The following is a 56,463-nucleotide window of genomic DNA, read 5'->3' as shown; positions in this document are numbered from 1 at the left end:
ACGTGTTGCCGTTCAACATCACGGTCCCCCGGCGCAAGGCCTTGGCGAAGATCCGGGCGCCCATTGCCCCGCCGCGCGCCGCGTAAACCCCACCCCCGTTCACCAAGGAGAACATCATGAAGAAGATCCTCGTCCCCATCCCGATCCTGTCCGTAGTGGCCACCGCCGCGCTCCTGACCACGGCCTGCTCGACGCCTCGGACGATCCACGACTCCGGACCGTCGAGCCCTTCACCCGCAGCGTGCACGCAGGCGCCGGGCGAGGCGCCCTGCCCCGGTGGCGCCGGCGTGTGGCGTCCCACCAACGCTGAGACTGCGGTCTGGGCGGCCAAGAAGTTCGGAGCCGAGCGGATCGACGCCGCCGCCGCTCGCGCCGCGCTCGACGACGGCCGCCCGTTCCTGGTCGGGCTCCCGGACGGAGGCAACGCGGCGTGCCACACCGCTCTGCTCGTGCCGAACGATCCGCAGGTCTGGATCCTGAATCGCAGTCGGACACCCACCGAAGGCGCACCGATGTCGCGGGAGACTCTGCAGTACGGCTGCGACTCGGGCACGGTGCTCCCCGGGCAGCTGCCGAACGCGCCGCAGCCGATCTATCCCCTCGACACCGCTGCTCGGGACGCCGCAGCCCACGCGGGAGTCCCGTTCATCTACGGCAAGCCCGCCTGTGACGGCAGCACCACGATCACGTCGGTTGTGCTGCCGACAGGCAAGAGCTGGACCACCAACCGCGCCGGTGAAGTGCCGGCCGAGGGCATCGCCCTCAGCGACGTGGCGCACGGCAGCGGCTGCACTGCCGACAACCCCACCACCCCGAAGGGAAACTGACATGACCGACAACATCGAGAACACGGACAACACCAAGACCGTCGAGACCGCCCCGGCCGAGAGCACCAAGCGGCGCCGTACCATCCTCGCGGCGGGTGCGACCCTCGCCCTGCTCGGCGTCACTGCCGGCGGGTATGCGCTGCACCAGCACGGTGTGCACGCCGGGCAGGCGCGCGCCGACCAGGCCGCGATGACCGAGCTGCAGGCGCTGCAGATCCGCGGTGACGCCCGCTTCGCGGCGGCGGGGCGTGAGACCCGCATCCCCGACTACATGCGTGCGGCTGCGGGGGTGACCGCCGCGGAGAACAAGCTGTTCGGGTGGACGGCGCCTGACACCGGCTGCCGCTTCATCCGCACTCCCGAGGGCCGCATCTTCCAGGACGCAGGAAGTGTGGATCTGCGCGAGGTGCTGGACGGGCTGCCCACCCAGGGCTGCCAGGCGGCTGCACCTACGGTCGACCAGGTGAGTGTCGACGGCCGTCCCGGCTGCACCACGGGGGTGCGGGGGGGCGGAGTCCAGTGGGCGCTGCCCCCGGACCGCGTCGCAGGCGAGATGCAGAAGTTGAACCCGGGCGACACCGGCCAGAGCGGCTGCCGAGAGGCACCGACTCCTCGGTGACCGTCAACGCGACAACAGCCACCTCACCCAATCGGATGAGGTGGCTGTTTCATGTGTGGAGTCAGCCGAGTGATCCGAGTTCCCACTCCTCAAGGGACCGCGGCTGGAACCCGACTGTCCGGTCTCAGCCCCCGAGCCGCAGGACCTCCGCGTTGACCTCGTCGAGCTTCTTGAGCAGATACCGAGCCAGCTCCTCGTCGCCGCCCACCCGGACCTGCTCGATCAGCGCGGTGACGGTCTCGATCACGGCGTCGATCTGCTCCTGGCTCACCGCGGTGTGACCCGTGATCGCCTGCTCACTCATCCGCTTCGCGAGCTCGATGTCCGCGCCCTTCGCCGCGACGATGTACCTCTCGGCGGCCTCACTCGTGCGGTGCCGGAGCCGTTGCTTCATCTCCCCCGCTGTCGCACCGGCGAGCGCGGCGATGGTGTTGCCCGTGCGGCGCAGGTCGTGGAACGTCAGGTGCTCCAAGTCGCAGGCCTCGCGTGCCAGTCGCCAGCGTCGGTCGAGGGTCGCCGGGCCGCACGGCATGTCGACGGTCCGTGTGCCCGGGAACAGCCACCTCGGTTCCGTCTTCCGGCCGTACTTCTCGGCGTGCTCCCACAGCGGGGCGACTAGGTGCGGCGGCACCACCACGGACTCCACCCTGTCGCTGGCCTTCGTCCCCTCCACGATCGTCATGGAGCCGGTACCTCTCCCCTGTACGACATGACGGCGGAGATAGATGCGAATCACGCCGGTGCTCTCGCCCGCCACCGCGCGGTCCTCGGCGACGTCGTCGAGTTGCAGCCCGAGCACCTCACCGATGCGCAGCCCGCACCACGCCGCGAGCTGTACCGCCATCGCGAGCTCCGCCGGCATCGCCGCCGCGAGTTGGTCCACCTCCGTCACCGTTGCCGTCTGCGGCTCGCGTGCCGGGGTGTCGATCAGCGCGCCCTTGATCCGCAGAGGGGAGACCGGGATCCAGTCCTCGTGGACGGCCATCTTGAGCATCGCGTGCAGCGCCGCGAAGGTCCGCCGAACTTGAGTCGGCGCGCCGGCGCACAGCGTGGTGTTCATGTCGCGGTACCACTGGTCGCAGCGCTCCTTGGTGAGCTCGTCGAGCCTGATGTCGCCCAGCTCCGGGTTGATGAACCTGCGCACGCGCGAGATCGAGATGACGCGGTGGTTCTCGCTGGGGATCGTCTCCAACCAGACGTCGGCGAGCTGCGCCACGGTGAGCACCTCGGCACGGGCCGCGACCTCCTGGGCCTCCTCCGCGGCGACCTGCTCCGGCGACTTCCACCGGCCGCGTTCGATGTCGGACTGCACGTCGGCGAGCCAGGCAGCGGCGGCCTTCTTCGTCGTGAAGGTGGTCGGCGCTGGTGTCAGCTCACCGGTCTCCGGTGAGCGGTACCGCGCCTGGTACTTCCCACTCGGGAGCTTCCTGATGTTGCCGAAGTCCCGCGAGTTCGTTGCCGCCATGCGCTCACCTCCGCGTCGTGCCACGTGCCACACCGCGTGCCACATACGTGCAACACGCGGTGCCTATTCTTGTCGATCGGGCGCAAAACCTGCTCGCCGGGTCGAGATACAAAAACGCTGGCCAGAGGATATTCCCCCTGGCCAGCGCCTTGTCTAGTACACCCCTAGAGCATGCAGCTGACGCAACCCTCCACCTCAGTGCCCTCCAAAGCCATCTGGCGCAGCCGAATGTAGTACAGCGTCTTGATCCCCTTGCGCCACGCGTAGATCTGGGCCTTGTTGACGTCGCGGGTGGTGGCGGTGTCCTTGAAGAACAGTGTCAGGCTCAGCCCCTGGTCCACGTGCTGGGTGGCCGCGGCGTAGGTGTCGATGATCTTCTCGTAGCCGATCTCGTAGGCGTCCTGGTAGTACTCCAGGTTGTCATTGGTCATGTAGGGCGCCGGGTAGTAGACGCGACCGATCTTGCCTTCCTTGCGGATCTCGACCTTGGACGCCACCGGGTGGATCGAGCTGGTCGAGTGGTTGATGTAGGAGATCGACCCGGTGGGCGGCACCGCCTGCAGGTTCTGGTTGTAGATGCCGTGAGCCTGCACCGAGTCCTTGAGCCGCTGCCAATCTTCTTGTGTCGGAACGCGAATTCCGGCGTCGGCGAAAAGCTGGCGCACCTTGTCGGTCTTGGGCTCCCACACCTGGTCGGTATAGATGTCGAAGAACTCACCGCTCGCATACTTCGACCGCTCGAATCCCTTGAAGTGCGTGCCTCGTTCGATCGCGAGGCGATTCGAGGCCCGCAGCGCGTGGTAGAGCACGGTGTAGAAGTAGATATTGGTGAAGTCGACGCCCTCTTCGGATCCGTAGTGGATCCGCTCCCGCGCGAGGTAGCCGTGCAGGTTCATCTGTCCCAGCCCGATCGCGTGGGAATCGTTGTTGCCCTGCTCGATCGACGGCACCGAGGTGATGTGGGTCTGATCCGACACCGCCGTCAACGCCCGGATGGCCACCTCGATGGTCTGCGCGAAGTCCGGCGAGTCCATCGCCTTGGCGATGTTGAGCGAACCGAGGTTGCACGAAATATCTTTGCCCACTTTGGAGTACGACAGATCGTCGTTGAATTCCGAAGGGGTGGATACCTGCAGGATCTCCGAACACAGGTTGGAGTGGGTGATCTTGCCCTCGATGGGGTTGGCCCGGTTCACCGTGTCCTCGAACATGATGTACGGGTAGCCCGACTCGAACTGCAGCTCGGCCAGCGTCTGGAAGAACTCGCGAGCCTTGATCTTGGTCTTGCGGATTCGCGGATTGTCCAGCATCTCGTAGTACTTCTCGGTGACCGAGATGTCGGCGAACGGCAGCCCGTACACACGCTCGACGTCATACGGCGAGAACAGGTACATGTCCTCGTTGCGCTTGGCCAGCTCGAAGGTGATGTCCGGGATCACCACCCCCAGGCTGAGGGTCTTGATCCGGATCTTCTCGTCGGCATTCTCGCGCTTGGTGTCCAGGAACCGGTGGATATCGGGATGGTGGGCATGCAGATACACCGCGCCCGCGCCCTGCCGCGCACCGAGCTGGTTGGCGTAGGAGAACGAATCCTCCAGCAGCTTCATGATGGGGATGACGCCCGAGCTCTGGTTCTCGATGTTCTTGATCGGCGCGCCGTGCTCGCGAATGTTGGAGAGCAGCAACGCAACTCCCCCGCCGCGCTTGGACAGCTGCAGCGCGGAGTTGATGGAGCGCCCGATGGACTCCATGTTGTCCTCGATGCGAAGCAGAAAGCAGCTAACAGGCTCACCGCGTTGCCTCTTACCCGAATTGAGGAAAGTCGGTGTGGCAGGCTGGAATCGACCCTCGATGATTTCGTCGACCAGTTTCTCAGCTAACGTAGTGTCCCCCGCCGCCAGGGTCAGCGCGACCATCACCACGCGGTCCTCGAAGCGTTCCAGATAGCGCTTACCGTCGAACGTCTTCAACGTATACGAGGTGTAGTACTTGAAGGCGCCGAGGAACGTCGGGAACCGGAACTTCTTGGCGTACGCGCGATCCAGCAGTGTCTTGACGAAATTGCGCGAGTACTGGTCGAGAACTTCGCGTTCGTAGTAGTTCTCGCGGATCAGGTAATCGAGCTTCTCGTCCTGGTTGTGGAAGAAGACGGTGTTCTGGTTGACGTGCTGCAGGAAGTACTCGCGGGCGGCGAGCACATCCTTGTCGAACTGGATCCGGCCGTCAGCGTCGTACAGATTGAGCATCGCGTTGAGCGCGTGGTAGTCGGTCTCACCCGGCAACGCGTGATGCCCGCTGGCGGTTACAGGCTCTGCAGCTGTGACGCTTGGTGGCACGTCTGTTCCTTCCAGAATTCGGCAAGACCGGTGCGGACGGCGGCGACGTCCTCGTCGGTGCCCATGAGTTCGAAACGGTAGAGATACGGAACCCCACACTTGCGCGACACCACGTCGCCGGCATAGCAGAACTCCGCACCGAAGTTGGTGTTGCCGGCCGCGATGACCCCGCGGATCAGCGATCGGTTGTGTTCGTTGTTGAGAAACGCGATGACCTGTTTTGGCACGTACCCGCCGGCGTTCACGTCGGGAGTCGCCCGGCCGCCGCCGTACGTGGGCAGGACCAGCACGTAGGGTTCGTCGACCTCGATGCGGCCGTGCAGCGGGATGCGTGTGGCGGGCAACCCCAGCTTCATCACGAAGCGATGGGTGTTCTCCGACACGCTCGAAAAGTAGACGAGATTGCTCCCCGCCATCTCGCTACTCACCCCTTCCCCGCTTGCCGTCGGCCTCTCAGGCGCTCGCCGCCACCCCGACTGGTGCAGAATCGGTCAGCGCCTTGATCCGATCGGGACGGAATCCCGACCAGTGCTCGTTGCCAACCACGACGACCGGGGCCTGCAGATAGCCGAGGGCCATGACGTAGTCTCGCGCCTCACTGTCGAGGCTGATGTCGACCGTCTCGTAGGCGATGCCCTGCTTGTCCAACGCCCTGTAGGTGGCGTTGCACTGCACGCACGCCGGCTTGGTGTACACGGTGATCGAATGCTGAGTCATTGGCGGCACAACTCCTCTGCGCTAAGAGGTACGGATACCATCTGGCAACTGGTCATACGGGACGTTTCGCTGTATTCAGCGACCCACAGACCCACAAAATTCCTGCCGTTCGGGGCGGTTCTCCCGGTGAGCTCATGCTGTCGATCCACCGGTTCTTCCCGCTCCGGCCGACCACCGAACTGCGAGAAACTGTGGGGCCTGTCGGTTCGCCAAACACTACACCTAGTGGCTGACATTCAGAAGAGGTACAAGATGTTCTGAATGACATTTGTGGAATTCCCAGGTCGTCAGCCTCCAGACATCGTGTTTAACGGCGTGTCGTGCGCACCGACACGCCGTCGGCGGCATCTACCATCTCTTCCTACCGGAAGGCACCGACAAGTATCGGCAGCCGTCGTCGGCCTCCATGCGCTCAGCAAACATCCGCGCCGCCCAAGTCCCGCCCAGCACCGCCACACACCTCGGACATGCAGGGGCGCCGCAGACGGTGTCTGCGGCGCCCCCGGGTAACTGTGTCGATCTGTGGTCAGGCGACCTCGGTAGCCAGCTTCCCGACGATGTTACGCACGGTCGCGGCCACGTCGGCGTGCTCGCGCGGATGCTTGCCGCCGAAGGCCGTGCTCGAGACCGACAGCTCGAGACCATCGACGACGCTGGTCCCGGCGATGCCGAACGACTTGCGGGTCTCGTCGTGCGCCCAGACGCCACCGAACTGACCCAGCGCCGTACCGATGACCGCCAGCGGCTTGCCCTTTAGCGCACCGTTCCCGTACGGCCGCGAGATCCAGTCGATCGCGTTCTTCAACACGCCGGGGATGCTTCCGTTGTACTCGGGGGTGATCACCAGCGCGGCGTCGGCCTCGGCGGCGGCCCGGCGCAGCGCCACCACAGGCTCGGCGGCGTCGGCGTTGTCGATGTCCTCGTTGTAGAACGGCACCTCTCCGAGCCGGTCGAACAGCTGCAGGCTGACCCCTTCGGGCGCCTTCTCGATTGCCAGCTCCGCCAGCTGACGATTCACCGAGGCCGCGCGGAGGCTTCCTACCAGCACCAGCACCTTGATTTCCCCGACTACCCCGGCTTGAGCCATGTCCACACTTCCCTTTCAGTCTTGAGCGATCCTCGCACAGCCGAACCGGACCACAGTCCGATTTATTCCGTCTGAGTTAAAGTCAAGGGGTGAGCGCACCGGAAAGGATCACCGAACTGCGGGTGTCGGCCGAAGTGCCGCACGAGCGGGGGGATGCGGCTCGCAACCGGGCGCTACTGCTCGACGCGGCGCGCAAGCTCATCGCCGAGCGCGGCGCCGAAGCGGTCAGCATGGATGAGATCGCGGCGGAGGCCGGCGTCGGCAAGGGCACCCTGTTCCGCCGGTTCGGCAGCCGCGCCGGTCTGATGCTGGTGCTGCTGGACGAGGACGAGAAGGTGGAGCAGCAGGCCATGCTCTTCGGCCCACCGCCGTTGGGCCCCGGCGCAGGGCCGCTGGACCGGTTGCTCGCGTACGGGCGCGAGCGGATGCGCTTCGTCGAACGCCACCAGGCCCTGCTGTCGGAGAGTTACCGCGACCCGCAGACGCGATACAGCGCCGTCGACACCCTGCACCGGTCACACGTCCGGATGCTCCTGCGGGCGGCGGGCACCACCGGCGATCTCGACGCGCAGACCGATGCACTGCTGGCCCTGCTCGACCCCGACCACGTCGGTCACCAGCTCATCGACCTGGGCCAGACCGTCGACGCGCTCACCGTCGGGTGGGAAAGCGTTGCTCGCAAGCTCTGCGGTACCTAGCCGATGACCACTCGTTGGGTACTGCACGTCGACCTCGACCAGTTCCTGGCGTCGGTCGAACTGCGCCGCCATCCCGAACTGGTGGGCCAGCCGGTGATCGTCGGAGGCAGCGGTGATCCCCACCAACCACGCAAGGTCGTCACGTGCGCGTCCTACGAGGCCCGTGAATTCGGTGTGCATGCCGGTATGCCGCTACGCACCGCGGCGCGCAAGTGCCCCGAGGCGACCTTCCTGCCGTCGGATCCGGCTACCTACGACGAGGCCTCCGACGAGGTGATGAACCTGCTGCGGGATCTGGGGCACCCCGTGGAGGTCTGGGGCTGGGACGAGGCGTACCTCGGTGTGGGCCCGGACAGCGGTGACGACCCGTTCGAGCTGGCCGAGAGGATCCGCACGGTCATCGGCGCCGAAACCGGACTGTCGTGCTCGGTGGGCATCAGCGACAACAAGCAGCGCGCGAAGGTCGCCACCGGGCTGGGCAAGCCGGCTGGGGTGTACCGGCTCACAGACGAGAACTGGATGGCGGTGATGGGCGATCGCCCCGTCGACGCGCTGTGGGGCATCGGCCCCAAGACGGCGAAAAAGCTGGACGGGTTGGGCATCACGACGGTTGCCGATCTCGCCGGCACGGACGCGGCCCTGCTCACTTCGACCTTCGGGCCGACGACGGGACTCTGGATCCTGCTGCTGGCCAAGGGCGGCGGCGACACCGACGTCAGCGCCGAGCCGTGGGTGCCGCGCTCGCGCAGCCACGTCGTCACGTTCCCCCGCGACCTCACCGATCGGGGCGAAATCGACTCGGCTGTAGCCGAACTCGCCCAACGTACGCTTGCCGAGGTGGTCGAGGAGGGACGACTGGTGACGCGGGTCGCGGTGACGGTGCGCACCGCGACGTTCTACACCCGCACCAAGATCCGCAAGCTCGCCGAGCCGGGCACGGACGGAAAGAAAATCACCGAAACCGCACTGGCACTGCTTGGGCAGTTCGAGTTGGACCGGCCGATCCGGTTGCTCGGCGTGCGGCTGGAGCTGGCGATGCCCGAGATGACGCCCGAAGCGGTGTCCCAGCGATGCGTGACGTGATGCCCGAGGTGACCGCCGTGTCCACGTCCACCGGCCGGTAGCGGCGATCCAGTGCTGCGGACAGTGGCCGTCCGGGGCTACCGGTCGCTGCGCGACGTGACGCTGCCACTTCGCCCGCTGACGGTCGTCACCGGCGCCAACGGCACCGGGAAGTCGTCGTTGTACCGGGCGCTGAGACTGCTGGCCGATTGCGGGCGAGGTGAGGTCATCGGTTCGCTCGCCCGAGAGGGCGGTCTTAAGTCCGCGCTGTGGGCCGGGCCTGAGCAGCTTGCAGGCGCGCGTCGCACGGGCAAGGTGGAGGGCACCACTCGCGATAAGCCCGTATCGCTCGAACTCGGTTTCTCCTCAGATGATTTCGGCTATCTGGTCGACCTCGGGCTGCCGCAGAACGCCGGTCCCGGTTCCGCGTTCGCGCGTGATCCCGAGATCAAACGCGAAGTGGTGTTCGCAGGCCCGCTGCCGCGGCCCGGTTCGACTCTGGTCCGGCGCACCAGGAGCGTGGCCGAAACAGCGGCCGAAACGGGGCGGGGTTTCGACGTACTGTCGAGATCACTTCCGCCGTACCGCAGCGTGCTCGCCGAGTTCGCGCACCCCGCCACGCATCCCGAACTTGCCGCCGTGCGCGAACGACTGCGCGGCTGGCGTTTCTACGACGGCTTTCGCGTCGACGCATCTGCACCCTCGCGGCATCCGCGGATCGGCACCCGCACACCGGTACTGTCCGACGACGGCGGTGATCTGGCCGCCGCGGTGCAGACGATCATCGAGGCGGGATTCGATGATCTGCGGCACGCGGTGGCCGACGCATTCGACGGCGCCACCGTTTCGGTGGCCGAACATGACGGTCTGTTCGACCTGCAACTACTGCAGCGCGGAATGCTCCGGCCGCTCCGGGCGGCCGAATTATCCGACGGCACATTGCGTTTCCTCCTGTGGGCGGCTGCGCTGCTGAGTCCGGAGCCGCCGTCGCTCATGGTGCTCAACGAGCCGGAGACCTCACTGCACCCAGACCTGGTGCGTCCGCTGGCGACCCTCATTCGAGTCGCCGCCGCACGCAGTCAGGTGATTGCGGTGACCCACTCCCGGGCGCTGCTCGAGTTCATCGGCCCAGACGCCGATGACACCGGCGATGCCGACGACGGCATCGCCGCGAAGATCGAGCTGTACAAGGACGTCGGCGAGACCAAGGTGGCAGGCATGGGAATCGTGGATGCGCCCGCTTGGGACTGGGGGAAGCGCTGACCTGCCGAATACGTACGCGCTGCGCCCGGTCGGAGGCGACGGTCGTGGGTGTTCTCTGGTTGTCAGTTCCGGTCAGGCCGGAGCACGACCGGACGTAAAATGCTGGTCTCGCCCTGGGTCGGGGGAAGATCGAGGGAGGCTTGCAATGGCGGTCACGATTCGCCGTTTGGCAATCATCGGCGCGTCCTCGCTGACGCCGCTCGCATTCGTGACGTTCGCTTCACCGGGGGTCAGTAGTGCAACCGAGTGCGGGTGGGGCACGGTCTACGACGCGCCGTCCAACACCTGCGTCGCGGCACCGCTCCCCCCACCACCAGCGCCGCCTCCACCACCCCCGCCACCGGTGTGGAACGGTGATGTCACGCCGGGCTTCGGGGTCAGCGTTTGCTGGCCGGTTCCCGTTCCGTTCGTACCGTCGGTGTGCGCCGGAGTCTAGCTGGCCACGCCGCGATCAGCGGCAATTGGGCCTGAGCGCGCGGGTGAACACGACGTTGACCCGGGTCATAGCGATGCTGTAGGGCAGCCATGCCACCCGCTTGAACAGGTACAGCGCCCGGATATCGCCGGAGGTGTAGACCAGGTAGCGATTCTTGCGAACCCCGGCCAGGATCCGGTCGGCGACCCGTTCCGGTGAGACGGCATGGCGGGCGAACCGATCCGTCCACTGGCGCACCCTGGGGTCGTCACGATCCACCCCGGCAATCTGAATCGTCTGCACCAGAGGAGTTTTCACCGCACCCGGCACCACCACCGACACCCCGATCCGATGCCTGGCGAGATCGAACCTCAGCACCTCGCTCAGGCCGCGCAGACCGTACTTGCTTGCGCTGTAAGCGCTGTGCCACGGCAGCGCTACCAAACCTGCCGCCGAAGAGACGTTCACCAGATGCCCGCCCCGGCCCGCGGCGACCATCGGCGGCAGAAACGTCTCGATCACATGGATCGGCCCCATCAGGTTGACGTCGATCATCGACTTCCAGTGCGTGTGGGTGAGCTGATCCAATGTGCCCCAAGCAGATACACCCGCGATGTTCATCACCACATCCATCGAGCCGTGCCGGGTATGAATATCGGCCGCGAAGTCGGCGACGGCGGCGAAGTCGGAGATGTCCAGTGCACGGTGCTCGGGTACCTTTGCCCCCAGCGCGCGGGCATCGGCGACGGTTAACTCCAGACCTTCTGCGTCACGATCGGTCAGATAGAGTTCGGCGCCCTCAGCGGCCAGCTTCAACGCGGTCGCCCGTCCGATGCCGCTGGCTGCCCCCGTCAGAAAACACCGAGTGCCGGAAAAGCCGCTCCCCTGCGCCATGGCGGTGACGATACCGGTCCCGGTTCATCCGAGGTGTCGACCACCACGCCGGTGGAGATCGCCAACAGCCGCCCGTCGGCCCTCATGCGTGTGGCGACCCGGCCTTCGGTCCACCCCAGAGTCCGCTCTGCCACAGCCGCTCGAGGGCGTCGACGGCGCGGGCGGGATCGTGACCGCGTCCGACGAAGGCACTGTCCCGCGACAGAGTCATCGACGTCGCCGCGGTCAGCATCCGCACCAATGCGAAAAGGTCATCCGAGACCGGCCGCGCCGTCGGATCCTGCTGAACGAGGCCGACGATCTTGGCGATCACCGCATCCTGGAAGTTGTTGAGCAGTTCGCGAATCTGCCCGTCGGTGTTCTGCGCGAGGGTGCACGCCCGCATCACGGGGTCGTTGCTGGCATAGACGGTCGCAGCGCTCCCGACCATCCGCTTGGCGAATTCGGCCAGCGGTTCGTCGGGCTCCCGCGGAGCGAAATCATGGGTGAGAGCTTGGAGTTCGTCCATCGCCTCGGCCAGGATCACTGCGAGCACCGCGTACTTGGAATCGAAGTAGAAGTAGAAGCCTGACCTGGCGATGCCTGCGCGTTCGCTGATCGCGCTGACGGACAGATCGGCCAGCGAGCGTTCCTGCAACAGGTCACGAACGGCCGTGACGATCGCCTCGCGTTGCCGATCCCCGCGGCTGCGACGGACCTCCGAGCCAGCCTCCCGGACCGGTCCCCCTATTTCGCTGGTCATGGATGAGAACTTTGCACCCGCGGCCAGCAAGACACAAAACTTGACAGGCGTCAAGTTAGACGTTCAGGATGGAGACGGTAGTGACGTGTGTCTCAGCCACTTCGGCGCAGGGGGTCCCGTTGGCCAACATCAGCACCCGCGCGTATCTGCTCGATCAGACCAGGCGACGGTTCACGCCGACCCCCAACACCATTCCCGGTATGGGACTGGTGGAGAACTGGCTCAGGAAACGGCAATGGGAGCCCATCGTCCTGGCCGAACCACCCGAAGGCAGCGGCCTCAAACCGGTCGTCGGCGACGCCGGACTGCCGATCATCGGCCACATGATCGAGTACTTCCGCAGCGGCCCGGACTTCATGCTCGACATCTACCGGACCCACGGACCGGTCCACTACCAACGAACACCGGCGCTGCGATTGGTGCTCGCCCTCGGGCCCGACGCCACCCAGGTGGTGCTGTCGAATCGCAAAAAGGACTTCTCACAGCGCGCCTGGGATCCGATGATCGGGCCGTTCTTCAAGCGCGGCCTGATGCTGCTCGACTTCGACGAACACATGTTTCACCGCCGGATCATGCAGGAGGCGTTCACCCATGCCCGGCTGACGGGCTACGTCGAGCACATCGACTCCGTCGCCACCCAGGTGCTGGCCTCCGACTGGGTGGCCGACGACCGTCGGTTCCTCTTCCACCCGGCCATGAAGGAACTGGCTCTGGACATCGCCTCGGTGGTCTTCATGGGCCATCCGCCGGGAAGCGACCATGATCTCGTCACCACGATCAATCGCGCGTTCACCACGACGACCCGCGCAGGCAACGCCATCATCCGCACGCGCGTCCCGCCGTTTCACTGGTGGCGCGGGCTGCGTGCCCGCGGGCTGCTCGAGAAATATTTCGCGCAACGTGTTGCGGAGCAGCGCGACTCCGGCGGCACCGACATGCTCACGGTCCTGTGCCATGCCCAGGACGAGAGCGGCGAGCGGTTCTGCGACGCGGACATCGTCAGCCACATGATCTTCCTGATGATGGCCGCCCACGACACCTCGACGTCGACCGCGACCACGATGGCCCATCAGCTCGCCGCCCACCCCGCGTGGCAGGAGCGTTGCCGCGACGAGTCCGAACGCGTCGGCGATGGGCCCCTCGACATCGAGGCGCTGGACAAGCTGGAGTCGCTCGACCTGGTGATGAACGAGTCGCTGCGCATGGTCACGCCGGTTCCGTGGAACTTCCGCCGGGCCGTACGCGACACCGAACTGTTCGGCCATTTCATCCCGGCGGGCACCGACGTGGTGACGTGGCCGGCGATGAACCATCGGCTGCCCGAGCTGTGGACTCGACCGGAGCGGTTCGACCCCGACCGCTTTGCCGAGCCGCGTTCGGAGCACAAGCGGCACCGCTATGCGTTCGCCCCGTTCGGCGGCGGCGCACACAAGTGCATCGGCATGGTCTTCGGGCAGCTGGAGATCAAGACGGTGATGCATCGGCTATTGCGCCGGTACCGGCTGGAGCTTGCACATCCGGCCTACCGGCCCCGTTACGACTGGGGCGGCATGCCGGTGCCGATCGACGGCATGCCGATCGTATTGCGGCCATTGCGCTGACGACCCACGCGGCGCCGTCCCCTGCGGTACTCGTCGCGCGCGGTACTCGTCGCCCGGGGCACTCGTCGCGAAATTGCGTTTCAGCAGGCCGCTTCTCACACTCTCGCTGCCGAGATGCAGTTTCGCCTCTCAGGCGCCCAGCAGGCGGTTGGCGCAGGCGATGACCGCACGCAGTGCCGACTGGGTCGGGTCGTCGGCCCATCCCATGGCCCACTTCGCGCGCATCCCGTCCGATCCGTGGATGAATGTCGCGGTGTGCGCGCCGCGATGGACTTGATGGAAGCCGATCATCTCGACGGCGATGCCATTCTCATGCAGCATCGCCGTCAGCGCCGACACCGGCCCGCTCGCCGCGGCCGTCGAGGTAGCGATGCGATCGCCGATCGCCAGCGTCGCCTGGAAGTTGCGCGCCTGCGGACCCAGTCTGCGCAGCGACCGGTCGGCGTCGGTGCACGCCCAGTGACCCAGCCGAAGTGGGCCGGAGGGCGGCGCATACCGCGCGAAAAAGCCATCCCACGACATGGCGTGCGCATGGGCCCGCAGGCCGCGCGGTAACGGGGTGTCGAAATGGTCCGCGAACCGCGGCGCCGTGCCCGCAGCGGATTTGGTCGCAGAGGTGGAATACATGTGCCGGTCTTCTCGCGTCAGAGGGAGTGACCGACGGGAGTAGCAACGCCCCACAGCGGGGGGTCGGTCCGATCAGACCCCGCCGCGGGTTGTTACTACGAGAATCATCCGCACGATCGCCGAGATTAGACCTTGGTGCACACGCGGCGCAACCACTTTCGGTCGCGGATGCCGCATGCCCGCCGGGTTCGTCAGGCTATCGCCACGAAAACGCTTCTCCAGCCCGTCCCGCTCGTAGTCTGACAGCAGCCGATCGGACTTCACCACGCCGAGGTCAGTTGGCATTATCATTGGGCCATGGCGACAGACAGCACGGTCACGCCGTCGCGCGTAGCGACCGATGGCATGTTCAATCGAGTGAATCCCGGCCGCGCGTCGGAAATGATCGTCGACCAGATCCGGCTGCTCATCAGGGACGGCCAGCTGAAGCCGGGTGACCGCTTGCCCGCGGAGCGCGATCTCGGCGAGAAGTTCGGAGTCAGCCGGGTAACGGTCAGGGAGGCCCTGCGCGGTCTCGAAGCCAACGGCATGGTCATGATCAAAGTCGGTGCTCGCGGCGGAGCGTTCGTCACCGCACCGACGAGCGCCAGGGTCGGCGAGGGCATCATCGACCTGCTCTCCCTGTCGGAGCTGACCGACAAGGAGGTCACCGAGGCCCGGCAGGTGCTGGAGCTCGGAATCATCCCGCTTGTGTGTGAGCGTGCGACCGAACAGGACATCGCGGAGCTTCTGGCGATCTGTGACCGCGCCGACGAGGCGCTGGCGAACGGCACCTATCCGATGTCACTGTCCGCGGAGTTCCACGCCCGCGTTGCTCGCGCCAGCCACAACGCCGCGATCGCCATGCTCGCCGAGTCCTTTCACGGGCCGACGCTGCGGTCGCTGCAACACGTGCAGGAGGGGCACCCGGAGATGGGTATCCGCGGGAGTCGCGAACACCGTCAGTTCGTCGCTGCCATCAAGAAGCGTGACGTCGAGAAAGCGACCGCGGTGATGCGCACCCACATCGGGCGTACCGCCCGGCACATCTCCCGCGCCGACTGAGCCCCGACAGACTTCTCGAACATCCCGATCCACGACCCGACGCTGCGCCCGGCAGCGAAGATGCGCTCGTAGATAGTACGCATAGCGTAGTATGTTGGTTGCGCAAGCGTACTAACCCGACGTTGAGATGGATACGGCCGTGAAGCGATACCTGGCCTCGACGTTCCGCGCGCTCGCGATCCGTGACTATCGACGATTCGCGATCGGGCAGTCGATTTCGGTGAGCGGCACGTGGATGCAGAAGCTCGCACAGGCCTGGCTCGTGCTCGAGCTGACCGGCTCACCGCTCCTACTCGGCATCACGGTGGCCGTTCAGCAGACGCCGACGCTGTTGTTCACCACCGTGGGCGGCGCCATGGCCGACCACTTCGCCAAGCGGACGATCCTGATATACACACAGTTCGGCGCCCTGGTGCCCGCGTTGGCACTCGGCGTCGTCGTACAGCTGGACGTGGTCGCGATCTGGATGGTGATGCTGGCTGCGCTGGCGCAAGGGTTCTCCGACGCCATCGACAAGCCGGCCCGCCTGACGTTCGTCAACGACATCGCCACGCCCGAAACGCTGACAAATGCGGTCACGCTCAACAGCATCATCCAGAACAGCGGAAAGATCGCGGGTCCCGCCGCCGCCGGAATCCTGATCAACGCCGTCGGCGTCTCGGCGGCCTTCTTCGTCAATGCCGCATCGTTCCTGCCGGTGATCGTGGCGCTCGCGATGATCCGGCCGGTTCGATCGGTGCGCCCCGCCGGACCCGTCAGCATGACCGGCAATCCGGTGGCGACGCTGCGCTATGTCGCCATGCGTCCGCACCTTGCCGCGGCCCTTGGGCTGATGGCCGTGTCGGGGGTACTGGCCTACAACTGGAACGTCCTGCTGCCCACGTTGGCGCACAGCGTCTTCGGTGGCGATGCCGGTACCGTCGGCCTGGCTTTCACCAGCATGGGCCTCGGCGCGGTACTGGGCGGGCTGTCGTTCGCCGGACTGCTGAAGCCGGACGCGAAATCATTGTTGATCAACGGATGTGCGCTGGCCGTCTGCCTGACCCTGCTCGGTCTGGCGCCGAATCTCGTTGTCGCCTATGGTCTGCTGTTCGTGCTGGGCGCGATCAGCGTGACGTTCCGAGCCACCGCCACGGCGATGATGCAGCTGTATTCCGACAGCCACATGCGCGGGCGGGTCATTTCGCTGCTCGTGCTCGCGACCAATGGCACCACGACGTTCGGCGGCCCCCTCATCGGGTGGATCTGCGAGCACGCCAGCCCCGGCGTCGCGTGCGCGGTCGGCGGTGTCGGCACCGTCCTCGCCGCGCTGGCCGCCCTGCTCTTTCTGAGGAGAACCAGGCGCAGTCGGTCATATCAGGCCGAAACCGCTTGCGCCCGAGACCTCGTAAGCTACGACAGTCCGGTGAGCCGTTGCAGCGACGGCAGCGCGGCCAGTATCGCGAACCGGTCGTCCTCGGACAGCCGGCCGATCTGATGGACGAGATACTCGTTCGCCCGTTCCCGCGCCGCCGAGAGGAGTCGGTGGCCGTTGCCGGTGATGTCCACGACGAAGCCGCGCCCGTCCTCGGGGTCGACCGTGCGCTCGACGTAACCCAATTCCTCCAGCCTCGCGACCAGCCGCGTGGTGGACGACTTGCTGATCTGCTCCCGGCGCGCGAGTTCGCCCACCCGAATCGGGCCGTGCCGCAGGATCGTCGACAGCGCCGAGACCTGGGACATGGTCAGGTCGCTCTGCGAGTGTTTCCGCACTCTGCGGGTCAGCAGCAGGCTGACGTCCTGGAGCGCGGCGAACTGCTCCCCCCGGATCGCGGCCGGGTGCGCGGGTGTCGACACCGCTCCAGATTAGTACGTTTAGGCAATCACGACTTATCCCGGCGACACCACCGCGGCGCAGGACTCCAGGAAGTCGATCACTTGCGCCGGCGCGGTGTCGGCGGTTTGCGCCTCGACGGGGACATCCCAGTATCGGGCGCCCGGTAGGCACTCCTGCAGGTAGCGGGCGGCCGACGGGGCGTGCGAGCTGTCCTGGCCGGGCACGATCAACGCCGGAATATCAAGCGCCATAAGATCTTCGGGCTCCACACCGGGAACGGTGTCGCGGTCGAACAACAATCTGCACATACCCGTGACGATCGACAGATACCAGTCGCTGTCCAGCGCCGCGTAGGACCGGGCGAACTCAGTGTCGTTGCGCAGCAGACTCACCCACGGACCGACCCGGCCGTCCTCGGAGAACCCCGCCTCGGTGGCCGCCGCCAGCGCCACCACCGCGGGCAATCCGCGCTCGGCGACGTAGGCCAGGTGCGCATGGAACCGGGCATGCTGTTTCATCCGGTACTTCGGGCCGCCGGCGGGCGAGTAGAGCACCATTCCGGCAACCCGCCGCGGGTGCGCCGCCGCCAGCGCGGTCGCGATCGAGCAGCCGACGCAGGCACCCATGACGAAGACGCGGTCGAGGCCGAGGACATCGAGCAGGCCGACGCCCTGATTGACGTAGTCGCCCCAGGTGATCCGCTCCACCCGGCCACCGGAACCACCCGATTCGCGCTTGTCGAACGTGACGCACGTGAATCGTGAACGCAGCCGCGCCAGCATCTCGGTGCGCCGATACAGACCATGGTTCTGCCAGCCCGCCATCGTGGCGCTGAAGCCGCCCGGGGAGAACAACAGCAGCGGCGGACCCGAGCCCCCGACGGCGTATCGCGTCTCGATCCCGTCGACGACCGCGGTGGCGACCGCGTCATCGTTGTTCACGTGCGCAGTCCGCCCGCGATCTGCCGCACCGAGCGCACGTCGTGCGCGTACGCGCTGACGGCGTCATAGATGACCTGGGCGACGTTGGCGTACGTGTCAGGCTGCTTGTCCAACGCGTCGGCCGAGTAGCCGATCGCCGCGGTCACCATCCGCATGCGGCCGTCCAGCCATGGCCCGCCGCCGAAGCCACCGACCACCGGTATCGAAACCGCCTGTGCGACAGCGGCTCCCACCACAGGTCCGGAGTTGGTGAAGTTCAGCAGCACCGCGCCCGCATCCTCAAGGCGCTTGGCCTCACCGACCATGTCGTCGAGCAATTCGTCGGGAACCGCGTCGGCGGCGGTCGGCGTCGAGCTGTACGTGACGCCGTATTTCAGCGACGTCTGGGGCGTGATGCCGAACTGTGCGAACACCGGGATGCCCGCGCGGGTCACCGCCTCCACCTCGTCGAGGTGATCCGCTGCCCCGTCGAGCTTCACCAGATCGACGCCCGCCTCCTTCACCAACCGGATCGCGGCACGTACCGCCGTCCTCGGCCCCTCCTGCAGCGGGCCGAACGGGAAGTCGCAACTCAACAGCGCACGCGTGACGCCGCGGCGCACCGCCTGGCAGACGATCATCATCTGATCCATCGTCACCTCGAAGGGATTCGGCTGGCCCCACAGATTGATGCCTACCGTGTCACCCACCGATACCAGATCCACTCGGGCGCGGTCGACGATCCGGGCCATCTGATAGTCCCAGGCGACGACTCCCACGATCTTGCGTCCGTCCCGCTTCATCGCCCGCAGATCGGTCAGTTGCACCTTGCCGCTCGTCATGGCATCCACCTCGACACTCCCCTCACGGACTTTCCCTTCACGCGCGCAAGGCACGCAACACGTCCACGACATCCTGTTCGTCGCCGCTGACCATCAGCACCCGCGCGTGCGGCCGGATCGCAGCCACCGTGGCGCCCACCATCGCGCGCTCGCCGATCACGAGTCCCGCGGTCATGATCGCGCGGACCGTGCAGGCCGCACCGATGATGGTGGCCGCGGCGGCGTCACTGTCGGTGGTGGCGACCATGATCACCACGTCTGCGTCGTCCAATTCGGCGAGCAGACTGGACGGCGCTCCGGCGTGGTCCCGCAGCGCCACCGATTCCGAGCCGCCCTCGGCGACATTGGCGACCGGTCCGGCGAGTGCCAGGAAATGCGCATGGCCCCAAGGGTTTCGGGAGATTCGCGCGACGATCGCGTCGGCACCGGCGTCCAGGGCGATGACGCGCGCCCCGCGCCGTCCGCTGATCGGCCGGTCGATGCGATAGCGCATCTCCACAGCCGATGTCGCCCTGGCGCAGCTGCTGCCGAGGATCGGGCGGAACGTCGCGCTCATACCGACGACTGCCGGACGCCCTCGCGCACCGACAGGTCCTCACGGCACGCCTCGACGAACGACGCATCACGGGGCAGCACCACGGCCGCCGACCGCACGTGGTGGTGCGCGGGATCCACCCCCGGTGGGGTTGTCCCCTTGTCCCGCAACGCTTCAACAGCCTTCTTGAGTTTCTGACGGGCCTTGATGATGCCGCTGTCGGCAGAGACCAGCATCTCCTTGGTGCGGTCGACGATCGGCCCCATGCTCTCCTGCAGCGAGGAGTCCTGGATCGCGATGCCCTTGACGCCCGAATAGGTGTCGCCCCGCTTCTGCGCTTCCCTGTCGATCAGGTAGTCGTTGTCCTTGTTTGCCGCCGGACGGTAGGTGCCGGGAATGTTCTCGCTGTGCACGCCGTGGCCGTCCTTCATCGCCTGCACCTCCTCGGCGGTCAGCGCCCGCACGGGATGGTAGTCGAACGAATACGCCCAGCAGTTCTCGTCGTCGATGGGAATCCAGAAATGGCCGTGCACCGGATGGTCACCGCGCGGCGGCACCATGGTGAAGCACGGCATCACCCACGGAGTGATACGCCAGTAGTAGGTGTCCTCCTCCGCATTGCGGCGAGCGCCGACGAACAGGCCGCCATCGGCGTCGGCGACTTCGAAATACGGCTTCAGGTCGCCCATGTTGTACTCATTGCCCTTGGTGCCCTTGAACAACGGATCGGACTGCAGTCCGCCGGAGTGCAACCACGACACATGACTGGAATCGATGCCGCCCTCGAATGCCTGCAGCCAGTTGCATTCCTGCCAGCGTTTGGACGTGTAGGTCTGCTCCGGCGGAACGAGCGCGAACTCGAACTCCGGCAGGGGCGGCTGCTTCGCCGGGTCGCCCATGAAGGTCCACAGCACGTCGCCGATCTTGACCAGCGGGTAGGACGTCAGTTTGACGTGTGCACAGAAGTTGCTGTTCTCCGGTTCGGAGGGAATCTCCACGGCCTGTCCGGTGACGTCGTACTTCCAGCCGTGATAGGGGCAACGCAGGCCCGAACCCTCGTTGCGCCCGAACCACAGTGACGCCCCGCGGTGCGCGCAAAACTCGTCGATCAGCCCGTAGCGGCCGTCGCTGTCCCGGAAAGCGACCATCCGCTCACCGAGCAGCTTCACCCGCACCGGCGCGCAGTCGTTCTCGGGCAGCTCCTCGGCCAGCAGCGCAGGCATCCAGTACTGCCGGAACAACGCCCCCATCGGGGTATCCGGACCGGTCTTGGTCAGCATTTCGTTTATCTCGGCCCTCAGCACCGTCCGCCCTCTCAGCCGTCTCGCTTCTTGCAGTGAGAGCTTCACCACAATCAAACTAACTGTAATACCATTAGTTCAAATAGCCAAGCCCAAACGAGAACTCGGGGCGCAGGAAAGGACGGTCGATGATCGGGATCGTGGGTGTCGGGGACATGGGGCTGCCGATGGCAGGCCATATGGTGCGCGGCGGTCTGGATGTCCTCGCCCATGACGTCGACGACTCCAGGCTGGCGGCGGCCGCCGAAGCGGGCGCCAGACCCGTCACCGATCTGACGGATGTCGCCAGGGATGCCGACATCGTGGTGGCTTGCTTGCGCTCGGACTCCCAGATGCTCACCGTCGCAGAGGGTCTCGCCGAGCACGGCAGACAGGGGCAGCTGATCGCCGTCGCGGGAACGCACGGCGTCGAGTTCATGCAGTGGCTGGCCGGTGTGGTCGAACCGGCAGGGATGCGGATCATCGACGCTCCGGTGGTGTTCGGCGCGCTGGGCGCCAGGGAGGGCAACCTGTTGTCGCTCTGCGGTGGCGACGAAGCCGACGTCGACCGCGCCCGGCCGGTGCTGATGTCCTACAGCCGCGGCGTCGAGCACGTCGGGCCGCTCGGGGCGGGTCAGCTCGCCAAAACCTGCAACAACCTGCTGCACTGGATCCATTGCGTCGCCAACTTCGAAGCGCTGGCGATCGCGAAGCGGTACGGCGTGGACGCGCAGCGCATGCGCGAGGTGCTGCTGAACTGTCCGGCCGACAACGGCACTTTGCGCCGCTGGGATTCCACGCGGTTCACCTGGCAGGAAAAGGATATGGACTTCGTCATGGAGCTGGCCCAGAAGGGCGGACTGGTGCTGCCACTGACCGGCCAGGCCGATCAACTCGTCAAGACGCTGACCGCCGACGATGTCGCGGGACTGCTGTACGAACCGGAATGCAGCTATCTCGGCCGCCGGATCACGCCGCTGAGCACACCCGACGGCGGGGTGTGACAGCGGCTCTCGCTAACCGCCCAGGCCGGCGAGCTCGAGCCGCCCCACGTGGTGGCGCCAGCGCGAGAGGTCGTTGAACGCCTGGCCCAGATCGGGCAGGCCGGCGCGGTCCTCGTCGCGTAGCGCCTGCGGGCGCCCGCCAAGCAGTGCCACCTGCGTCGCGATCCGCGCCAGCTCGACGAGGTCCAGCGCCAGCATGGTTGCCTGCTCCACGGAGCCACCCACGGTGACGATGCCGTGGCCGCGCAGGATCGCCGCACCGTCGTCACCGACCGTCTCGGCAACGGCACGCCCCAACGCCGTTGTGGAGATCAGTACGGGGCGCGGGTAGACGGGCACACCCCGGCGAGCCAGCCGCGACGCGGGAATGTTGTAGGCGCCGAACGTCTGCCGAAGCTCGATGCGGGCCAGATCGGCCACCATCACCTCGCGCGGGTGGGCATGCACGACCGCCCGGACATCGGGGCGGGCACGGTAGAGCTCGGTGTGGATGTGCATTTCGCTGGGCAGCGTGTAGCCACGATCGGAGTCGGCATGGCCGTCCAGGCCGACCACCCGGATGTCGTCGGCCACGGTGAACAGCAGGCCGCGGTCCTGCGGTCCCCTGCACCGCAGCAGGATCCGGTCGTCATCCAGGCGGACACTGACGTGACCGAGTACGTCGTCCGCCAGTCCCTGGTGGGCGAGGATCCGGCATGCGACGGCGACCGTGGTCCGCATCCGGGTCAGCCCGGGCCGTTCGGCGGTGACCGTCATACCGGGACCGGAGCCGGCGCCGCCGCGAGCGAGTCCGCACCGAACACCAAGGATTTGATGGTGACCGGCACCGTGTTCGACGGCCGGCGAACCCGGCCGAGATCGACGAAGTCGAAGTCGCGCAGCTCGACACCGTCGAGGATGAGCAGGTCGTTGGCCATCGAGAACTCCTCGCGCAGGATGGTGCCGAGCGTGAGCGCGATGTCCGCATCGATCATCAGGTACACCGCACGCCCGTCGGCGATCCGCCGCCGCAAGCCGCGCACGATCCCCTCGGCGAACGCGCGCAGCCTGCGATGCGTCGGCGGCCCGGACCAGGCGAGCGCCACCGCGACGTCGGCGGGGTCGGTGTGCAGGCCGAACGCGGCCAGGTGGGCCTCGATGGCGGATGCGACACGATCGGGTCGCACCGCCTCACCCAGGGCGTAGTGGGGCCGCGCCACCTGTAGGTTGCGACGCGGCAGGGTGGCGTCGGGGCCGGGGATGTAGCTGGTGATCCCGCTGAGCTGGACGGTGTATTCGGCGGCGCCGAGCACGGTCGCCCTGATCCGCTCCGCGGCGGGCAACACCGGGGCGCCAAGCGTGTCGGCACGGCCGGCCAGCGCGGTCCCGAGCCGACGGCCCAGGTCACCGAAATCCCTTGTCTCCGAGCCGTAAATGTATTCGGCCACACCACCGGAGAAGATCACGCCGTCGAGCGCACCGCAGTCGAACCTCTCGGTGAGGAAGACATGGTCGGCAGCCGGGTCACCGTTGACCGCCGCGATCACCAGGTCGGCCATCGCCGACGCGATGGCATCGAGACTCGCGCCATCGACTTCGGCGCCCAGATCCAGTACGAGCCCCGCCGCCGCGGCGTGGCCGCGGCCGGCGGGTTCGATGCGGGTGACGGTGTTCCCGGCCACGGCGATCAAACGCCCACCCACGTGCATGGCGGCGGTGGCGAGCACGTGTCCGCTTTCGATCAGCGCGAGTTTCGTTGTTCCGCCTCCGATGTCGACGTTGAGAATGCGCGCGTCCAGGTCATGCGAGGTCCGCGCGGCACCCGACCCGTACGCAGCCAGCATGGCCTCCATGTGGTGGCCTGCGGTCGCGCAGACGAGATCGCCGGCCCGCTCGGCGATGACCCCGGCGATCCGCTCGGAGTTGCGGCGGCGCAGCGCCTCACCGGTGAGGATCACCACGCCGGTGTCGACGTCCTCGGGCCGGCGTCGGGCGTCGGCGTACGCCGCGTCCAATATCCGGCCGAGCGCGATCGCGTCGATCCGCAGGTCGTCGGTGTAGGGCGTCAGGTGCACGTCGGACTCGAACAGCGTGTCCCTGGCGACGATCACGTATCGGCTCGTCAGGTCTTCACCGCGCCTGCGCAGCACCAGCCGAGAGAACGCCACCTGGGTGCCGGCGCTGCCGATGTCGACACCGACGCTGTGCAACGTGACGTTGTCCTGCTGCCAGATCGGATTGTCCTCGAGCGGCAGGTCGGGCTCGTCGTGATGGTGGTGATCCTCGCTGGTGCTCATGCGCGATCCACTGTCGGCTCCTCGCTGGCGCTCATGCCGGGGACGGCACGGCCTCGACCGGCTTGCGCGGCAGGTCGACGAGCTCGGCGGCGTACGCGTCATCCATCCTCGGCGCCAGCCCGTTCTCGGCGAGCGCCTTGGCGAACGTCTCACGGACCACCGGTGATTCGTCGGCGTAGTCGATCTGATCGCCGCCGATGCGCATGCTGATCCAGGCCTTGGGCACCCCCTGCGCGTTGCGTACCGACACCACCTCGTGTTTGAAGGCCAGGTACCGCGCGGGTTCCGCTCCGGTGTTGAAATGCTGGTGGAACCACATGTTCGGCGGCACGATCAGCGTTCCCGGCTTCCAGTCGTAGCGCCGCGGCTCCTCCCCTTCCGGCCACATCAGCGAAAAGCCCTCACCGGTGAGGATGATGACGTGCGCGCCGGGGCCGTGCCGGTGGCCCTTCTTGTAGGTCGCCGTCGCGAACTGCGAAATATGGCTGTTCATCGATCCTTTGGCCATCGAGAACCTGATATGCCCACCGCCTGCGCCGCGTTCCTTGGCCGAGATCAGCGGCAGGTCGATCGAGTTGGCGACGAAGTTCGTCTTCAGCAGCAGGCCGTCTTGTTCGTCCTTGGGCGCGAAGTAATCCGGCTCGCCGGCGAACCGCCCGGGGAAGTCGTGAGCGGTGTCGAACACGAACCCGGGTTCGTCGTAGAGGTTGATGACCGGAGGCATGTTGGTGGACGACACGAACCTGGCCGCACTCGTCCCCGAGCCGTTGAAGTGCTGGTGCCACGTGTTTAGCGGGATGGCGAACAGGGCCCCGGGACCCCACTCGAACGTGACCTTCTGGCCGGCGTCGTTCCACACCGAGGTGGACCCGTGCCCCGAGAGCACCAGGATCATCTCCTCGAAGAGCTGACGCTGCGGCGCCAGCTCCTTACCTGCCGGGATTTCGCATACGTAGCAGTCGTTGGACGTCCGCGACGCTTCATGGTTGATGAACACCCCGCGGCCCCCGCGGCGCGCCCACGGCTTCAACTCGACCGTGTTGAGGTCCGGCACATAGTGGGCACTGATGATGTCGAGGCCCTCGTCGCGGACCCACCGCACGTACGGCGAGTCCTTCTCGGTGGCAAACTTCTTCGCCAGATCCTCGGAAACGATCGCATCTTTCGCCACTGCATCCTCCATCGGAAATATTTGAACTAATGGTATTACCAATCGGGCTCATGTCAAGACGTGCCGGAGACGCCCCCGGCCCGGACGACGTCCTCGGGCTCGTCGACGGCCACGCCCCGATACGCACGCACCGGATTGGGTCGTAGCAGGAATGCGCCGGCGTAGATCGCCGTCACGAGTCCGCCGAGGGTCAACGCGGAGACCGGGCCGAGCACGCCGGCCACGGCGCCGATCAGCGTGTCGCCAAGCGCGGGGCCGCCGCGCGAGGACATCTGGTAGATAGACGAGACGCGCCCCCGCAGATCGTCCGGCGTTTCCAGCTGCACGGCCGCGTGCCGGATGGTCGTCGCCATCGCGTCGAAAGCGCCGATGACACCACCGGCAGCCACCGCGATCGCGAACAGGTGAGCCTGTGCCAGAACGATATTCGACAGGCCGTAGAGAACGGTCGACACCAGTAGCACCCGGCCGATCCGGCGGGTGCGGTCCACCACCCGAAACACCGCGTAGGTCGCCAGCAGTGCGCCCGCCGACGGCGCCGCCGACAACAGGCCGTAGCCCTGCGGCCCCACCCCGAAAACCGTCGCGCACAGGGCGGGCAACACCACCCGATATGCCCCGAACAATGTCGCGGACAGATCGAGGGTCATCAGCATCCAGATGATCCTGCGGTGCCTGACGAACGACGCTCCTTGGACAAGCTGTCGCCACAGCGACTGATGTGTGCCCGCGCCGCCGACCCCGCTGACCCGCAGCAGCTGCAGAACCACCACCAACGCCGCGTACGTCACCGCGTCGACGGCGTACATCAGCGCCGGCCCGCCCAGCCCGATCAGCACACCGGCAAGCGCCGGTCCCAGTAGCACCGCGATCTCCCGGGACGGGTTGATCAACGCAAATGCCTGCGGTAACTGGTGACGCGGCACCAGGGCCGGGATCAGCGCCTGACGGGCCGGCTGGTCGAACGTCGCGGCCGCGGTCGTCAGCATCACCGACAGCACCACCTGCCAGGCCTGCACCCGGCCGGCGATCGTCACCACGGCCAGGCCGCCCGCCACCACCATGGCCACGGCCTGTGCGCCCTGCAGCAGCCGTCGCCGATCCCACCGGTCTGCCACGACGCCGCCCAGCGGGCTCAGCAGCAGCAGCGCAACCGCCTGCGCGGCGCCGACCAGACCCGTCTGGGTCACCGAATCCGTCAGGTGATAGACGTGATAGAGATTCGCCGCGACCGTGCCGCGCGTACCGATCTGGGAGAAGACGACGCCCACCCAGTACAGATCGAAATCCCGGTTCCGCAGAACCTCCGCTATCCGCATCCCCGCGATCAGTCGACAGGGACGAGCGCCAGCTTGGCGGGGTCCATCTGCATGTACACCAAGGTCCCCGGCGCGTGCGAGATATGCGGCAGACAGCGGGCCCTGATGTCGCGCTTACCGACGGCCACTACGTGGTCAACGGCGTCGCCCAGGAACGCGCGGGTGGTCACCGCGCCCTCCCAGACGTTCTCCGCGCCGTGGGGACGCTCGGTGTGCAGCATGACCGCCTCCGGCCGGATCGACACCACGACCTCGGACCCGGTCGGCATGTCGGCGCCGGAGTCGAGGACCAGCCGGCCGTCGCGGGTCTCCACCACATAGCGATCGCCGTCGCGGGCGGCCACGGTGCCGTCGATGAAGTTGGAGGTCCCGATGAATTCGGCGACGAACTTGTTCTGCGGATTCTCGTAGATATCGCGTGGTTTGCCCAGTTGCACCACTTCGCCGGCGCGCATCACCGCGATGTTCGACGACAGCGACAGCGCCTCGATCTGGTCGTGGGTGACGTAGATCGACGTGATCCCCAGCTCGCGCTGCAACCGCTTGAGCTCGAACCGCAGCGACTCGCGCAGTTTGGCGTCCAGGTTCGACAGCGGCTCGTCGAGAAGCAGCAACGACGGCTCGATCACGATGGCCCGGGCGAGCGCCAGCCGCTGCTGTTGCCCGCCGGACAGCTTGGTGGCGTGCCGGTCGGCGTACTGCAGGAGTTCCATCGTCTCGAGCACCCGGTGCACCCGTTCGGTGATCTCGCGCTTGCCCGGACGTTGTGCGCGGTTCTGCACCCGCAGCGGGAACGCCACGTTCTCGAACACCGTCATGTGCGGCCAGATCGCGTAGGACTGGAACACCATGCCCAGTCCGCGCCTGTTGGCCGGGACGTTCACTCGTTTGGCCACACCATCGCCCGCGGCGAACAGCACCTTGCCTGCCACCGAGACCGTCCCCGAATCGGGATGCTCCAAACCCGCAATCGACCGCAACGTCGTCGACTTGCCGCAGCCGGACGGCCCGAGCAGCGTGAACAACTCACCCGGCTGGACGGTGAAACTGACGTTGTTGACCGCGAACACCCGCGCAGGCGCCGCGTCGCCGCCGGTCTTTTGACCGCGTTTACGTCTCTCGCCGTCGAATGACTTGACCAGACTCTCGACTTCAAGCACTTCGCAAATTCCTTTCCGGTCCTTACCGACCGTGGATCAATCCTGTTTGAGGCCGACTTTGGCCCCAAGCTTGTAGGCGACGGTGACCAGCACGACGAGCGTCAGCACCATGACGACGCCCAGCGCGGACAGAACCGTGAACTGGCCGTTCTCGAACTGTTCGAAGATCAGGATGGACAGCACCTCGTTGCCCGGGCTGTACAACAGGATCGAACTCGACAGCTCGCGGAAGGACACCACGAGGATGTAGATCCAGCCGGCGATCAGACCGGGCATCAGCAGCGGCAGCAGCACCCGGCGGAAGGTCTGCCACCAACTGGCGCCATTGACGTGCGCCGACTCCTCGAGCTCGTTGGAGATCTGCTGCATCGAGGTCACGGCGTACCGCATGCCGTAGGGCAGATACCGCGTGCAGTAGGAGATCAGCAGGATGAACAAGGTGCCGTAGATCGGGATCGGACTGCGCAGATAGACGAAGCTGAGCGCCAGACCCATCACCAGACCGGGAACCACCAGTGGCAGGAAGGCCAACGCGTCCAACACCTTTCGCCCTGGGATCTTTGATCGCACCACGATCCAGGCCGCCACCGCCATCAGCGCCATCACCAATGTGGCCGACGAAAGCCCGAGAATGAGCGAGTTCTTGGCCGCGTTCAGCGCGATGGGGGTGCTGAACAGCTGGCGGTAGTTGTCCAGCGTCATGCTGGAGAACGTGTCCTTCGACGGCGGAGCGTAGAACTTCAGCAGCGAGGTGTACAGCAGCACCAGCAGCGGCGCCACCACCGTCAGCAGGAAGTAGCCGATGATCAGCACCCCGACGACCGGGCGCCACCGACCGAGATCCATTGGCCGGGGCCGGAATCCCTTACCCGTCACCGTCTGGAAGTTCTTCGAGGCACGGCCGGCGAAGTTGGAGATCACCACGCCGATGATCGCGATCATCAACAGGCCGATGGCCAGCGCCCCCGCGGCGGACAGGTCCGGCGGGTAGTCGCGAAGGACGAAGTAGATCCGGCTGGTGAATACGTAGATGCCGTTCTGCAGTCCCAGCAGCGCCGGTACCTCGAAGCTCTCGAGGCTGCGCACCACCATGATCAGGATGGCGGCGACGATCGCCGGCCGGGTCAGCGGCAGCGTGATCTTGCGGAACACCGTCCAGCGGCTCGCGCCGGACATCAGGGCCGACTCCTCCAGCGAGGGATCCATCGCCCGGAACGAGGCCACCATCAGCAGGAATACGATGGGCGACAGCTGCAGACCCTCGACCCAGATCATTCCCCAGATGCTGAACACGTCGAGCACGGCGCGACCGAAGATCGGCTCCAGGTAGTGGTTGAGCAGCCCGATATCGGGGCTTCCCAACAGAATCCACGCAATGGTGTAGAGAATTCCCGGGATCACCAGCGGGATGATCGACGCCGCGAAGAACAGCGCCTTGAACGGCACGTCGGTGCGGACGTTGAGATAGGCCAGCGCGGTGCCGAACACCAACGAGACGGCGGCCGCGCCGCCGGCGAACCACAACGAGTTCCCGACCAGGCTGAAAATCTGGTCGTTGCCGTAGGCCCGGCGGAAACCGTCGAACGTCAGGCCGGTGGCGTCGAAGAACGTGCCCCAGAACAGGTAGTACAGCGGAACGATCGCCAGGTAGGCGATGATCAGGGTGACCACGCCGAGGGTCAGGAAGTGTGGCGTCGGCAAGAAATGTCGCCAGCGGCCGGGCTCCGACGGCTCCGGGTCGGTCGCGGCCGGCGGGATCGTCGGCCGGATCGGCGTGGTGGTTGTCATGCGGTTCTCCTCGGAGACTGTGACGTGGTGGCTGGGCCTGGTGACTCGGTTCGCGGTCGGCTCACTCAGCCACCGACCTGGTCGGATTTCTCGATCAGCGCGGTGTAGCGGTCGCTCCACTCCTTCTGCTCATCGAGCAGCTTCTGGACATCCACCGGGATGACCTCGAGGCCTTCCAACGGGTCCTTGACGCCCTCGGGTTCGATGGACGGCGTCAGCCCCTGGTCGGTGAGCACCCGCTGCCCTTCGGTGAGCATCCAGTCGACGAACAGCAGTGCGGCCGCGGGGTGTTGTGCGGACTTCATCAGCGCGGCGCCGTTGGCCCGCGCGATGACGGGCTGCACCATCGGCTGATAGGCCACCGGCGCGCCCTTGTCCGCCACCCGCTGCACCAGGTAGGTGTAGTTCGACGCGGCGACCTCGAACTGCCCGGCCGACAGCAGCTCGCCCATCACGGTGTGTCCCTTGACCACCTTGGCGCCGTTGGCCATGTCGGCGAACAGCCGGTCGATCTCCTCGGTGCTCTTGCCGTGCTTTTGCCAGTACTCGTAGAGCGTCAGATACCAGTCATAGTCGGACAGTTCCATCGCCAGCTGGCCGTTCCACTTGGGGTCGGCCAGGTCCTCCCACGACTTGGGCTCCTCGCCTGGGGCGACCTTGGTGGTGTTCCAGCTGGGCGAGAACAGGTTGTAGCGCGTGGCCGTCCAGAAGTCGAACCGGCCCTCGTCCCCGACCATGTCGCGACGTTCGCCCTTGTAGGGGGCGGCGAGCCCTTCCTTGCTGATCGCGGCCATCTCCAGCGCGTCGGTCTCCATCACGTCGGCACCGGCGTGGTTGGCGCTGGATTCCTGAAGGACACGCTGCAGGACCGTCTCCGAACCCGCGCGGTAGAGCTGCACCTTGACGCCGGTGTCGGCGGTGAACGCCTTGGTGACCGCATCCGCGACGTCGCTGGTCATGGATGTGTACAGCGACAACGTGCCCTCGGCCTTGGCGTCGGCCATCAACCGGTCACGCCGCTGCGGCCCGGTCAGTGCCTCGTACTGCTCGTACTTCGATGCGGTGTCGGTCGCCTGGGAGCCGCCGGGGGCGGCCGTCGGAGGTGCGCCGCAGGCGGCCATCGCCAGGGCAAGGCCGACGGCGGCGGCGATTCGACCGGGTCTGAATGTCATGTGCCTCGCGTCCTATCTTCTCAGTGTCTGCTTATCGGGCCATCCGCCCGGCATATGGGCCGCACCCGCGGCCCTGGACTGTGACCGCCGTGCATCTCTGGACTTACTGTAGGACCATTCCGGTGTGATGTCTATCATGTTTGTCGCCGGGTGTGAAGTGGCCGGTGGCAGAGATTTTGTGGGGGCCCGCACCGTGGTGCGGGCCGCTCGAATGCAGCCGTGATTCATCGGCATGCGGGACAGGCGGCGCGGCAGGAGCGTCCTCGGACTGCGCGCGGCCGGCGTCAGAAGTGCAGAGGCGATGGTGATTCGGTCCGGCGGCCGCGTCGCGCAGGCCGCCGGACCGAAGAGGAGTCAGGCGGAGGTGTCGGCCAATTCGCCCACGGCAAGATCGGCGCCGGATGCGGGCTCGAAGTAGTGCACCGTGTCGTAGCCGAGGTGCTTGAACACCCGGTTCTGTGCGTTGAACAGCCGCAGCGGGGTCCCGTCGGCGGCGAATATCTGGCACACGTGATTCTGCGGGACGTACAGCGTGTCACCCTGCTTGATGTCGAAGCGCTTGGGCTCCAGGGCAATTCGCGCGTAATACTTCTCGGCTATCTCGGCCTCGACCTCCCACTGCAATGCGTAACCACCGCCCGACAGCACGTAGTAGACCTCGTCGGCCATCTTCCAGTACTTGCCGGAGTGGCCGCCTGGCTCGATCTCGAGTTCGAACGCGTCGATGCTGAAGATCCTTGCGTCGGTGCGCTCGAGCGACGCCATGGTGCGCACCCGCCCCAGCGGGGTCTGCTCCCACACCGTGTCCGAAGGGCTGATCACCTTCTTGCGGTCGAGCACGCCGGGCGTCCAGATGCTCGACCAGTCCTCACGGGGACCGAACGCGGTTTCGTTCTCCACCGGACCGCTGCGGCCCTGCTGGATGAGCCCCATGAACATCCACGTGCACTTCGCCTTGACGACGAGCGCAAGCGCCTTCTCGGCATAGGGATTGAAGTGGCGGTGCACCGAATCGGTGTGCACGAACACCAGGTCGTCGGCCGCCCAGTCGTAGCGCTGGTCGTCGTGGATCTCGTAGCCACGGCCTTCCAGGATGTAGAAGGCCGCCTCGTTCTGATGGCCGTGCCCGTGGTTGGACGATTCCGGCGGCAACTCGACGAAATGGACCTGGATCGTCTGTGTCAGATAGTCCTCGTCGCCGGGGCCGATGCGCCACCAGGTGCGCGACTGCTCACTGTCACCCGAATGCGCGACCTTGGCGTCGTCGACGACGATGCTGTCGTCCCTGACCCGGTCCACGGCAAGCTGCTGGCGCCGGAACTCTCCGAGACCGTACGTCTCGGAGGTCAGCCCGCGGACGAATACCCGGCCCTTCTTCCCCATCGTGTTCTCCTTCATCTCTTTCATCTGTCTGATGGTTATACCATTGACATGGTAAGCGTCGTCACACCCCGTGTCCAGCGACGGATTCCCCGATCGGGCGCCGATCGGGTGCGGGGGTGAGCCCCGTGATCACCTCGTCGATCGACCGCACGTTGCACATCCGGGGGAACACCTTGTCCATGAAGAACGCGCGCTGTTCGGGCAGTCCGTGGCAGCACTCGGGGACGATGGTGATCTGGAAGTCCCGGTCGCGGGCGTCGTAGGCGGTGGCCGCGATGCCGACATGCGCGGAGCCTCCGACGAGCAGGATCGTGTCGATGTCGCGGCTACGCAGCGACAGCTCCAGATGCGTGCCCCGGAAGGCCGACCAGCGATGCTTGGGAACGTCGTAGTCATCCGGCTGCGGGGCGAGCTCGGCAAGCACCGACAGCCCGGGCGACCCCGATGCATGCGCGGGGGCCGCCCGGTAGCGATTGTCCGGTCCCCAGCGCCGGAACTGGCCGTCGGTGTCGGCGAGCGTCCTGGCGAAGTCGGCGCCGTCGGCGCGATGGTCGGCGCGGGCGTAGAACACCGGGATGCCGGCCCCGCGACAGGCCGCGATCAACCGCACCGTCGGGCCGATCGAACCGGCGGCCTCGATCGGCTCCCGGTAGGCCTCCAGCATGTCGAAGACGACGAGCCCGGTCGCGTGGAAATCGTAGTGAATCATCGGTTATCGGCCTCTATTTTTCTCCGGCGTCTCAATGCTGCCACCGGCCGGCTGCCCTGCTCGGCTCGATGCCGCCACCCCGGACAACACGGACAACGCGAGCGCATCACGACGCTTTCGCGCCCGCCGTGTCGAAGTGGTCGGCGACGTGGTCGACCGCCGAGAGCAGATCGTGCGCGGTCAGCAGATGCGGATTGCGAGTGACCTCTTCGCGCTGCGCCAGCGCCGCCAGCACGAGCTTGCGCACGCGCCGGCCGTCCCAGCCCGCACACGCCCGGGCGAGCTTGGCGTGCAGGCCGTCGTCCTCGGCAAGCGGGGCGACGCCGGACCACAGCACGGCCAGCTCGGCCAGGCTGTGCCGAATGATCCGGGCGATCGTCGCCGTATCGGGCAACGACAGCCGCAGCACGAGGTCCGCCCGTGACAGGAACGCCTCGTCGACCGCATCGGTGAAGTTGGTGGTCGCCAGGAACAGCACCCTGGGCAGCTCCGCCGCCACCGAGTCGATGCCGGCGAGCAGGGCATCGGTGGCCCGGTGGACGTCGACCGGGTTGGCGCTGAACGACGCGCTCGACCTACGCACCGCGAAACTCTCCACCTCGTCGATGAGCACGACCGTGTGCGGCCGACGGGCCGCGAGTTCGGGGATGGTGTTGGTCATCAGCGCACTGATGTTGCGCTGACTCTCCCCGAGCAGCTCGCTGGGGAAGGCGTGCGGATCGATCTCGACGTAGGTCGTCGCGCCACGCGGCGCGGCTGCCCTGGCCGCGGTCTGCGCCAAACCCCGTGCCAACGTGGTCTTTCCGGTCCCGGGCGGCCCCGCGAGAATGACCAGCCCGTGGGGCAGGCCCGCCAGGGTGGCCAGCGCGGGTCCGTGCAGCAGGGTCAGCAGGGCGTGATTGAGCAACCGCTGCTTGACCCCGGGCGGGGTGATGATGTGGTCCCACGGCCCGTCGTGGTGATCGGCCGGAAGCACATGCACCGACAGCACCCCGGGCGGCAGGGCCATCGGCGTCACGGCCATGTCGGCCTGGTGACCTCCGGCCAGTCGATGGTGGTGATATCACCGGCCTGGGCGTCACGGATGTGCTGCGGCGGTTCCTCGAACAGCACCATCGGATCCATGAGCACCCGCATCGTGTCGAGCAGGCTGTCGAACATGTGGATCCGGACCACCTTCGCGGTGTTCTCGGGGTCGCCGTTGAAGTGCTGGTGCCACAGGAAATGGTCGACGACGATGAGATCGCCCTTCTTCCACGGATGGTTCGTACCGCCCTCGGGTTCGGTGCCGAGGTAGCTGTGGCCGGTGCCCTCGAGGACGTACAGCCACGCCTCGCCGGCGTGGCGGTGCATCGACTGGCCCCGGCCGGGGCCGATCTCGAACATCGCCATCGAGATACCCGACGCCTGATAGCCGTTGCCGCGGTCGAGCAGGAATGTCGTCCGGGTTCCGCGCGGTGTCGGCAGCAGTTCGAGCTCGTCCCAGTCCGTGTGCAACCTGCCCGACCGGCGCGCGCGCTGGTCGGCGGCCAGCCGCCGCATGCGACGCGCATACGGGTCGTCGCCGTCGATCCCGCGGGAATAGGCGGGCCGCGGCGGTAGCTCGGCGACCGGGGTGTGGCCGGCGTCCTCGAGGATCGACATGCCCATCGTTTCCAGCAGCGGCTCGCTGGAGAAGGACACGTAGCGTGCGGTCGTGTCTCCGTCATTGCCGGATCGGTGCCACGACCAGGCCGGCAAATGCAGCGAATCGCCTGGGCCCCAGTCGATCCGCTCACCATCGATCTCGGTCCAGCCGTGACCCGCGATCACCAGCACCATCGCGTCCCACGAGTGCCGGTGCACAGTCGAGACCACACCCGGGTCGACCTCGTGCACCAGCGCGTCCATCGACCGCGTGGGCCTGTCGCCGTCGGCGCCGACGTACACCCCCACCCGGGTTCCCCGTGCTGTCTCGGCGAGCGCAACGTCCTCCAAGGCGACGACGGTCTTCTGGTAGCCGCGCCACTCCTCGATGAAGTCGGCGCGTCGCTTCTTCTGGACGTGATAGTGCGACACCTTCGTCGTCGTTCGCGAGACCATGTATTCCCTTTCCTGGCAACGGATTCAGCTGGTGAATGGACGGGTTAGGCCTGGCCGCCCCGGTCGGTGACCGCCTTGTAGGCGTCGCTCCACTTCTTCGGGTTGTCCATCAACTCTTTTTCGGGCACCAACACGGTCTCCGCTCCCGCCAGTGGATCGTCGGCGGTGGGGATCGCGCCGATGCGGTTGGCGGCGGCGATCTCCTGCTGCCCGTCGGTCAGTAGGAAGTCCAGGAACAGCATCGCGGCCGCGGGGTTCTTCGCCGACTTCATCAGCCCGGCGCCGTTGGGGCGCAACACCACCGGGTTGACCGGCTTGCCGTCGAGCTTCCACGCCACCGGCGCACCCTTGGCCGCGGCATTGTCGACGGTGTGCGAGTAGATCGACACCGCAACGTCGAACTGCCCTGCCGACAGGAGCTCCCCCATCACCGTGTGCCCCTTGGCGATCTTGGCATTCGCCGCGAGCTTGCTGAAGAAGTCGTCGATCTGCTGGTCGGACATCCCCTGCGCCTTGTAGTAGTCGTACATCGCTGCATACCAGTCGAAATCGCCGATCTCGAAGCCCACGCGGCCGGCCCATTGCGGTTCGGCGAGCTCCTGCAGCGACTTCGGCTCGGTGCCCGGTGCGACCTTGTCGGTGTTCCAGCCGATCACAAAGGCATTGAAGCGGTCCGCGGTCCAGCCGTCCTTACGTCCCTCCGGGCGCACCTTGTCACGCAGTTCGCCCTCGTAGGGATACAGCAGCTGTTGTTCCTGCAATGCGTTGAGTTCCCCGGCGTTGGTCTCGATGATGTCGGCGCCCTGGTAGTTGGCACTCGCCTCCTGCAACGCGCGCTGGAGCACCGTCTCCGAGTTGGCGCGGTAGGTGTCGACCTTGATGCCGTACTTGGCCTCGAAGGCCTTCACGACGTCGTCCATATCCGTATTCGACGTGTAGAGCGTCAGGCGGCCTTCCTTCTTGGCCAGATCCAGCAGGGTCTGCGACCGCTCGTCGCCCGACAGACCGTTGATCTGTTCGTAGACCTGCTCGGCGACGGTGGGGCCCGACGCCGCCGATCCCGGGTTGCCCGCGGTCGGGCTTGCGCCGCACGCGGCGACGAGCATCATCAACACCGCCGCTACCAGATATCGGCCCGAATATTTGATCACGACAACTCCTCGGACTCTTATTGGAAGAATGGACTGACACTCAGACCATTATGTGTTTTGTATCACGCCTGCGCCGAGATGTGAAGGGGCGCGACCGCTCAGATGACGAACGCTTCGGCCGTCTCGGCGGCGAACAGGTCACCGGCCCGATAGCGCCGCCGGGACAAGCCCTGATCATGGTGATATCCGAGGAAGACATCCAGCCCCGCCGCGTTCTCGCCAATTCCGTAGGACCAGTAGTCCTTGCCCAGCAGCGCCCTGGATTCCTCCACGTGCTGGATCAGCCAGGGCTCCATGAAGCGCAGCGCGGACGAATCGTAGATCCGGTTGTTGGCCTCGTCGCGGGCCGCCACGAACGCCTTGTACAGCGACTGGGCCACCCACCGGTGGCGTTCGTAGACGTCGTTGCGGATCACCACCACATGCATGACGGGGAAGATGCCCGTCGTGGCGAAATACTGTTTCTCCACCGCGACCACGTCGCCGAACAACCGACCGACCCGTGGATCGCCATCCCGGAACGGGCTTGGCACGCGCGGGCTGTAGAGCGCATCGATCCGCCCGTCGGCCAGCATCTGCGACAGCGTCGCCCCTTCGGGTATCGGGTGGATGTCCAGGCCGGTCTCGACCCGGCCCTTCTCGATCCGCCCAGGCGCCTCCTGCCCGCCGGTGTGGTAGGTCACCGAATCGATGGGCACGCCGTGGTGCTCGGCGAGGATGCCCCTGATCCACACCCCCGCCGTCAGCTGGAACTCCGGTGTGCCCACCCGTTTGCTCCGCAGGTCCGACGGCGCCGAAATGCCTGCGCCGGTGTTGATGTAGATCCCGCCGTGACGGAACATCCGCGAGGTGAACACCGGCAGCGCGATGAACGGTCGCGGATCGCGGTCCAGTGTCGCGACGTAGGTCGACAGCGACATCTCCGCCAGATCGAATTCCCGGTGCCGAAGCATTCGGAAGAACGTCTCCTCCACCGGCAGCCGCAGATACGTCAGCTCGATGCCGTCGGGACGGACGCTGCCGTCCTCGAGCGCGCGGGTGCGGTCGTAGTCACCGCACGCCAGCGCCAGGCGCAGTCGCGACATGTTCCACCTCCTCCGGACGTTGCTGCTCGAGCAGCCGCCGGTGCAGGCGCGGGTAGACCCTGCGGGCGTTGTGCTCGACGACGGCCTGGCGGTCGGCGACGGACAACCCGACATTGCCGACGTAGGCCAGGGTGTCATCCCATGCGATGCCGGTGAGGGGATCACCGCCGCGGACGGCTCCGAGCATCTCGGAGGCGAACAGGATGTTCTCGGTCGGGATGACCCTGCACAGCAGGTCGATGCCGGCCTGGTGGTACACACAGGTGTCGAAGAAGACGTTGCGCAGCAGTTCACCGGGATCGGGCCTGCCGAGCCGGGCGGCGAGTCCCCGATAGCGTCCCCAGTGATAGGGCACCGCGCCGCCGCCGTGCGGGATCACGAACCGGAGATCGGGGAACCGGCCGAACAGGTCGGATTCGACGAACTGCATGAACACGCTGGTGTCCGCGTTGAGGTAGTGCGCGCCGAGGGTGTGGAAGTTCGCGTTGCACGACGTCGACACGTGCAGCATCGCTGGCACCTCGAGTTCGACCATCGCCTCGTAGAGCGGATACCAGTACTCGTCGGTCATCGGCGGCGTCGTCCAGAAGCCCGCCGACGGGTCGGGATTGAGATTGCAGCCGACGAAACCGAGTTCGTCGACGCACCGGCGCAGCTCGTCGATGACCGGGCGCAGATCCCCGCCCGGCGTCTGCGGAAGCTGTGCGACCGGGGCGAAGGCGTGCGGGAACAGCACGCTCACGCGGTGGACCAGGTCATTGGATGCCCGAGCCCATGCCGATGCCGCCGCCTGATCGGGAACGTGATGCTCCATTCCGGACGCCTTGGGCGAGAACAGCATCAGATCGCCACCGCGCTCCCGCAGGACGCGCAGCTGGTTGTGCTCCACGCTGTCGCGGATGGCGTCGTCGCTGATCTCCCCCGGCACGGGCGGCGGCAGGCCCGGGGCCCCGAGCGCGGCCAGTTGCTCGTCGCGGAAACGCTGATGCGCCGGCGGGGCGGTGGTGTAGTGCCCGTGGATGTCGATGATCACGGGGTCACTCCGGCGTCTTCGGCGTCGACGTAGCGCAGGCCGAGCCGGTCGAGGTCGGCACGCATCGAATGCACATCGAGGCTCAGTTCACCGCGCTGGTAGCGCTCGCGTGAGCGGGCCTCCTTCTCCTCACGGGCCCCGGCGGCCGCGAGCACGTCCGCGGCCTGCACGCGCGGGACGATGACCACCCCGTCGTCGTCGCCGATCACCACGTCACCCGGCTCGACCCTGGCCTGTGCGCACACCACCGGCACGTTGACCGACCCGAGCCGCTTCTTCACCGTGCCCTGGGCGGACACGCATTTGGACCACACCGGGAACTTCATCGCCGCGAGTTCGGCGATGTCGCGGCACCCCGCGTCGATCACCAGCCCACGCACCCCGCGGGCCGCCAGCGCGGTGGCCAGCAGCTCGCCGAAATATCCGTATTCCGAAGGTGTTTCGGGCGCGACCACGACGACGTCACCGGCGCGGCACTGCTCGACCGCGACGTGGATCATCCAGTTGTCGTCGGGTGGGACGGTGACGGTGACAGCCGTCCCGCACACCCGCGCACCCGGGTAGACGGGGGTGATGTAGGGCGCCAGCAGCCCGGTCCGGCCCTGCGCCTCGTGGATGGTGGCCACCCCGTACGGGGCCAGCCCCTCGACGGCAGCCGGATCGGCCCGCAGCGGATTGCGTACGACGATCGACATCGATCAGGACTCCTTTTCCAGCCAGGGCATCAGTGAGATGTGGATGACGTCGGCGTCGTGGGTGTCGCCGGCGAGCGCCCGGATGGCGCGGTCCACGTCGGTCAGGCCGAACCGGTGCGTGCTGAGCCGCTCCAGCGGAAAGCGCCCCGAACCCAGCTGCTGGAGCGCCAACTCGCACGCGCGATAGCTGTGGCCGCGGGCGCTCTTGATCGTGATGGCCTTCTCGGTGAGCTTCTTGATCGGGAAGTCGGGGAACGCCGCCAGCTCACCCTGGATCAGCAGCGTGCCCTCCCGGCGCTTGAGCACGTCGATCCCCAGCAGCACGGGCCCGACACCGGCCCGCGACGTGCAGTCCAGCACGAAATCGACGCCCCTGCCGCCGGTGACGTCCATGACCCGTTCGTAGGGATCGCCGGCCTGGATGTCGATCACCTCGTCGGCGCCGAGGTCGCGAGCAAGGTCGAGGCGCGCGGCATCCCGGGTCGTGCCGCTGATGATGATCGTCGAGGCGCCCGCCTGCTTGCACGCCACCACCTGCGCCAGACCCTGCTGACCGGGCCCCTGGATCAGCACCGTGTCGGCATAGCCGACGCCGGCGGCCAGCAGCGCCCACTCGATACCGTTGGACAGCGGCGTCACCAGACCGGCCAGTTCGGCGCTCACACCGTCGGGCACCTTGTGCACCACCGCGTTCCACGGCAAGTACATGTACTGCGAGAAGCCACCCCACAGCGTGCCGTGGTTGTCCGACGAGGTGTAGCCGTAGCGGCGCGCGTCGGCGTTGGTCCGCCAGTCGGTCGCCTCGCAGTGCCGGTACTCGCCGATACGGCACCATTCGCAGGTGTAGCAGCCGACATAGTGTTCGACGAACACGCGATCGCCCTCGGCCACACCATGCAGCCGCTTGAACTTCTCCCCCGCCACCGCGATGGTGCCGACGTTCTCGTGCCCCATGATCACCGGATCGGCGAAGGGCGGTTTGGCGTACATCTTGACGTCGGTCCCGCAGATGCCCGCGACCTCGACCTTCAGCAGCGCGGCATCATCCGACAACGCAGGCATCGGCAACTCGCGTAGTTCGGTTGTGCTCGGTGCGGTTCTGACGGCGGCGAGAACGCTCTCGACCATCGATCACCCCTCGGGAGTCGTATGTTTGGCATTATGGTCATGCCAATATACCATCAGTGTGTTGCAGGACACTAGGGATGGGACCGAGATGCCCGACATGAACCACGTGCTGACCACCCTGACCCGGACCCAGGGGGCCAATCGGGCGCTGAAGGACGGGACGGTGACCCCGCGGGACTTTTCCTTCGAGTTCACCGAGATTCCGGTCCTCGTCCAGGGGTTCCGCAGAATGGTGCGGGACCTGGAGTTCGACGTCAGCGAGATGGCGCTGACCACCTACCTCACCGCGCGCGAACACGGAGTGGCCTTCACCGCACTGCCGATCTTCCTGGTGCGCGGGTTCCACCATGCCGCGATCCGGTACAACGTGCGATCGGGCATCCGGCACCCCAAGGACCTCGAAGGGCGGCGCGTCGGGGTCAACCGTGGCTACACGGTGACCACCGGCGTCTGGGCGCGCGGCATCCTCGCCACGGAGTACGACGTCGCCCTGGACCGGGTGACCTGGGTGTTGTCCGGCGATGAGCACGTCGCGTCCTACGTTCCGCCTGCCAACGTTGTCGCGGCGGGCCGCGATGCCGACCTGGCCGCAATGCTCATCGACGGCGACCTCGACGCGCTGATCGGCGTGGAGGTCGATCACCCCGACGTCGCGCCGCTGATCGCCGACCCGCAGGAGGCCGCGCTGGCCGCGCTGGGGCAGCGCGGCTTCTATCCGATCAATCATCTGGTCGTGGTGAAAAACGCAGTCCTGGACCGCTATCCGAACGTCGGTCAGGCGGTGTTCGACGCCTTCGACGCGGCCAAGCGCAGCTATGTGGAACGCCTTCGGGCCGGGCAGGGGACGGCCGCGGACCGGCCCTACGTCCAGGTCATGGAGACCACCGGGGCCGATCCCCTGCCCTACGGCATCGGGCCGAATCGGGAGATGCTCGAGCAGCTGATCGGCTACGCGCTGTCGCAGCGGATCTTGACGAAGCCGGTGAGCGTGCAGGACGTGTTCGCGCCTGTGCATGCCGCCTGAGCCGTCACGCGGCCTGAGCCGTCACGCAACGATCAGCTCACGCAGCCGCAGGCGGGTGTCGGCGGCCGTCTCGGCGGGAATCGTCGAGCCCTGGGTCAGCGCCTTGCGGACCGCCATGTAGTCGGCGCCTGCGTTCACCGCGTCCACCGCGAGCAGGGCGCCGTCACGGTAGTACAGCACCGAGAACGACTCGCCGTCGACGTCGCCGCGCACGACGTGGTGGGTGTGCCCGGCCGACAGCCCGGCGATCTGCAGCTTGAGATCGTACTGGTCGGACCAGAACCAGGGCACCGCGTCGTTGGCCTCGCGACGGCCCATCAGCGTCGCGGCCGCCGCCTTGGCCTGGCTCACGGCGTTCTGCACCGATTCCAGCCGCACCAGGCCGTCGCCGGTCAGCGGGTGCGGCTGCGTCGTGCAGTCCCCCGCGGCGACGACCGCCGGATTGCTGGTCCGGGCATGGCGGTCCACCACGATGCCACCAGCCGTCTGGAGACCGAGCTGGCGTGCGAGTTCCGTGCGCGGCTCGACACCGATCCCCACGATCACCAGATCCGCCGGTATCGTCGTTCCCTCGCCCAGCCGCACCTCACTCACCGTGCCGTGCGCGCCGCCGAGCGAAACGACCTGTGCGCCGAGGCGAATCTCGACACCCCTTCGGGTGTGGGCGGCGCGGTAGAACTCCGAGACCGCCGGGGCGACGGCCCGGCCGATGAGGCGATCGGCGGCCTCGACGACGGTGACGGTCTTTCCCTGGGTGCGGGCGACCGCGGCCGCTTCCAGGCCGATGAAGCCACCTCCGATGACGACGACGGACTCGGCGCCGGCCTGCATCGCGCGCAGGGCCGCCGCGTCGTCGGCCGTGCGCAGATAGGCCACCCCGCCCAGCTCCGCACCCGGCACGGGCAGCCGTCGTGGGCGTGCGCCCACGGTCAGCGCCAACCGCTCGAATGGCAGCACGCGACCGCTGCCCGTGATCGCGGAACCCGACGGACCCCCGTTGTCCAACTCGACGCTCTCGATCCGGTCGCCCGTGAGGAGCGTGATGTCGTTGTCGGCGAGGAACTCCGGTGCACGCAGCGACAGCTGACCGAGGTCGGCGTCACCCTGCAGATAGGCCTTGGACAATGGCGGCCGCTGATAGGGGGCGTGCGGTTCCTCCCCCACCAGCGTGATCGGGGCCGTATCACCCGCATCGCGCAGGGACACCGCCAGTTGCAGCCCGGCCTGGCTGGCGCCGATGACGAGCGTGCCCGCGCCCACCGTCACTGCTCCGCCGGAAGATGGACGGTCAGACCGTCGAGGTCCTCGGTCACCTTGATCTGGCAGGACAGCCGGCTGGTGTCGCGGCGGTCCGCGACGCCGAGGTCGAGCAGGTCGTCCTCCATGTCGCCCGCCGCGCCCACGCAGGCCGAGAACTCGTCGTCCACGTAGACGTGGCAGGTGGCACAACTGCAGTTGCCGCCGCACTCGCCGATGATGCCCGGGACGCCGTTGCGCACGGCAACGGCCATGACCGACTCACCGACCTGGGCGTCCACCACCCGTGCGGCACCGTCGAGGGTGATGAAGACAACCTTCGGCATGCGCTTCTCCTGAATCTTTTGGTATTACCATTGTACCTTAGTCGAACACAGCCGCTGACTCAAGTACTTTCGTTCCCCGCATTTGGTGTTACCATAAGGCCGTCATCCACATCCTGCGACCCGCCGCCCGCCGGGGCTGCGCCTCCGACGAGGACCGGACATATGCGCATTGCCATCGCGACCGACCACAACGCTGTGTCGTTGAAGTCCCACCTGTCGTCCTGGCTCGCAGAGCGGGGCCATGAGGTCGAGGATCGCGGGGTCGACGACGAGGACATCGTCACGGACTACCCGCCACTGTGCGCGGACATCGGCGCCCGGGTCGTCAACGGGTTCGCCGACTTCGGCGTCATCCTCGGCGGAAGCGGCTGCGGCGAGCAGATCGCCGCCAACAAGGTACGCGGTGTGCGGGCCGCACTGTGCCACTGCGTTTTCACGGCGGAGATCGCCCGCGCCCACAACGACGCCAACGTACTGGTCATGGGCGCCAAGGTGGTCGCACCGGCCCTGGCCGAACGCATCCTGGCGGTCTGGCTGGCCACGCCGTTCAAGGGTGGCCGCCACCAGGACAGAGTCGATCAGATCGCCGCACTCGAACAGTCGCCGGCATGAGACCCGGTGCGCTGGTGCTGTTGCGGCACGGCGAGAGCGTCGCCAACGCCGAGGACAGGTTCGGCGGCTGGCTCGACTATCCGCTGACCGCGCGGGGCCGCCGCCAGGCCGAGGAGGCCCGCCGGCTGATCCGCGATGCAGGGCTGATGCCATCGGCAGTGCACACCTCCTTGCTCAGCCGCGCGATCGACACCGCCGATATCGTTGCCGGCGAATCGATTCGAAGCGCGTCGGGCGTTGCACGAAGCTGGCGGCTCAACGAACGCCACTACGGTGCGCTGCAAGGAAGGCGGCGTATGGCGGTGCGCGAAGAGTTCGGCGCCGAGCTGTTCTCCAGCTGGCGCCGTTCGTATGATCTGGCCCCGCCACCGATCGGCACCGATGACCCGACACACCCCCGCCATGACCCCAGGTACGCCGGCCTGGATCCCGGCGAGCTGCCCGGCACGGAATCGCTCGCCGATGTGCGTATGCGCCTGATCCCTTACTGGCTGCGCGAGATCACTGGCGACTTGTCCGCGGGAAAGGTCACTCTTGTTGTTGCGCATGGCAATTCGCTGCGCGCGCTGTGCATGGTATTGGACCGGCTTTCGCCGGAGGGGGTGCGCGCCCTGCATCTGCCCACCGGCGTACCCCTGCGATACGACCTCGACGGCACGCTGAGACCGCTGACGCCGGGTGGGGTGTATCTGGATCCCCAACGGGCCGCCGAAGGCATCGCCGAGGTCGCGGCTCAGGGCACGGTCTGACCCGATTCCGCCGCCCGGCGACCGTCGCGGGGCAGTTCGTCGTGCGGGAACAGGTGGGCGATCCGGTCGACCGAACGGTGCGCCCGCGAGCCGGTGGTCAGCAAGCCGACGATCAGCACGGCGAGCCCGAGCCCGACGATCACCCACATCGCAGGCCTGCTCGCGGCGACGAAACCCACCGCGATCGGCCCCGTGACGTGGGAGCTGACAACAGATCCGACGATCGCGACCCCGAGGCTCGTCCCGATCTGCCTGCTGGTCGTCGCGACCGCGGCGGCAACGCCGGCGTGGCTGCGTGGCATGCCGGACACCGCCGTGTTCGTGATCGGCGCGTTGACCAGGCCCTGCCCGACACCGAAGGCCAGGTATCCGGCCAGCACGAAGGCCATCGGCGCGTCTGCCCCCGTTTGCAACACCATCAGCCCCGCGACACAGATCATCGCGCCGGCCAGCAGCAGCGACGGACGGGGTCCGTACGCGCCGACCATACGTCCGGAAATCGGTGCGCACACCAGCACCGCCAGGCCGAGCGGAAGGATACTCAGCCCCGCCTGCAGGGGTGATAGGCCACGAACCATCTGCAGGTACAGCGTGTTGAGGAAGAGGAATCCCGCGAACGCCGCGAATGCGCAGACCGCGATCAGCGTCGCACCGGCGAACGGAACGCTGCGAAAGAAGCGCAACTCGATCAGCGGGTCGTCGCGCCGCGGTTCGTGGAACACCAGCACGCCGAGCGCCACGCCGGACACGCAGAAAAGCGAAATCGTCTGCACCGAAAGCCAGCCCGCGTTGGGTGCCCCGATGATCGCGGAGATGAGGCCGGCCAGCAGCACCACCATCGCGACCTGACCGACCACATCGAGCCTGCGCGGGCGCGGCGATCGCGATTCAGGCACGAACAACGCCGTACCCACCAGGGCGATCACGACGATGGGCACGTTGATCCAGAAGATGGCCCGCCAGCCGATCAGCTCGACGAGGATCCCCCCGATCGGGGGGCCCAGTCCGATCGCGAGGCCGGAAACGCCGCCCCACACTCCGATGGCGCGGGCGCGCGCACGCGGCTCGGTGAACACGTTGGTGATGATCGACATCGCAACGGGATTGAGCATCGAGCCGCCGAAGGCCTGCACCATCCGGAACACGATCAGCCAGCCCACCGACGGGGCCAGGCTGCACAGCAGGGAGCCGGTGGCGAACACCGCCAGGCCGGTCCGAAAGGTCCGGCGCCGGCCGATGCGGTCGGCGGTCGACCCCGCCAACAGCAGAAAGCCGGCCAGCACCACGACGTACGCGTCGATCGTCCACTGCAGCGCCGCGATCGGCGCATCGAAATCGGCGCTGATCGACGGCAGTGCGACGTTGACGATGGTGGCGTCCATGCTGACGATGAACAGGCTCAGGCAGCAGATCGCCAGCACCAGATTGGGGCGGTCCGGCGCCGGCGCCCGGCGCGCCAGGGGCCGGCGGCTGCACATATCCGCGATGCTAGTCCGGGTGCCGCCCGAAATGCCAGACCATCATGCCAATTGATCCGCCCGCGCTCTCCGGGCGGGTCAGTCCAGAATGCGGCGGGCTACGTTGGTGCTGACAAGGTCGAGCAGTTCGTCGCTGCGCCCGGCGAGGATGGTCCGGATCGCGTAGAGCGAGAACCCCTTCGCCTGCTCGACGGTGATCGCCGGCGGTATAGACAGTTCCTGACGCGCGGTCACGACGTCGACGACGGCGGGCCCGTCGTAGGCGAAAGCGGCCGCCAACGCGTCCTGCAGGTCGCCCGGTGCCTCCACCCGCCTGCCGAACACCCCCATGGCCTGCGCGATCGCCGCGAAGCTGGGGTTGACCAGATCGGTGCCGAACGTGACGATCCCCGCCGCCTTCATCTCCAGCTCCACGAAGTTCAGCGACGAGTTGTTGAACACGATCACCTTGACCGGAAGCCGATTCTGGATCAGGGTGATCAGCTCGCCAAACATCATCGTCAGGCCGCCATCGCCGGCCAGCGCCACCACCTGCCTGCCGCGGTAGGCGGTCTGGGCGCCGATCGCATGCGGCAGCGCACACGCCATCGTGCCGTGGTTGAACGATCCGATCAGCCTGCGGCGACCGTTCATGGTCAGATAGCGCGCCGCCCACACCACCGGCGAGCCCACGTCGCAGGTGAACACCGCGTCAGCGGACGCCAGCCGATCTGCAAGTGCGGCAACGTATTCCGGTCGGATCGGGGTGCGATCCCTATCGTTGACGGCGAGTTCGTCCAGCCTGCGCCGGGTCTTGGCGTAGTGCCGCAGTGCGCGGTCCAGGTGCAGCCGGTCGTACTTCTGGCGCAGCTGCGGCGCGAGCGCGACCAGAGTGTCCTTGACCGTGCCCACCAGACCGAGGTCGATCGGGGTGCGCCTGCCGAGGTTTCGGCCGCGGATGTCGACCTGGATGACGGTCGCGTTGTCGGGATAGAACTGCTGATACGGGAAGTCGGTGCCGAGCATCAGCAGCACGGCCGCTTCCTTGATCGCCTTGTAGCCCGAGGCGAAGCCGAGCAGTCCGGTCATGCCGACGTCGTACGGGTTGTCGTACTCGACGAACTCCTTGCCCCGCAAGGCGTGCACGATCGGTGCGTTCAGCGTCGCGGCCAGCTGTACCACCTCGTCGTGGGCACCGGCCACCCCCGCACCGGCCAGAATCGTGACGCTCTCGGCGGCGTTGAGAATCGCCGCTGCCCTACGCAGTGACGCATCGTCGGGCCGGACCACGGAATTCGTCGCGACGACGGGGCGAGAGCTCCAGCCGGAGGCTTCCGCGCGCTGTAGGAAGATCTCTCCGGGGATGACGACGACGGCAACCCCGTTCTCCTCCACCGCCGCGCGCATGGCCATCTCCAGGATCCGGGGCGCCATCTCCGGGGTGCTGACGAGCTCGCAGTAGACGCTGCAGTCGCGGAACAGCTCCTGCGGATGGGTCTCCTGGAAGTATTCCGAGCCGATCTCGCCGCGCGGAATATGGGCGGCGATCGCCAGCACCGGCACCCTGCTGCGCTGCGCGTCGAACAGGCCGTTGATCAGGTGCAGGTTGCCAGGCCCGCAGCTGCCCGCGCAGACCGCCAGCCCGCCGGTCAGCGCCGCGTCGGCCGCAGCGGCGAACGCCGCCGTCTCCTCGTGGCGAACGTGTTCCCAGGTGATCTCCCCGGAGCGGCGCAGCGCATCGGTGAACCCGTTGAGGCTGTCGCCCGGTAAGCCGTAGACCCGCTGAACCCCGCTGAGGCTCAGGGTGGACACGATGTGATCCGCAACGGTCGCCATCGCCGCCCCCTTCCGCGTTTTCGCTGATTTCCGGTGCGGCATCGATTGGCGCCGCCCCACTCTACGACGAAACAATTCGGTAAGAGATTCCGCGCCGAACGGTGAGTACCTTGGCGGCATGACCGAACAGACGTCGGCTCCCCGCGCGCTGCACGGCGTCGCCGCGGCCGCCGTCGCCCTCGGCGTCACCCAACTGCTCGCCGTCCCGTTCGGACCACAGGCCGACGCCCGCACCGCGATCGGGTCGGCGGTCATCGACCTGACCCCCGGGCCCGTCAAGGAGTGGGCGATCCAGCTTTTCGGCACCGCCGACAAGATCATGCTGACGGTCGCCGTCCTGGCGGTCATCACGGTGATCGCCGCCGTCACCGGCGCCAGGGAGACCCGCACGCTCCCGGTCGGCAGCATCGCCATCGCGCTCGCGGGCATCGCGGGGTGCGCCGCGGTGTTGTCCCGTGCCGGCGCGACGGCGATCGACATCATCCCGACGGTGGTGGGCACCCTGAGCGGGATCGCGGTGCTGCGCCTGCTGGTGTCGGGCCGCTTCACCGACGTAGCGGACCGATCGGACACCCCCGATCCCGGGCGACGACACTCCCTGCTGGCGTTGGGGTTGCTGGGGGTGGGCGCCCTCAGCGGGGTCGGCGGCGTCGTGTTGTCCCGGCTGGCCTCGTCGGTGTCGGCCGATAGGGAAGCCTTCGTGCTGCCCCGTCCGGGCGTCGCCGCCCCGGCGGTTCCGCCGGCTGTCCAGCCGAATGGCGTTGCACTGCCGTCCTTTATCACCCCCAACGCCGATTTCTACCGGATCGACACCGCCCTGACGGTGCCGCAGTTGGCCCGGGAGGAGTGGCAGCTGCGGATCCACGGCATGGTCGACAAGGAAGTACTGCTCCGGTTCGACGATCTCGATCGCCTCGGGGCCGTGGAGCGGGTGGTGACGCTGACGTGCGTGTCCAACCCCATTGGCGGAGACCTGATCTCGAACGCGGCGTGGACCGGCTACCTGACGCGAGACCTGCTGGCCATGGCCGGAGTACACCCCGACGCGGATATGGTGCTGTCCACGTCGATCGACGGATTCACCGCGGGAACGCCCGTCGAGGCGCTCACCGACGACCGCGGCGCGATGCTGGCTATCGGCATGAACGGCGTCCCGTTGCCCACCGAGCACGGCTACCCCGCCAGGCTGGTGGTGCCGGGGCTCTACGGCTACGTGTCGGCGACCAAGTGGGTCGTCGACCTCGAGCTGACCCGGTTCGACCGCGCCGAGGCGTACTGGACCCGGCTGGGTTGGTCGCCGCGCGGCCCGATCAAGACGCAGTCCCGCATCGACGTGCCGCGAAGCGGCCAGGACGTGCCCCGCGGGCCGGTCACGTTCGGTGGCGTCGCCTGGGCGCAGAATCGCGGCGTGCGGTCGGTCGAGGTCCGCATCGACACCCCCGACGGCCAGGAGGGACGGTGGCAGCCCGCCGACCTCGGGGCCGCCTACTCCAACGACACCTGGCGGCTGTGGAGCTTCCGGTGGGAGGCGGCCGAGACCGGGTTGCACACCATCACCGTGCGAGCGACCGATGACACCGGCGCCGTGCAGACCTCCGAGCAGGCCGACCCCGTCCCGGACGGTGCGACGGGCTGGCACAACGTGACTTTCGCGGTCAAGTAGCCCGCCACCCCCAACTCTTGCCGTGAGCGTGCGTGCCGGTACGCGACACGCCGCGCTCGCGCGTACGAAGGCGCACACTCGACGGTCGCGGAATCAGCCACCTGGCCGCCGCGAGATGTCCGACCGGCGTGCCACCCTGGACCCATGCTGCTCGTCGACGTCGCCAACGCGTCCGCTGACGTCGGCGCATCGTCGGCACGGGGAGCCAAGATCGCGCGAATCGCCGATCTGCTGGTCCGTACGGCCGAACGCGGCGAGGCTCGTCTGGTGCCGATCGTGGTGTCGTGGCTGTCCGGGGAGTTGCCGCAGCGCCAGATCGGCGTGGGGTGGGCCGGGTTGCGGTCACTGCCGCCGCCCGCCGCGGAACCGCAACTGACGGTGGCTGCCGTCGACGCGGCGTTCTCGCAGATCCGCGCCGTCGCGGGCAAGGGCTCGCAGGCGCGCCGCACCGAGCTGATCGCCGGTGTGTTCGGCGCGGCGACCGCTGCCGAACAGACGTTCCTGCGACGCCTGCTGGGCGGCGAGCTGCGCCAGGGCGCGCTCGCCGGGGTGATGGCCGACGCGGTCGCGAAGGCGGCAGCCATCCCCGCAGCCGATGTGCGCCGGGCAGCGATGCTCGCGGGCGACCTCCCGTCCGTCGCGAGCGCCGCGCTGGCCGGAGGCTCCGCCGCGCTGGCGCAGTTCAGCCTCAACGTCGGCCGTCCGGTCGGACCGATGCTGGCCCAAACCGCCGGCAGCGTCTCCGAAGCCCTCGAACGACTCGGTGGCAGCGCCATTTTCGAAGCGAAGCTGGACGGTGCCAGAGTCCAGATCCACCGCCGCGGAGACGACGTCGCGGTGTACACGCGCAGCCTTGACGACGTCACCACGCGCCTCCCCGAAGTCGTGGAGGCGACACTGGCGCTGCCGGTCACGGATCTCATCGCCGACGGTGAGGCCATCGCACTGCGACCCGACGGGCGACCACATCGATTTCAGGTCACCGCATCCCGGTTCGGCCGGACGGCCGACATTGCGGCCGCTCGGAGCGCTCAGCCGCTGTCGGTGTTCTACTTCGACGTGCTCCACCTCGATGGTGTCGATCTCATGGATGCACCGGGAGCCCAACGAGCCGCGGCGTTGGCGTCCATTACCGGACCGCAGTTTCGCGTCGACAGGATTGTGACCGCCGATGGGCACGCGGCCCAACAGTTCCTAGACGACACGCTCGCGGCCGGGCACGAGGGCGTGATGGCGAAATCGCTCACCGCGCCTTACGAAGCCGGCCGCCGCGGCGCGGGCTGGCTGAAGATCAAGCCGATCCACACCCTCGACCTCGTGGTGCTGGCCGTCGAATGGGGGTCGGGCAGGCGCACCGGCAAACTGTCCAACATCCACCTCGGCGCGCGAGATCCCGAAACCGGCAGCTTCGTCATGCTGGGCAAGACATTCAAGGGTATGACCGACACCATCCTCGACTGGCAGACGCAGCGCTTCACCGAGCTGGCGGTCGACGGCATCGCCGACTATGTGGTGCGCGTCCGCCCCGAGCAGGTGGTGGAGATCGCCTTCGACGGCGTGCAGTTCTCATCTCGATACCCGGGCGGTATGGCGCTGCGGTTCGCCCGCGTTCTGCGATATCGGGACGACAAGGGCCCGGCCGAAGCCGACACCATCGACGCGGTCCGAGACATCTACGATCGCAACAACTAGCACACGCCCGAACTGGCGCACGGCAGTGCCCACCTGCGCTGAAACGCCCGAACACCGTGCTCGCCGGCCGTCAACGCGGACGCCCGGCCGCGGCCCAACATGTGCCCGAGACCCTGACCGTCGTCGACGGCACAGGCTTGATCGTCTACTTCACGATCGCCAAAATGACCGCCAAGATGACCGCCAAGATGACTCTGTCGCAGCTGGCGGGCTTGTAGACGCGTACCCGGGATCCTTCCGTTTCGCCCTGCCGCGACCGTCGCCGATGCGAGGATCGGCAGATAGCGCAGGCGACACATCGAGGGGGCAACGTGGCTTCACCCACCGCCGCACCGTCCGATTACATGGAACAGCACGACGGGGACATCACCTACATCCGCACCGACAGGGATCTGCCGCCGGTCGCGATCATCGACAGGTCGCCGATCACCACCAAACACAAGGTGATCTTCGGGATCATCGCCGTGGTCGGCGCGATCGCGTGGGCCATCATCGCGTTCTTCCGCGGAGAGACCGTCAACGCGGTGTGGTTCGTCCTCGCCGCGGTCTGCACCTATGTCATCGGGTACCGGTTCTACGCGCGCCTGATCGAGATGAAGATCGTCAAACCGCGCGACGAGCACGCCACCCCGGCCGAGATCTTCGAAAACGCCACCGACTACATGCCCACCGACCGGAGGGTGCTCTTCGGTCACCATTTCGCCGCCATCGCGGGTGCGGGTCCGCTGGTCGGGCCGGTGCTGGCGACCCAGATGGGGTATCTGCCGGGAACCATCTGGATCATCGTCGGCGCCCTGGTGGCGGGCTGTGTGCAGGACTATCTGGTGTTGTCGATCTCGGTGCGACGACGCGGCCGGTCGCTGGGCCAGATGGCCAAGGACGAACTCGGCACCATCGGCGGCGCCGCCGCGATCATCGGCGTCCTCGTCATCATGATGATCCTGCTGGCGGTGCTCGCGTTGGTCGTGGTCAACGCGCTGGCCGAGAGCCCGTGGGGCGTGTTCTCCATCGCGATGACCATTCCGATCGCGATCTTCATGGGCCTGTACCTGCGTTTCCTGCGGCCCGGCCGGGTCTCCGAGGTCTCGCTGATCGGCGTCGTCCTGCTGCTTGCCGCGGTCGCCGGCGGCGGTTGGGTCGCCGGAACCGAGTGGGGCGCCAACTGGTTCACGCTGTCCAAGGTGACGCTGTCGTGGTGCATCATCATCTACGGCCTGGCCGCCTCGGTTCTGCCGGTCTGGTTGCTGCTGGCCCCGCGCGATTATCTGTCGACGTTCATGAAGGTCGGCACCATCGTGTTACTGGCACTCGGCATCCTCATCGCCCAACCGCTGATGCAGGCGCCCGCGGTCTCGACGTTCGCCACCAGCGGTACCGGGCCGGTCTTCGCCGGGTCGCTGTTCCCGTTCCTGTTCATCACCATCGCGTGCGGCGCCCTGTCGGGTTTCCACTCGCTGATCTCGTCGGGGACGACGCCGAAGCTGCTGGAGAAGGAAAGCCAGATGCGGCTGATCGGCTACGGCGGCATGCTCACGGAATCGTTCGTCGCCATCATGGCGCTGATCACCGCGGCCATCCTCAACCAGCACCTGTACTTCGTGATGAACGCACCGGCAGCATCGACAGGCGGCGATCCGCAGACCGCAGCGGACTTCGTCAACGGCCTCGGACTGTCCGGACCGCCCATCACCGCTGACGAAATCCAGGCTGCGGCAGACGGTGTCGGCGAACATTCGATCGTGTCGAAGACCGGTGGCGCTCCGACGCTCGCGTTCGGTATGTCCGAGGTGCTGCATACGGTCTTCGGCGGCGAAGGTCTGAAAGCGTTCTGGTACCACTTCGCGATCATGTTCGAGGCGCTGTTCATTCTGACCACCGTCGATGCGGGCACCCGGGTGGCGCGCTTCATGCTCTCCGACGCGCTCGGCAATCTCGGTGGCCCGTTCCACAAGCTGCGGAATCCGAGCTGGCGGGTGGGCGCGTGGATCTGCAGCGTCGTCGTGGTCGCGGCGTGGGGGTACTTCCTGCTGATCGGTGTGACGGCACCTCAGGGCGGCATCAACACACTGTTCCCGCTGTTCGGTATCGCCAACCAGCTGCTTGCCGCGATCGCGCTGACCGTCGTCACCGTGGTCGTGATCAAGCGGGGACTGCTGAAATGGGCGTGGATACCGGGCATTCCGCTGCTGTGGGATCTGACCGTCACCATGACGGCGTCGTGGCAGAAGATCTTCTCCGCGAACCCGAAGCTCGGCTACTGGAGCCAGCATCAGCAGTACGTCGCGGCCAAGGAAGCCGGTGAGACGGCGTTCGGCGCGGCCAAGAACCCCGACCAGATCGACGCGGTCATCTTCAACACGTTCGTGCAGGGCACGCTGTCGATCGTGTTCGCGGCCATCGTCCTCATCGTGTTTACCGCCGGTGTGGTGATGGCATTGCGGGCCATCAGTGCCGGCGGCGCCACCCTGTCCGAGGACGAACCCGCGCCGTCGCGGATCTTCGCGCCGTCCGGTCTGTTACCGACCAAAGCCGAGAAGGAGGTGGAGAAGCAATGGGACGCACTGCCGCAGTCACACGCCAGACCGGTTCGATCCGGGGGCCACTAGGTTCGCACCGGGGGACGCTGAGTCTGTCGCGGAAGACACTGAGTTTGTCCCGGGAGGCACTGCGTTCCTGCTGGGACACAGTCACCTGGTACTGGGGGTCACTGATGGGTGACAACCACTACCGCCGCTACGTCGCACTGCGTGGGCACACCCACCCCGGCGAGCCGGTGCTCTCCGAGGGCGAGTACTGGCGGATGCGCCACGCGGCGACGGAATCCAACCCGAACCCGCGCTGCTGCTGACGCTCAGCGGGTGACGACATTGGCCAGCGGCGCGCCGCCGGCGAGCCGTCCGATGTTGGCGACGATGTCGTCGACGCGGCCGAGGAAGGTGTCACGGGTGACGCCCGAGGAATGCGGGGTGATCAGCGCCCGGCTCAGTTCTGCGAACGGCAGCGCGCTCGGTGCGCCACGGCCGTCGGGCCCCGGGTAGGAGTACCAGACGTCGACGGCGGCACCGCCGATGTCGCCCTCAAGCAGCGCATCGTAGAGCGCCTTCTCCTGGACCAGTGGACCCCGGCCGACGTTGATCAGCACGCCCTCCGCGCCCAGTTGGTGGAGCTGTTCGGCGCCGATCATCCCCCTGGTGGCCGCCGTGAGGGGTGCGGACACCACGACGACGTCGGACTCGCGCATCAGCGCTCCGAGCCGCGTGGTGTCCCCCGCCCATGCGAGCCCGTGTTCGGCGCCGTCCACCCGGCCGGAACCGGTGACCGCGGCGCCGGTGGATCCGAAGGCGCGGAAGAGATTCCACGTGCACTGGCCGATGTGCCCGAAACCGACGAATCCCACTCGCGCGCCTCGCAGGGTGCCCGGCTGCGGGATCGCCGCGTCGTAGACCGAGGTCGCCCAGATGTCGCGGCGCAGCGCGCGATCCTGCCCAAGAAAGCCCCTTCGCAGCATCACCGCCGCGGCAACGACGTACTCGGCGATGGACTGCTCATGGTGAAAGGTGTTGGCTACCAGGACATCGGCGGACAGGGCGGCGAAATCCACCTTGTCGGTTCCGGCTCCCGCCACGTGCACCAGCCGAAGCTTCTCGGCCGCACCGGCCATCGCCGCGGTGAATCGCCCGCCGACGTACACATCGGTGTCACGCAGTTCGTCCAGCAGGGTGTGGGGGTCGGCGCCGATCAACCAGCGCACGGTCGCCTCCGGTGGCAGCGCCGACTCGAATCGGCTGCGGTGCGGCATCAGGTTGGGATCCCCGACCACGATTTTCATCGTCCCTGCCCACGGTCGGCGAGGAACTCGAGCAGCTCCACGGTGCGCACCGGGGACGTCGCTTTGCGGACGCTGACCTCGTGGATCGCGCCATTCGAGCCGCCCCCGCCATCCCGATCGTCGTACCCCTGCCTATACCCCTCGATCACAGCACCTCCCGAAGAATCAGCACAGCGGCACCGATCGCCGACACCGCCACCGCCACCACGCGCAGGCGGCCGCGGTCGAGATGGCGATTGACGAAACGTGACATCACGTAGCCTGCCACCGACGCCGGGATCAGGACCGCAAAGGTCATCAGGGTTTTGCCGTCAACGGCGCCCGTCAGTGCGAGTGCCAGCACCGACATCACGGACCCGACGAGGAAGAAGCCGCTCATCGTGCCGCGCAGCCGGGCACCGCTGTTGCCCTGCCACACCAGCGCCATCGGTGGGCCACCGATCGACGTGGCGGTCCCCAGCAGACCCGAAGTGGCGCCGGCCAGAACGACATTGCGCCGTCGCGGCTCTGGCACCCAACCCGCGACGCTGAGCACCACACCGACGAGCACGACGCCCGCCAGCATGAGTGTCAACCCTCGTTCGGGTAGGACGGCGAGCAGGAGCGCTCCGGCCACGGTGCCGGGTATGCGGCCGACGAGCGCCCATCCCGTTCCCTTGAGGTCGATGGCATCGCGCTCCGTCACGGCGACCATCAGCGTGACCAGCATCGCCACCATGATGAGGGTTCCCGGGATCAGGGTGGGGTCGACGATCGCGACGACGGGCGCCGCCAGCATCCCGATGCCGAAACCGATCGAGGCCTGCAGACACGATGCGAGCATGATCGCCCCCGTCACCACCGCAAACCCGGCGGTGCTCACGTCGGCACGCTGATCTCAGCGTGCTTGGGAGACGGGTCCAGGTGCATTGGGTGGTGACATTCGGCGCGGTGCCCCGGTGCGTTGGGGTCGAGCACCAGCGGCGGCCTCGTGGTCGCGCACTGCTCGGTGGCCCTCCAACATCTGGTCCGGAACCGGCAGCCCGACGGCGGATTCAGCGGTGACGGGATCTCACCGGAGAGCAGGATCTTCTCCTTGCGGTGTGCGGCATCCAGTTTGGGCGCAGCCGACATCAATGCCGCCGTGTACGGATGGTCTGGATGATCGAAAACGGCTTCGGTCGTGCCGGATTCGATGATCCGGCCCAGGTACATCACCGACACCCGGTCGGCGACGTGGCGGACCACCGACAAATCGTGCGAGATGAAGACGTAGGAGATGCCGAGTTGCTGCTGCAGCTCGTTGAGCAGGTTGAGCACCTGCGCCTGCACCGAGAGGTCGAGCGCGGAGACCGGTTCGTCGCAGATGATCACGTCGGGGTCGAGCGCCAGTGCGCGGGCGATGCCGATCCGCTGCCGCTGCCCACCGGAGAACTCCTGCGGATACTTGTCGGCGTCACCGGCCCGCAGCCCGACGAGATCGAGCAGGCCCCGGACCCGCATCGCGCGGTCCTGACGCGTCTTGTACAGCCCTTTGTGGGTGCGCCACGGTTCGGAGATGATGTCGCCCGCCGTCATCCGGGCGTTCAGCGACGCGTAGGGATCCTGGAAGACCATCTGCACTCGCCGGCGGAACGTCAGCAGATCCTTACCCGCCAGGGTGAACGGATCGATCCCGTCGAATGTCACCGTGCCGGAGTCGGGGCGCTCGAGCATCATCAACGTCCTTGCCAGGGTGGACTTCCCACAACCGGACTCCCCCACCAGTCCCAGCGTCTCGCCCCGGCCGAGTTCCAGGTTGATGCCGTCGAGGGCGCGGAGTCCGCCCTTGGGGGCCCCGGGTACCCGGAATGATTTGGTCAGATCCCGGACTTCGAGCAGCTTCTCAGACATTGACGACCTCCTCGGGGAAGTGGCAGGCGGACTTGCGGCCGGGTCCGGTCTCACGCAATTCGGGCCGGGTGCTGACGCACAGCTCCCCGGCGAGCGGGCAACGTGCCTGGTAGACACAGCCGGACGGAATCGAGTGCAGGTCGGGCGGGGCCCCGCCGATCGACTTGAGTTCCTCACCGCGCACCACGTCGACGGGCACC

Annotated in this window: 55 protein-coding genes and 1 pseudogene (2 of these 56 only partly in view); 18 read left to right on the top strand and 38 right to left on the bottom strand. The window is 67.1% G+C overall.

Features of this window, described 5'->3' with window-relative positions:
* The 3 genes in view from ADBZ6K_RS17920 to ADBZ6K_RS17910 are tightly spaced (at most 30 nt apart) and all read left to right on the top strand, a layout consistent with a single transcriptional unit that may run on beyond the window.
* Positions 1–86: the final stretch of a hypothetical protein gene (locus ADBZ6K_RS17920; protein WP_526349082.1), read on the top strand. 493 nt of this gene lie to the left of the window's left edge; the window shows 86 of its 579 coding nt (coding positions 494–579); its start codon lies off the left edge, out of view; its stop codon occupies positions 84–86.
* Positions 87–116: 30 nt separating this feature from the next.
* Entirely contained in the window at positions 117–827 is a 711-nt protein-coding gene (locus tag ADBZ6K_RS17915) for a hypothetical protein (RefSeq protein ID WP_526349080.1), read from the top strand.
* Position 828: 1 nt separating this feature from the next.
* Positions 829–1,446, top strand: a complete 618-nt coding sequence (locus tag ADBZ6K_RS17910) for a hypothetical protein (RefSeq protein WP_526349078.1) — start codon at positions 829–831, stop codon at positions 1,444–1,446.
* Positions 1,447–1,570: 124 nt separating this feature from the next.
* Here ADBZ6K_RS17910 and ADBZ6K_RS17905 read toward each other — a convergent pair whose 3' ends face one another.
* The 5 genes from ADBZ6K_RS17905 to ADBZ6K_RS17885 all read right to left on the bottom strand — a co-directional run bounded on the left by ADBZ6K_RS17905 (position 1,571) and on the right by ADBZ6K_RS17885 (position 7,051).
* On the bottom strand, positions 1,571–2,911 hold the full coding sequence (locus ADBZ6K_RS17905; protein WP_526349076.1) for a site-specific integrase: 1,341 nt from the start codon (positions 2,909–2,911) through the stop codon (positions 1,571–1,573).
* 164 nt (positions 2,912–3,075) lie between these two features.
* Positions 3,076–5,247, bottom strand: coding sequence for a class 1b ribonucleoside-diphosphate reductase subunit alpha (gene nrdE / locus ADBZ6K_RS17900; RefSeq protein ID WP_526349074.1), 2,172 nt, complete (start codon positions 5,245–5,247; stop codon positions 3,076–3,078).
* A complete protein-coding gene (gene nrdI, locus ADBZ6K_RS17895; RefSeq protein ID WP_526349072.1) occupies positions 5,214–5,663 on the bottom strand; it encodes a class Ib ribonucleoside-diphosphate reductase assembly flavoprotein NrdI in 450 nt (149 codons plus the stop codon). The genes nrdE and nrdI overlap by 34 nt, the downstream gene beginning before the upstream one ends.
* Before the next feature lie 37 nt (positions 5,664–5,700).
* Complete coding sequence (locus ADBZ6K_RS17890) at positions 5,701–5,964, bottom strand: redoxin NrdH (RefSeq protein ID WP_526349070.1); 264 nt, start codon at positions 5,962–5,964, stop codon at positions 5,701–5,703.
* Between the two features lie 526 nt (positions 5,965–6,490).
* Positions 6,491–7,051, bottom strand: a complete 561-nt coding sequence (locus ADBZ6K_RS17885; protein WP_526349068.1) for an NADPH-dependent FMN reductase — start codon at positions 7,049–7,051, stop codon at positions 6,491–6,493.
* Between the two features lie 89 nt (positions 7,052–7,140).
* On the opposite strand from ADBZ6K_RS17885, the gene ADBZ6K_RS17880 reads away from it, so the two are divergent.
* Genes ADBZ6K_RS17880 through ADBZ6K_RS17870 form a run of 3 tightly spaced genes read left to right on the top strand, consistent with a single transcriptional unit; the run spans position 7,141 to position 10,074 of the window.
* Positions 7,141–7,749, top strand: a complete 609-nt coding sequence (locus ADBZ6K_RS17880) for a TetR/AcrR family transcriptional regulator (RefSeq protein WP_526349066.1) — start codon at positions 7,141–7,143, stop codon at positions 7,747–7,749.
* A gap of 3 nt (positions 7,750–7,752) precedes the next feature.
* A complete protein-coding gene (locus ADBZ6K_RS17875; protein ID WP_526349064.1) occupies positions 7,753–8,832 on the top strand; it encodes a DNA polymerase IV in 1,080 nt (359 codons plus the stop codon).
* Positions 8,833–8,883: 51 nt separating this feature from the next.
* Positions 8,884–10,074, top strand: a complete 1,191-nt coding sequence (locus ADBZ6K_RS17870) for an AAA family ATPase (protein WP_526349062.1) — start codon at positions 8,884–8,886, stop codon at positions 10,072–10,074.
* A 451-nt stretch (positions 10,075–10,525) separates the two neighbouring features.
* Here the strand turns inward: ADBZ6K_RS17870 and ADBZ6K_RS17865 are convergent, their stop codons facing one another.
* Complete coding sequence (locus ADBZ6K_RS17865; protein WP_526349060.1) at positions 10,526–11,383, bottom strand: SDR family oxidoreductase; 858 nt, start codon at positions 11,381–11,383, stop codon at positions 10,526–10,528.
* Positions 11,384–11,465: 82 nt separating this feature from the next.
* The gene (locus ADBZ6K_RS17860; RefSeq protein ID WP_526349058.1) at positions 11,466–12,125 is read right to left on the bottom strand and encodes a TetR/AcrR family transcriptional regulator; all 660 of its coding nucleotides are present in this window, start codon (positions 12,123–12,125) and stop codon (positions 11,466–11,468) included.
* A 119-nt stretch (positions 12,126–12,244) separates the two neighbouring features.
* On the opposite strand from ADBZ6K_RS17860, the gene ADBZ6K_RS17855 reads away from it, so the two are divergent.
* Positions 12,245–13,726, top strand: a complete 1,482-nt coding sequence (locus ADBZ6K_RS17855) for a cytochrome P450 (protein ID WP_526349097.1) — start codon at positions 12,245–12,247, stop codon at positions 13,724–13,726.
* Between the two features lie 129 nt (positions 13,727–13,855).
* Here the strand turns inward: ADBZ6K_RS17855 and ADBZ6K_RS17850 are convergent, their stop codons facing one another.
* Entirely contained in the window at positions 13,856–14,353 is a 498-nt protein-coding gene (locus ADBZ6K_RS17850) for a homocitrate synthase (protein ID WP_526349056.1), read from the bottom strand.
* 297 nt (positions 14,354–14,650) lie between these two features.
* Here ADBZ6K_RS17850 and ADBZ6K_RS17845 point away from each other — a divergent pair, with 297 nt between their 5' ends.
* Positions 14,651–15,397 carry a FadR/GntR family transcriptional regulator gene (locus ADBZ6K_RS17845; protein WP_526349054.1) on the top strand — a complete coding sequence of 249 codons (747 nt, stop codon included), beginning with the start codon at positions 14,651–14,653 and terminating at the stop codon, positions 15,395–15,397.
* Between the two features lie 139 nt (positions 15,398–15,536).
* Complete coding sequence (locus ADBZ6K_RS17840; protein WP_526349052.1) at positions 15,537–16,874, top strand: MFS transporter; 1,338 nt, start codon at positions 15,537–15,539, stop codon at positions 16,872–16,874.
* On the opposite strand, the gene ADBZ6K_RS17835 is transcribed toward ADBZ6K_RS17840, so the two are convergent.
* From ADBZ6K_RS17835 to ADBZ6K_RS17815, 5 genes are read right to left on the bottom strand one after another with little or no spacing between them, the layout of a single operon-like run.
* On the bottom strand, positions 16,790–17,233 hold the full coding sequence (locus ADBZ6K_RS17835; protein WP_526349050.1) for a MarR family winged helix-turn-helix transcriptional regulator: 444 nt from the start codon (positions 17,231–17,233) through the stop codon (positions 16,790–16,792). The genes ADBZ6K_RS17840 and ADBZ6K_RS17835 overlap by 85 nt on opposite strands.
* 33 nt (positions 17,234–17,266) lie before the next feature.
* Positions 17,267–18,154: an alpha/beta fold hydrolase gene (locus tag ADBZ6K_RS17830; RefSeq protein WP_526349048.1), complete on the bottom strand. Its 888-nt coding sequence runs from the start codon at positions 18,152–18,154 to the stop codon at positions 17,267–17,269.
* Positions 18,151–18,975, bottom strand: coding sequence for a 3-methyl-2-oxobutanoate hydroxymethyltransferase (locus ADBZ6K_RS17825; RefSeq protein ID WP_526349046.1), 825 nt, complete (start codon positions 18,973–18,975; stop codon positions 18,151–18,153). The genes ADBZ6K_RS17830 and ADBZ6K_RS17825 overlap by 4 nt, the downstream gene beginning before the upstream one ends.
* Positions 18,976–19,012: 37 nt before the next feature.
* On the bottom strand, positions 19,013–19,531 hold the full coding sequence (locus ADBZ6K_RS17820; protein ID WP_526349044.1) for a 3-methyl-2-oxobutanoate hydroxymethyltransferase: 519 nt from the start codon (positions 19,529–19,531) through the stop codon (positions 19,013–19,015).
* Positions 19,528–20,790 carry an aromatic ring-hydroxylating dioxygenase subunit alpha gene (locus tag ADBZ6K_RS17815; protein WP_526349042.1) on the bottom strand — a complete coding sequence of 421 codons (1,263 nt, stop codon included), beginning with the start codon at positions 20,788–20,790 and terminating at the stop codon, positions 19,528–19,530. The genes ADBZ6K_RS17820 and ADBZ6K_RS17815 overlap by 4 nt, the downstream gene beginning before the upstream one ends.
* Positions 20,791–20,912: 122 nt before the next feature.
* Here ADBZ6K_RS17815 and ADBZ6K_RS17810 point away from each other — a divergent pair.
* A pseudogene (locus tag ADBZ6K_RS17810) lies at positions 20,913–21,398 on the top strand (NAD(P)-binding domain-containing protein); the annotation flags it as partial.
* Positions 21,378–21,794: an NAD-binding protein gene (locus ADBZ6K_RS17805; protein ID WP_526349095.1), complete on the top strand. Its 417-nt coding sequence runs from the start codon at positions 21,378–21,380 to the stop codon at positions 21,792–21,794. The pseudogene ADBZ6K_RS17810 and the gene ADBZ6K_RS17805, both read left to right, overlap by 21 nt.
* Before the next feature lie 12 nt (positions 21,795–21,806).
* Here the strand turns inward: ADBZ6K_RS17805 and phtC are convergent, their stop codons facing one another.
* From phtC to ADBZ6K_RS17725, 16 genes are all read right to left on the bottom strand, one after another.
* A complete protein-coding gene (gene phtC / locus ADBZ6K_RS17800; RefSeq protein WP_526349040.1) occupies positions 21,807–22,550 on the bottom strand; it encodes a 3,4-dihydroxyphthalate decarboxylase in 744 nt (247 codons plus the stop codon).
* Positions 22,547–24,070 carry an ethanolamine ammonia-lyase reactivating factor EutA gene (locus ADBZ6K_RS17795; RefSeq protein WP_526349038.1) on the bottom strand — a complete coding sequence of 508 codons (1,524 nt, stop codon included), beginning with the start codon at positions 24,068–24,070 and terminating at the stop codon, positions 22,547–22,549. The genes phtC and ADBZ6K_RS17795 overlap by 4 nt, the downstream gene beginning before the upstream one ends.
* Positions 24,071–24,101: 31 nt before the next feature.
* Positions 24,102–25,241 carry a cupin domain-containing protein gene (locus ADBZ6K_RS17790; protein ID WP_526349036.1) on the bottom strand — a complete coding sequence of 380 codons (1,140 nt, stop codon included), beginning with the start codon at positions 25,239–25,241 and terminating at the stop codon, positions 24,102–24,104.
* Positions 25,242–25,294: 53 nt separating this feature from the next.
* Positions 25,295–26,560 carry an MFS transporter gene (locus ADBZ6K_RS17785; RefSeq protein WP_526349034.1) on the bottom strand — a complete coding sequence of 422 codons (1,266 nt, stop codon included), beginning with the start codon at positions 26,558–26,560 and terminating at the stop codon, positions 25,295–25,297.
* An 8-nt stretch (positions 26,561–26,568) separates the two neighbouring features.
* Positions 26,569–27,720, bottom strand: a complete 1,152-nt coding sequence (locus ADBZ6K_RS17780; protein ID WP_526349032.1) for an ABC transporter ATP-binding protein — start codon at positions 27,718–27,720, stop codon at positions 26,569–26,571.
* Between the two features lie 36 nt (positions 27,721–27,756).
* Positions 27,757–29,508: an ABC transporter permease gene (locus tag ADBZ6K_RS17775; protein WP_526349030.1), complete on the bottom strand. Its 1,752-nt coding sequence runs from the start codon at positions 29,506–29,508 to the stop codon at positions 27,757–27,759.
* 65 nt (positions 29,509–29,573) lie between these two features.
* Positions 29,574–30,680 carry an extracellular solute-binding protein gene (locus tag ADBZ6K_RS17770; protein WP_526349028.1) on the bottom strand — a complete coding sequence of 369 codons (1,107 nt, stop codon included), beginning with the start codon at positions 30,678–30,680 and terminating at the stop codon, positions 29,574–29,576.
* 354 nt (positions 30,681–31,034) lie between these two features.
* Positions 31,035–32,087, bottom strand: coding sequence for a cupin domain-containing protein (locus tag ADBZ6K_RS17765; protein ID WP_526349026.1), 1,053 nt, complete (start codon positions 32,085–32,087; stop codon positions 31,035–31,037).
* A gap of 37 nt (positions 32,088–32,124) precedes the next feature.
* On the bottom strand, positions 32,125–32,772 hold the full coding sequence (locus ADBZ6K_RS17760; RefSeq protein ID WP_526349024.1) for a cysteine hydrolase family protein: 648 nt from the start codon (positions 32,770–32,772) through the stop codon (positions 32,125–32,127).
* Between the two features lie 106 nt (positions 32,773–32,878).
* A complete protein-coding gene (locus ADBZ6K_RS17755) occupies positions 32,879–33,796 on the bottom strand; it encodes an AAA family ATPase (protein ID WP_526349022.1) in 918 nt (305 codons plus the stop codon).
* Positions 33,787–34,854, bottom strand: coding sequence for a cupin domain-containing protein (locus tag ADBZ6K_RS17750; protein WP_526349020.1), 1,068 nt, complete (start codon positions 34,852–34,854; stop codon positions 33,787–33,789). Before ADBZ6K_RS17750 ends, ADBZ6K_RS17755 begins: the two co-directional genes overlap by 10 nt.
* A gap of 44 nt (positions 34,855–34,898) precedes the next feature.
* The gene (locus tag ADBZ6K_RS17745) at positions 34,899–36,005 is read right to left on the bottom strand and encodes an extracellular solute-binding protein (protein ID WP_526349018.1); all 1,107 of its coding nucleotides are present in this window, start codon (positions 36,003–36,005) and stop codon (positions 34,899–34,901) included.
* Between the two features lie 98 nt (positions 36,006–36,103).
* Entirely contained in the window at positions 36,104–37,090 is a 987-nt protein-coding gene (locus ADBZ6K_RS17740) for a substrate-binding domain-containing protein (RefSeq protein WP_526349016.1), read from the bottom strand.
* A complete protein-coding gene (locus ADBZ6K_RS17735; protein ID WP_526349014.1) occupies positions 37,056–38,123 on the bottom strand; it encodes an amidohydrolase family protein in 1,068 nt (355 codons plus the stop codon). The genes ADBZ6K_RS17740 and ADBZ6K_RS17735 overlap by 35 nt, the downstream gene beginning before the upstream one ends.
* Positions 38,120–38,818, bottom strand: a complete 699-nt coding sequence (locus ADBZ6K_RS17730; protein WP_526349012.1) for a 4-carboxy-4-hydroxy-2-oxoadipate aldolase/oxaloacetate decarboxylase — start codon at positions 38,816–38,818, stop codon at positions 38,120–38,122. The genes ADBZ6K_RS17735 and ADBZ6K_RS17730 overlap by 4 nt, the downstream gene beginning before the upstream one ends.
* Positions 38,819–38,821: 3 nt before the next feature.
* Positions 38,822–39,946, bottom strand: a complete 1,125-nt coding sequence (locus ADBZ6K_RS17725) for a zinc-dependent alcohol dehydrogenase (RefSeq protein WP_526349010.1) — start codon at positions 39,944–39,946, stop codon at positions 38,822–38,824.
* Positions 39,947–40,034: 88 nt separating this feature from the next.
* Here ADBZ6K_RS17725 and ADBZ6K_RS17720 point away from each other — a divergent pair, with 88 nt between their 5' ends.
* Positions 40,035–40,970, top strand: a complete 936-nt coding sequence (locus ADBZ6K_RS17720) for a substrate-binding domain-containing protein (RefSeq protein WP_526349008.1) — start codon at positions 40,035–40,037, stop codon at positions 40,968–40,970.
* A 21-nt stretch (positions 40,971–40,991) separates the two neighbouring features.
* Here ADBZ6K_RS17720 and ADBZ6K_RS17715 read toward each other — a convergent pair whose 3' ends face one another.
* Entirely contained in the window at positions 40,992–42,230 is a 1,239-nt protein-coding gene (locus tag ADBZ6K_RS17715) for an NAD(P)/FAD-dependent oxidoreductase (protein WP_526349006.1), read from the bottom strand.
* Between the two features lie 2 nt (positions 42,231–42,232).
* On the bottom strand, positions 42,233–42,553 hold the full coding sequence (locus ADBZ6K_RS17710; protein ID WP_526349004.1) for a 2Fe-2S iron-sulfur cluster-binding protein: 321 nt from the start codon (positions 42,551–42,553) through the stop codon (positions 42,233–42,235).
* A 162-nt stretch (positions 42,554–42,715) separates the two neighbouring features.
* Between ADBZ6K_RS17710 and ADBZ6K_RS17705 the strand changes: the two genes are divergently transcribed.
* Both ADBZ6K_RS17705 and ADBZ6K_RS17700 read left to right on the top strand, forming a co-directional pair.
* Entirely contained in the window at positions 42,716–43,165 is a 450-nt protein-coding gene (locus ADBZ6K_RS17705; RefSeq protein WP_526349002.1) for an RpiB/LacA/LacB family sugar-phosphate isomerase, read from the top strand.
* Complete coding sequence (locus ADBZ6K_RS17700) at positions 43,162–43,914, top strand: 2,3-bisphosphoglycerate-dependent phosphoglycerate mutase (protein ID WP_526349000.1); 753 nt, start codon at positions 43,162–43,164, stop codon at positions 43,912–43,914. Before ADBZ6K_RS17705 ends, ADBZ6K_RS17700 begins: the two co-directional genes overlap by 4 nt.
* Here ADBZ6K_RS17700 and ADBZ6K_RS17695 read toward each other — a convergent pair.
* Positions 43,899–45,392, bottom strand: coding sequence for an MFS transporter (locus ADBZ6K_RS17695; RefSeq protein WP_526348998.1), 1,494 nt, complete (start codon positions 45,390–45,392; stop codon positions 43,899–43,901). The two genes, ADBZ6K_RS17700 and ADBZ6K_RS17695, sit on opposite strands and share 16 nt — an antisense overlap.
* 78 nt (positions 45,393–45,470) lie before the next feature.
* The gene (poxB, locus tag ADBZ6K_RS17690) at positions 45,471–47,207 is read right to left on the bottom strand and encodes a ubiquinone-dependent pyruvate dehydrogenase (RefSeq protein WP_526348996.1); all 1,737 of its coding nucleotides are present in this window, start codon (positions 47,205–47,207) and stop codon (positions 45,471–45,473) included.
* Between the two features lie 118 nt (positions 47,208–47,325).
* Here poxB and ADBZ6K_RS17685 point away from each other — a divergent pair, with 118 nt between their 5' ends.
* The 4 genes from ADBZ6K_RS17685 (at position 47,326) to ADBZ6K_RS17670 (ending at position 53,410) form a co-directional block, all read left to right on the top strand.
* The gene (locus ADBZ6K_RS17685) at positions 47,326–48,870 is read left to right on the top strand and encodes a molybdopterin-dependent oxidoreductase (protein WP_526348994.1); all 1,545 of its coding nucleotides are present in this window, start codon (positions 47,326–47,328) and stop codon (positions 48,868–48,870) included.
* Positions 48,871–49,014: 144 nt separating this feature from the next.
* Positions 49,015–50,562: an ATP-dependent DNA ligase gene (locus tag ADBZ6K_RS17680; RefSeq protein WP_526348992.1), complete on the top strand. Its 1,548-nt coding sequence runs from the start codon at positions 49,015–49,017 to the stop codon at positions 50,560–50,562.
* A gap of 311 nt (positions 50,563–50,873) precedes the next feature.
* Complete coding sequence (locus ADBZ6K_RS17675) at positions 50,874–53,168, top strand: carbon starvation CstA family protein (protein WP_526348990.1); 2,295 nt, start codon at positions 50,874–50,876, stop codon at positions 53,166–53,168.
* Positions 53,114–53,410, top strand: a complete 297-nt coding sequence (locus tag ADBZ6K_RS17670; RefSeq protein ID WP_526348988.1) for a YbdD/YjiX family protein — start codon at positions 53,114–53,116, stop codon at positions 53,408–53,410. Before ADBZ6K_RS17675 ends, ADBZ6K_RS17670 begins: the two co-directional genes overlap by 55 nt.
* Before the next feature lie 3 nt (positions 53,411–53,413).
* Here the strand turns inward: ADBZ6K_RS17670 and ADBZ6K_RS17665 are convergent, their stop codons facing one another.
* The 5 genes in view from ADBZ6K_RS17665 to ADBZ6K_RS17645 are tightly spaced (each overlapping or abutting the next) and all read right to left on the bottom strand, a layout consistent with a single transcriptional unit that may run on beyond the window.
* Positions 53,414–54,391 carry a 2-hydroxyacid dehydrogenase gene (locus tag ADBZ6K_RS17665; RefSeq protein ID WP_526348986.1) on the bottom strand — a complete coding sequence of 326 codons (978 nt, stop codon included), beginning with the start codon at positions 54,389–54,391 and terminating at the stop codon, positions 53,414–53,416.
* Positions 54,388–54,540, bottom strand: a complete 153-nt coding sequence (locus ADBZ6K_RS17660) for a hypothetical protein (RefSeq protein WP_526348984.1) — start codon at positions 54,538–54,540, stop codon at positions 54,388–54,390. The genes ADBZ6K_RS17665 and ADBZ6K_RS17660 overlap by 4 nt, the downstream gene beginning before the upstream one ends.
* Positions 54,537–55,253 (bottom strand): TSUP family transporter, encoded by a 717-nt coding sequence (locus ADBZ6K_RS17655; protein WP_526348982.1) that lies wholly within the window; start codon positions 55,251–55,253, stop codon positions 54,537–54,539. The genes ADBZ6K_RS17660 and ADBZ6K_RS17655 overlap by 4 nt, the downstream gene beginning before the upstream one ends.
* Complete coding sequence (locus ADBZ6K_RS17650) at positions 55,250–56,263, bottom strand: ABC transporter ATP-binding protein (RefSeq protein WP_526348980.1); 1,014 nt, start codon at positions 56,261–56,263, stop codon at positions 55,250–55,252. The genes ADBZ6K_RS17655 and ADBZ6K_RS17650 overlap by 4 nt, the downstream gene beginning before the upstream one ends.
* A protein-coding gene (locus ADBZ6K_RS17645; RefSeq protein WP_526348978.1) for an ABC transporter ATP-binding protein crosses the window boundary here: on the bottom strand, positions 56,256–56,463 show its 3' portion. The gene runs 827 nt beyond the window's last position; only the last 208 of its 1,035 coding nucleotides appear in the window; its start codon lies beyond the right edge, outside the window; the stop codon is at positions 56,256–56,258. Before ADBZ6K_RS17645 ends, ADBZ6K_RS17650 begins: the two co-directional genes overlap by 8 nt.

The sequence above is a fragment of the Mycobacterium sp. genome, assembly GCF_044223235.1.
GTDB lineage: Bacteria > Actinomycetota > Actinomycetes > Mycobacteriales > Mycobacteriaceae > Mycobacterium.
This window is presented reverse-complemented; position numbering and strand designations above follow the sequence as displayed.

Coding starts and splice junctions, on each gene's coding strand:
- ADBZ6K_RS17915 (WP_526349080.1), top strand. CDS start 117: ATGAAGAAGATCCTCGTCCCCATCCCGATCCTGTCCGTAGTGGCCACC.
- ADBZ6K_RS17910 (WP_526349078.1), top strand. CDS start 829: ATGACCGACAACATCGAGAACACGGACAACACCAAGACCGTCGAGACC.
- ADBZ6K_RS17905 (WP_526349076.1), bottom strand. CDS start 2,911: ATGGCGGCAACGAACTCGCGGGACTTCGGCAACATCAGGAAGCTCCCG.
- nrdI (WP_526349072.1), bottom strand. CDS start 5,663: ATGGCGGGGAGCAATCTCGTCTACTTTTCGAGCGTGTCGGAGAACACC.
- ADBZ6K_RS17890 (WP_526349070.1), bottom strand. CDS start 5,964: ATGACTCAGCATTCGATCACCGTGTACACCAAGCCGGCGTGCGTGCAG.
- ADBZ6K_RS17885 (WP_526349068.1), bottom strand. CDS start 7,051: ATGGCTCAAGCCGGGGTAGTCGGGGAAATCAAGGTGCTGGTGCTGGTA.
- ADBZ6K_RS17875 (WP_526349064.1), top strand. CDS start 7,753: ATGACCACTCGTTGGGTACTGCACGTCGACCTCGACCAGTTCCTGGCG.
- ADBZ6K_RS17865 (WP_526349060.1), bottom strand. CDS start 11,383: ATGGCGCAGGGGAGCGGCTTTTCCGGCACTCGGTGTTTTCTGACGGGG.
- ADBZ6K_RS17860 (WP_526349058.1), bottom strand. CDS start 12,125: ATGACCAGCGAAATAGGGGGACCGGTCCGGGAGGCTGGCTCGGAGGTC.
- ADBZ6K_RS17850 (WP_526349056.1), bottom strand. CDS start 14,353: ATGTATTCCACCTCTGCGACCAAATCCGCTGCGGGCACGGCGCCGCGG.
- ADBZ6K_RS17845 (WP_526349054.1), top strand. CDS start 14,651: ATGGCGACAGACAGCACGGTCACGCCGTCGCGCGTAGCGACCGATGGC.
- ADBZ6K_RS17825 (WP_526349046.1), bottom strand. CDS start 18,975: ATGACGAGCGGCAAGGTGCAACTGACCGATCTGCGGGCGATGAAGCGG.
- ADBZ6K_RS17820 (WP_526349044.1), bottom strand. CDS start 19,531: ATGAGCGCGACGTTCCGCCCGATCCTCGGCAGCAGCTGCGCCAGGGCG.
- ADBZ6K_RS17815 (WP_526349042.1), bottom strand. CDS start 20,790: ATGCTGACCAAGACCGGTCCGGATACCCCGATGGGGGCGTTGTTCCGG.
- ADBZ6K_RS17805 (WP_526349095.1), top strand. CDS start 21,378: ATGTCCTACAGCCGCGGCGTCGAGCACGTCGGGCCGCTCGGGGCGGGT.
- phtC (WP_526349040.1), bottom strand. CDS start 22,550: ATGACGGTCACCGCCGAACGGCCCGGGCTGACCCGGATGCGGACCACG.
- ADBZ6K_RS17795 (WP_526349038.1), bottom strand. CDS start 24,070: ATGAGCACCAGCGAGGATCACCACCATCACGACGAGCCCGACCTGCCG.
- ADBZ6K_RS17785 (WP_526349034.1), bottom strand. CDS start 26,560: ATGCGGATAGCGGAGGTTCTGCGGAACCGGGATTTCGATCTGTACTGG.
- ADBZ6K_RS17775 (WP_526349030.1), bottom strand. CDS start 29,508: ATGACAACCACCACGCCGATCCGGCCGACGATCCCGCCGGCCGCGACC.
- ADBZ6K_RS17770 (WP_526349028.1), bottom strand. CDS start 30,680: ATGACATTCAGACCCGGTCGAATCGCCGCCGCCGTCGGCCTTGCCCTG.
- ADBZ6K_RS17765 (WP_526349026.1), bottom strand. CDS start 32,087: ATGAAAGAGATGAAGGAGAACACGATGGGGAAGAAGGGCCGGGTATTC.
- ADBZ6K_RS17760 (WP_526349024.1), bottom strand. CDS start 32,772: ATGATTCACTACGATTTCCACGCGACCGGGCTCGTCGTCTTCGACATG.
- ADBZ6K_RS17755 (WP_526349022.1), bottom strand. CDS start 33,796: ATGGCCGTGACGCCGATGGCCCTGCCGCCCGGGGTGCTGTCGGTGCAT.
- ADBZ6K_RS17750 (WP_526349020.1), bottom strand. CDS start 34,854: ATGGTCTCGCGAACGACGACGAAGGTGTCGCACTATCACGTCCAGAAG.
- ADBZ6K_RS17740 (WP_526349016.1), bottom strand. CDS start 37,090: ATGTCGCGACTGCGCCTGGCGCTGGCGTGCGGTGACTACGACCGCACC.
- ADBZ6K_RS17730 (WP_526349012.1), bottom strand. CDS start 38,818: ATGTCGATCGTCGTACGCAATCCGCTGCGGGCCGATCCGGCTGCCGTC.
- ADBZ6K_RS17725 (WP_526349010.1), bottom strand. CDS start 39,946: ATGGTCGAGAGCGTTCTCGCCGCCGTCAGAACCGCACCGAGCACAACC.
- ADBZ6K_RS17720 (WP_526349008.1), top strand. CDS start 40,035: ATGCCCGACATGAACCACGTGCTGACCACCCTGACCCGGACCCAGGGG.
- ADBZ6K_RS17710 (WP_526349004.1), bottom strand. CDS start 42,553: ATGCCGAAGGTTGTCTTCATCACCCTCGACGGTGCCGCACGGGTGGTG.
- ADBZ6K_RS17705 (WP_526349002.1), top strand. CDS start 42,716: ATGCGCATTGCCATCGCGACCGACCACAACGCTGTGTCGTTGAAGTCC.
- ADBZ6K_RS17700 (WP_526349000.1), top strand. CDS start 43,162: ATGAGACCCGGTGCGCTGGTGCTGTTGCGGCACGGCGAGAGCGTCGCC.
- ADBZ6K_RS17695 (WP_526348998.1), bottom strand. CDS start 45,392: ATGTGCAGCCGCCGGCCCCTGGCGCGCCGGGCGCCGGCGCCGGACCGC.
- poxB (WP_526348996.1), bottom strand. CDS start 47,207: ATGGCGACCGTTGCGGATCACATCGTGTCCACCCTGAGCCTCAGCGGG.
- ADBZ6K_RS17685 (WP_526348994.1), top strand. CDS start 47,326: ATGACCGAACAGACGTCGGCTCCCCGCGCGCTGCACGGCGTCGCCGCG.
- ADBZ6K_RS17680 (WP_526348992.1), top strand. CDS start 49,015: ATGCTGCTCGTCGACGTCGCCAACGCGTCCGCTGACGTCGGCGCATCG.
- ADBZ6K_RS17670 (WP_526348988.1), top strand. CDS start 53,114: ATGGGACGCACTGCCGCAGTCACACGCCAGACCGGTTCGATCCGGGGG.
- ADBZ6K_RS17665 (WP_526348986.1), bottom strand. CDS start 54,391: ATGAAAATCGTGGTCGGGGATCCCAACCTGATGCCGCACCGCAGCCGA.
- ADBZ6K_RS17650 (WP_526348980.1), bottom strand. CDS start 56,263: ATGTCTGAGAAGCTGCTCGAAGTCCGGGATCTGACCAAATCATTCCGG.